The 57671-nt window shown below is 49.9% G+C and carries 55 protein-coding genes (1 of these 55 cut by a window edge); 13 read left to right on the forward strand and 42 right to left on the reverse strand.

What is annotated here, in order from left to right; translation table 11 throughout:
* Positions 1–509, reverse strand: partial view of a D-glycero-beta-D-manno-heptose 1,7-bisphosphate 7-phosphatase gene (gene gmhB, locus AC6R1A_RS10365; protein WP_500626569.1) — the 5' portion only. It extends 43 nt beyond the left edge of the window; 509 of the gene's 552 nt are visible here — the first part of the coding sequence; it begins with the start codon at positions 507–509; its stop codon lies beyond the left edge, outside the window.
* 300 nt (positions 510–809) lie between these two features.
* Here gmhB and metN point away from each other — a divergent pair, with 300 nt between their 5' ends.
* The 3 genes from metN to AC6R1A_RS10380 are packed head-to-tail and all read left to right on the forward strand — an operon-like array spanning position 810 to position 3349.
* Positions 810–1844 (forward strand): methionine ABC transporter ATP-binding protein MetN, encoded by a 1035-nt coding sequence (gene metN / locus AC6R1A_RS10370; RefSeq protein WP_334554519.1) that lies wholly within the window; start codon positions 810–812, stop codon positions 1842–1844.
* Positions 1834–2511 (forward strand): methionine ABC transporter permease, encoded by a 678-nt coding sequence (locus AC6R1A_RS10375; RefSeq protein ID WP_334554517.1) that lies wholly within the window; start codon positions 1834–1836, stop codon positions 2509–2511. Before metN ends, AC6R1A_RS10375 begins: the two co-directional genes overlap by 11 nt.
* A 28-nt stretch (positions 2512–2539) precedes the next feature.
* Positions 2540–3349: a MetQ/NlpA family lipoprotein gene (locus AC6R1A_RS10380; protein ID WP_487901256.1), complete on the forward strand. Its 810-nt coding sequence runs from the start codon at positions 2540–2542 to the stop codon at positions 3347–3349.
* 119 nt (positions 3350–3468) lie between these two features.
* Here AC6R1A_RS10380 and AC6R1A_RS10385 read toward each other — a convergent pair whose 3' ends face one another.
* The 3 genes from AC6R1A_RS10385 to ykgO form a co-directional block, all read right to left on the reverse strand.
* Positions 3469–3996, reverse strand: coding sequence for a cytochrome b (locus tag AC6R1A_RS10385; RefSeq protein WP_500631714.1), 528 nt, complete (start codon positions 3994–3996; stop codon positions 3469–3471).
* A gap of 163 nt (positions 3997–4159) precedes the next feature.
* Positions 4160–5746 (reverse strand): AbgT family transporter, encoded by a 1587-nt coding sequence (locus AC6R1A_RS10390; RefSeq protein WP_500631715.1) that lies wholly within the window; start codon positions 5744–5746, stop codon positions 4160–4162.
* 227 nt (positions 5747–5973) lie between these two features.
* Positions 5974–6099 (reverse strand): type B 50S ribosomal protein L36, encoded by a 126-nt coding sequence (gene ykgO / locus AC6R1A_RS10395; RefSeq protein ID WP_005380299.1) that lies wholly within the window; start codon positions 6097–6099, stop codon positions 5974–5976.
* A 119-nt stretch (positions 6100–6218) separates the two neighbouring features.
* Here ykgO and tsaA point away from each other — a divergent pair, with 119 nt between their 5' ends.
* Positions 6219–6914: a tRNA (N6-threonylcarbamoyladenosine(37)-N6)-methyltransferase TrmO gene (tsaA, locus tag AC6R1A_RS10400; RefSeq protein ID WP_500631716.1), complete on the forward strand. Its 696-nt coding sequence runs from the start codon at positions 6219–6221 to the stop codon at positions 6912–6914.
* A 109-nt stretch (positions 6915–7023) separates the two neighbouring features.
* A complete protein-coding gene (locus AC6R1A_RS10405) occupies positions 7024–8739 on the forward strand; it encodes a proline--tRNA ligase (RefSeq protein ID WP_500631717.1) in 1716 nt (571 codons plus the stop codon).
* 82 nt (positions 8740–8821) lie between these two features.
* Here the strand turns inward: AC6R1A_RS10405 and AC6R1A_RS10410 are convergent, their stop codons facing one another.
* A complete protein-coding gene (locus AC6R1A_RS10410; RefSeq protein ID WP_500626565.1) occupies positions 8822–9667 on the reverse strand; it encodes a class II glutamine amidotransferase in 846 nt (281 codons plus the stop codon).
* A 35-nt stretch (positions 9668–9702) separates the two neighbouring features.
* Entirely contained in the window at positions 9703–10278 is a 576-nt protein-coding gene (lpcA, locus tag AC6R1A_RS10415) for a D-sedoheptulose 7-phosphate isomerase (protein ID WP_334554503.1), read from the reverse strand.
* Positions 10279–10599: 321 nt separating this feature from the next.
* Between lpcA and fadE the strand changes: the two genes are divergently transcribed.
* A complete protein-coding gene (gene fadE, locus AC6R1A_RS10420; RefSeq protein WP_500633910.1) occupies positions 10600–13053 on the forward strand; it encodes an acyl-CoA dehydrogenase FadE in 2454 nt (817 codons plus the stop codon).
* 223 nt (positions 13054–13276) lie between these two features.
* On the opposite strand, the gene AC6R1A_RS10425 is transcribed toward fadE, so the two are convergent.
* Positions 13277–14527, reverse strand: a complete 1251-nt coding sequence (locus AC6R1A_RS10425; protein WP_500631719.1) for a TIGR03503 family protein — start codon at positions 14525–14527, stop codon at positions 13277–13279.
* An 8-nt stretch (positions 14528–14535) separates the two neighbouring features.
* On the reverse strand, positions 14536–15279 hold the full coding sequence (dnaQ, locus tag AC6R1A_RS10430; protein WP_487901264.1) for a DNA polymerase III subunit epsilon: 744 nt from the start codon (positions 15277–15279) through the stop codon (positions 14536–14538).
* 55 nt (positions 15280–15334) lie between these two features.
* Between dnaQ and rnhA the strand changes: the two genes are divergently transcribed.
* Complete coding sequence (rnhA, locus tag AC6R1A_RS10435) at positions 15335–15799, forward strand: ribonuclease HI (RefSeq protein WP_487901265.1); 465 nt, start codon at positions 15335–15337, stop codon at positions 15797–15799.
* Positions 15800–15825: 26 nt separating this feature from the next.
* Here rnhA and AC6R1A_RS10440 read toward each other — a convergent pair whose 3' ends face one another.
* A complete protein-coding gene (locus tag AC6R1A_RS10440) occupies positions 15826–16563 on the reverse strand; it encodes a class I SAM-dependent methyltransferase (RefSeq protein ID WP_500633911.1) in 738 nt (245 codons plus the stop codon).
* 55 nt (positions 16564–16618) lie between these two features.
* On the opposite strand from AC6R1A_RS10440, the gene gloB reads away from it, so the two are divergent.
* The 3 genes from gloB (at position 16619) to AC6R1A_RS10455 (ending at position 19705) form a co-directional block, all read left to right on the forward strand.
* Complete coding sequence (gloB, locus tag AC6R1A_RS10445; protein ID WP_334554494.1) at positions 16619–17377, forward strand: hydroxyacylglutathione hydrolase; 759 nt, start codon at positions 16619–16621, stop codon at positions 17375–17377.
* Between the two features lie 70 nt (positions 17378–17447).
* Positions 17448–19022 carry a LysM peptidoglycan-binding domain-containing protein gene (locus tag AC6R1A_RS10450; protein WP_500633912.1) on the forward strand — a complete coding sequence of 525 codons (1575 nt, stop codon included), beginning with the start codon at positions 17448–17450 and terminating at the stop codon, positions 19020–19022.
* A complete protein-coding gene (locus AC6R1A_RS10455; RefSeq protein WP_487901269.1) occupies positions 19019–19705 on the forward strand; it encodes a YIP1 family protein in 687 nt (228 codons plus the stop codon). The genes AC6R1A_RS10450 and AC6R1A_RS10455 overlap by 4 nt, the downstream gene beginning before the upstream one ends.
* Here AC6R1A_RS10455 and AC6R1A_RS10460 read toward each other — a convergent pair.
* The 21 genes from AC6R1A_RS10460 to rpsB all read right to left on the reverse strand — a co-directional run bounded on the left by AC6R1A_RS10460 (position 19695) and on the right by rpsB (position 42601).
* Positions 19695–20549: an endonuclease/exonuclease/phosphatase family protein gene (locus tag AC6R1A_RS10460; RefSeq protein ID WP_500631723.1), complete on the reverse strand. Its 855-nt coding sequence runs from the start codon at positions 20547–20549 to the stop codon at positions 19695–19697. The genes AC6R1A_RS10455 and AC6R1A_RS10460 overlap by 11 nt on opposite strands.
* Positions 20550–20704: 155 nt before the next feature.
* Positions 20705–21043 carry a nitrogen regulatory protein P-II gene (glnB, locus tag AC6R1A_RS10465; RefSeq protein ID WP_334554486.1) on the reverse strand — a complete coding sequence of 113 codons (339 nt, stop codon included), beginning with the start codon at positions 21041–21043 and terminating at the stop codon, positions 20705–20707.
* A gap of 172 nt (positions 21044–21215) precedes the next feature.
* Positions 21216–21530: a c-type cytochrome gene (locus AC6R1A_RS10470; protein WP_500633913.1), complete on the reverse strand. Its 315-nt coding sequence runs from the start codon at positions 21528–21530 to the stop codon at positions 21216–21218.
* 103 nt (positions 21531–21633) lie between these two features.
* On the reverse strand, positions 21634–22962 hold the full coding sequence (gene tilS / locus AC6R1A_RS10475; protein ID WP_500633914.1) for a tRNA lysidine(34) synthetase TilS: 1329 nt from the start codon (positions 22960–22962) through the stop codon (positions 21634–21636).
* 139 nt (positions 22963–23101) lie between these two features.
* Positions 23102–24061 (reverse strand): acetyl-CoA carboxylase carboxyl transferase subunit alpha, encoded by a 960-nt coding sequence (gene accA, locus AC6R1A_RS10480; protein WP_334554481.1) that lies wholly within the window; start codon positions 24059–24061, stop codon positions 23102–23104.
* A 34-nt stretch (positions 24062–24095) separates the two neighbouring features.
* Complete coding sequence (dnaE, locus tag AC6R1A_RS10485; protein WP_500633915.1) at positions 24096–27575, reverse strand: DNA polymerase III subunit alpha; 3480 nt, start codon at positions 27573–27575, stop codon at positions 24096–24098.
* 86 nt (positions 27576–27661) lie between these two features.
* Complete coding sequence (rnhB, locus tag AC6R1A_RS10490) at positions 27662–28279, reverse strand: ribonuclease HII (RefSeq protein WP_500633916.1); 618 nt, start codon at positions 28277–28279, stop codon at positions 27662–27664.
* Entirely contained in the window at positions 28280–29422 is a 1143-nt protein-coding gene (gene lpxB / locus AC6R1A_RS10495; protein WP_500633953.1) for a lipid-A-disaccharide synthase, read from the reverse strand.
* A 90-nt stretch (positions 29423–29512) separates the two neighbouring features.
* A complete protein-coding gene (gene lpxA, locus AC6R1A_RS10500; protein WP_500631828.1) occupies positions 29513–30301 on the reverse strand; it encodes an acyl-ACP--UDP-N-acetylglucosamine O-acyltransferase in 789 nt (262 codons plus the stop codon).
* Position 30302: 1 nt separating this feature from the next.
* On the reverse strand, positions 30303–30755 hold the full coding sequence (gene fabZ, locus AC6R1A_RS10505) for a 3-hydroxyacyl-ACP dehydratase FabZ (protein WP_334554476.1): 453 nt from the start codon (positions 30753–30755) through the stop codon (positions 30303–30305).
* 155 nt (positions 30756–30910) lie between these two features.
* Complete coding sequence (gene lpxD, locus AC6R1A_RS10510) at positions 30911–31942, reverse strand: UDP-3-O-(3-hydroxymyristoyl)glucosamine N-acyltransferase (RefSeq protein ID WP_500633917.1); 1032 nt, start codon at positions 31940–31942, stop codon at positions 30911–30913.
* Between the two features lie 6 nt (positions 31943–31948).
* Positions 31949–32458 (reverse strand): OmpH/Skp family outer membrane protein, encoded by a 510-nt coding sequence (locus AC6R1A_RS10515; protein ID WP_500633918.1) that lies wholly within the window; start codon positions 32456–32458, stop codon positions 31949–31951.
* Positions 32459–32472: 14 nt separating this feature from the next.
* Positions 32473–34896, reverse strand: coding sequence for an outer membrane protein assembly factor BamA (gene bamA / locus AC6R1A_RS10520; protein WP_500633919.1), 2424 nt, complete (start codon positions 34894–34896; stop codon positions 32473–32475).
* 39 nt (positions 34897–34935) lie between these two features.
* Complete coding sequence (gene rseP / locus AC6R1A_RS10525) at positions 34936–36294, reverse strand: sigma E protease regulator RseP (RefSeq protein WP_500626551.1); 1359 nt, start codon at positions 36292–36294, stop codon at positions 34936–34938.
* Positions 36291–37499 (reverse strand): 1-deoxy-D-xylulose-5-phosphate reductoisomerase, encoded by a 1209-nt coding sequence (ispC, locus tag AC6R1A_RS10530; RefSeq protein ID WP_500633920.1) that lies wholly within the window; start codon positions 37497–37499, stop codon positions 36291–36293. Before ispC ends, rseP begins: the two co-directional genes overlap by 4 nt.
* 48 nt (positions 37500–37547) lie before the next feature.
* Positions 37548–38390 carry a phosphatidate cytidylyltransferase gene (locus tag AC6R1A_RS10535; RefSeq protein ID WP_500633921.1) on the reverse strand — a complete coding sequence of 281 codons (843 nt, stop codon included), beginning with the start codon at positions 38388–38390 and terminating at the stop codon, positions 37548–37550.
* An 11-nt stretch (positions 38391–38401) separates the two neighbouring features.
* Positions 38402–39157: a polyprenyl diphosphate synthase gene (gene uppS, locus AC6R1A_RS10540; protein ID WP_334554463.1), complete on the reverse strand. Its 756-nt coding sequence runs from the start codon at positions 39155–39157 to the stop codon at positions 38402–38404.
* Between the two features lie 96 nt (positions 39158–39253).
* Positions 39254–39811 carry a ribosome recycling factor gene (gene frr / locus AC6R1A_RS10545; protein WP_334554544.1) on the reverse strand — a complete coding sequence of 186 codons (558 nt, stop codon included), beginning with the start codon at positions 39809–39811 and terminating at the stop codon, positions 39254–39256.
* Positions 39812–39919: 108 nt separating this feature from the next.
* Entirely contained in the window at positions 39920–40651 is a 732-nt protein-coding gene (pyrH, locus tag AC6R1A_RS10550; RefSeq protein WP_334554461.1) for a UMP kinase, read from the reverse strand.
* A gap of 245 nt (positions 40652–40896) precedes the next feature.
* On the reverse strand, positions 40897–41739 hold the full coding sequence (gene tsf, locus AC6R1A_RS10555) for a translation elongation factor Ts (protein ID WP_334554459.1): 843 nt from the start codon (positions 41737–41739) through the stop codon (positions 40897–40899).
* Positions 41740–41872: 133 nt separating this feature from the next.
* A complete protein-coding gene (gene rpsB, locus AC6R1A_RS10560) occupies positions 41873–42601 on the reverse strand; it encodes a 30S ribosomal protein S2 (RefSeq protein WP_334554457.1) in 729 nt (242 codons plus the stop codon).
* 375 nt (positions 42602–42976) lie between these two features.
* On the opposite strand from rpsB, the gene map reads away from it, so the two are divergent.
* The 3 genes from map (at position 42977) to AC6R1A_RS10575 (ending at position 47095) form a co-directional block, all read left to right on the forward strand.
* Complete coding sequence (gene map / locus AC6R1A_RS10565; protein ID WP_487901279.1) at positions 42977–43855, forward strand: type I methionyl aminopeptidase; 879 nt, start codon at positions 42977–42979, stop codon at positions 43853–43855.
* A gap of 97 nt (positions 43856–43952) precedes the next feature.
* Positions 43953–46574, forward strand: coding sequence for a bifunctional uridylyltransferase/uridylyl-removing protein GlnD (gene glnD / locus AC6R1A_RS10570; protein WP_500633922.1), 2622 nt, complete (start codon positions 43953–43955; stop codon positions 46572–46574).
* Between the two features lie 137 nt (positions 46575–46711).
* Positions 46712–47095 carry a DUF3461 family protein gene (locus AC6R1A_RS10575; RefSeq protein ID WP_334554450.1) on the forward strand — a complete coding sequence of 128 codons (384 nt, stop codon included), beginning with the start codon at positions 46712–46714 and terminating at the stop codon, positions 47093–47095.
* A gap of 92 nt (positions 47096–47187) precedes the next feature.
* On the opposite strand, the gene pgpA is transcribed toward AC6R1A_RS10575, so the two are convergent.
* From pgpA to frsA, 12 genes are all read right to left on the reverse strand, one after another.
* A complete protein-coding gene (pgpA, locus tag AC6R1A_RS10580; protein ID WP_487901281.1) occupies positions 47188–47691 on the reverse strand; it encodes a phosphatidylglycerophosphatase A in 504 nt (167 codons plus the stop codon).
* On the reverse strand, positions 47688–48665 hold the full coding sequence (gene thiL, locus AC6R1A_RS10585; protein WP_500633923.1) for a thiamine-phosphate kinase: 978 nt from the start codon (positions 48663–48665) through the stop codon (positions 47688–47690). Before thiL ends, pgpA begins: the two co-directional genes overlap by 4 nt.
* A gap of 61 nt (positions 48666–48726) precedes the next feature.
* A complete protein-coding gene (gene nusB, locus AC6R1A_RS10590) occupies positions 48727–49194 on the reverse strand; it encodes a transcription antitermination factor NusB (protein WP_334554444.1) in 468 nt (155 codons plus the stop codon).
* Complete coding sequence (ribH, locus tag AC6R1A_RS10595) at positions 49194–49664, reverse strand: 6,7-dimethyl-8-ribityllumazine synthase (RefSeq protein ID WP_053408902.1); 471 nt, start codon at positions 49662–49664, stop codon at positions 49194–49196. The genes nusB and ribH overlap by 1 nt, the downstream gene beginning before the upstream one ends.
* 130 nt (positions 49665–49794) lie before the next feature.
* Entirely contained in the window at positions 49795–50901 is a 1107-nt protein-coding gene (ribBA, locus tag AC6R1A_RS10600; protein WP_500633924.1) for a bifunctional 3,4-dihydroxy-2-butanone-4-phosphate synthase/GTP cyclohydrolase II, read from the reverse strand.
* 48 nt (positions 50902–50949) lie between these two features.
* Entirely contained in the window at positions 50950–51603 is a 654-nt protein-coding gene (locus tag AC6R1A_RS10605; RefSeq protein WP_500626545.1) for a riboflavin synthase, read from the reverse strand.
* A gap of 1 nt (position 51604) precedes the next feature.
* On the reverse strand, positions 51605–52705 hold the full coding sequence (ribD, locus tag AC6R1A_RS10610; RefSeq protein WP_500633925.1) for a bifunctional diaminohydroxyphosphoribosylaminopyrimidine deaminase/5-amino-6-(5-phosphoribosylamino)uracil reductase RibD: 1101 nt from the start codon (positions 52703–52705) through the stop codon (positions 51605–51607).
* A gap of 26 nt (positions 52706–52731) precedes the next feature.
* Positions 52732–53181 (reverse strand): transcriptional regulator NrdR, encoded by a 450-nt coding sequence (gene nrdR / locus AC6R1A_RS10615; RefSeq protein WP_334554434.1) that lies wholly within the window; start codon positions 53179–53181, stop codon positions 52732–52734.
* A gap of 103 nt (positions 53182–53284) precedes the next feature.
* A complete protein-coding gene (locus AC6R1A_RS10620) occupies positions 53285–54535 on the reverse strand; it encodes a glutamate-5-semialdehyde dehydrogenase (protein ID WP_500633926.1) in 1251 nt (416 codons plus the stop codon).
* A 19-nt stretch (positions 54536–54554) separates the two neighbouring features.
* On the reverse strand, positions 54555–55688 hold the full coding sequence (gene proB / locus AC6R1A_RS10625) for a glutamate 5-kinase (RefSeq protein WP_500633927.1): 1134 nt from the start codon (positions 55686–55688) through the stop codon (positions 54555–54557).
* Between the two features lie 137 nt (positions 55689–55825).
* Entirely contained in the window at positions 55826–56215 is a 390-nt protein-coding gene (crl, locus tag AC6R1A_RS10630) for a sigma factor-binding protein Crl (RefSeq protein WP_500633928.1), read from the reverse strand.
* Between the two features lie 105 nt (positions 56216–56320).
* A complete protein-coding gene (gene frsA / locus AC6R1A_RS10635) occupies positions 56321–57568 on the reverse strand; it encodes an esterase FrsA (protein ID WP_500633929.1) in 1248 nt (415 codons plus the stop codon).
* Positions 57569–57671 lie beyond the last annotated feature (103 nt).

Here is a 57671-nt window from a genome sequence, read left to right on the forward strand (position 1 = left end):
CTATCAAGCACCACGCTTGCTAGCGCTTCACCTTGTTCGGTCACCGGTTTGCCTGAGCGGACCAAAATCTTCTGCCCTACCCCCGCGGCCTCTGCCGCCATCAAATCTTGCGCCTTATCACCGACCATGACCGATTTGGCCATATCGATATCGAGAAAGCGCTGCGCTGACTGGAACATCCCCGGCTTTGGCTTACGACATTCGCAATCCCGATCGTCGCCATAATCAGGGTGATGCGGACAGTAATAGAAGCCATCAAACTCGACACCGTGATCGACAAAGTTCCAATCCATCCATTGCGTCAGCGACAAGAAGCGATCTTCGCTAAACTTGCCACGAGCTATACCCGACTGATTGGTCACCAGCACCAATAGGTAGCCCATCTGCTTGAGTTGCTTCGTCGCCTCAAATACGCCATCGATAAACTCGAAATCATGCTCATCATGCACGTAACCGTGGTCAACGTTGATGACGCCATCTCTATCTAGAAAGACTGCTGGTTTTGCCAAAATATGTGTCTCTGTCTGCTGTGTTTGGCTCGAATTATACCTTAAAACGAGCGAATTGCAGCAAGGCGAGCGCTATCGCTTTAGCGCCGGTGAATCAGGCCATTTGCCCGCGTTATTTCTTTCTTATCTATCTCATGACGAAACAATCTCCGCGCAAGAGAGTGAAAAAAGGCGTTTGGACGTCTAGCCGTAAAAATATCTATTGACACTAAACCTGCAAACCCATAGCATCGTCTACCAAATGAGAGGTAGTTCAAAATAATCGACTTCTCACCAAGTTATTTGCAAGCGGGTTAACTGATGATTGAAATTAATCAAGTCAACAAGGTGTTTTATCAGGGCAGCAAGGAAATCCATGCGCTGAAAGACATTAACCTTACGGTTCCTCAAGGAACGATTTTCGGTGTTATTGGCTCTTCTGGAGCAGGGAAAAGTACACTGATTCGCTGCGTGAACATGTTGGAAGCGCCCACCTCAGGTTCAATCAAGGTTGATGGTGTTGATTTGACGACACTGTCTAAATCACAGCTGAGCCAAGCACGCCGCAATATCGGTATGATTTTCCAGCACTTTAATCTGCTTTCATCCCGCACTGTGTTTGATAATGTCGCACTGCCACTTGAACTGGCGGGCAAAGACAAAAACGCCATCACCACTAAGGTAACCGAACTGCTCAAACTGGTCGGCCTTGCTGATAAGCATGAAAGCTACCCGTCAAACCTCAGTGGTGGTCAGAAGCAACGCGTTGCGATCGCTCGTGCGCTCGCATCAGATCCTAAAGTGCTGCTGTGTGATGAAGCGACCAGCGCGCTCGATCCGGCGACCACTCAATCGATTCTTGAGCTGTTAAAAGAGATCAACCGCAAGCTGAACATTACTATGCTTTTGATCACTCACGAGATGGACGTGGTCAAAAGCATTTGTCACCAAGTGGCGATCATCGGTGGTGGTGAATTGGTGGAGAAAGGCACGGTTGGTGATATTTTTGCTCACCCGAAAACCGAGCTGGCGCACCAATTTATCCGCTCTACGCTCGACTTGTCGATCCCAGAAGATTACGAGGCTCGCTTGCAAAGCAGCCGCGTTGAAGGCAGCTACCCTCTGGTACGCCTTGAATTCACTGGCGCAACCGTCGATGCACCGCTGATGAGCCAAATTGCGCGTAAATTCAATATCGATGTCAGCATTCTGAGTTCAGACTTAGATTACGCCGGTGGCGTAAAATTCGGCATGATGGTCGCCGAGCTATTTGGTAATGAGCAAGACGACAACGCAGCAATCGAATTTCTGCGTGAACACAATGTAAAGGTAGAGGTGCTTGGCTATGTCCTTTAACACGATTTCACAGTGGCTCGAGCTTAACAGTAAGCTATTGATTGGCGCGACGTGGGAAACCCTCTACATGGTCGCCGTCGCGGGTATCGTGGGCTTTGCTGTCGGTATCCCTCTCGGCGTTATCTTACACACGACCAAAAAAGGTGGCCTACTAGAAAACACCAAACTCAATGGTGTGTTGGGCGCAATCGTCAATATTGGTCGCTCCGTGCCGTTTTTGGTGTTGATGGTTGCCATCATCCCTGTGACGAAACTGTTGGTGGGCACTTTTATCGGTACCACCGCCGCCATCGTGCCGCTCACGATTGGTGCGATTCCATTCGTCGCTCGCCTGATTGAAGGCGCACTACTGGAAGTACCAAGCGGTTTGGTCGAGGCTGCGCAATCTATGGGTGCGACGCCAATGCAAATCATCAGTAAAGTATTGCTTCCTGAAGCGATGCCGACCATCGTCAACTCCGTCACCATCACTTTGGTGACATTGGTGAGCTACTCAGCAATGGCGGGTACAGTGGGCGGCGGCGGTCTAGGTGATGTCGCGATACGTTACGGATTCCACCGCTACGATGTAGTCATCATGGCTGTGACAGTGGTGATGCTCATCGTACTGGTTCAAATTATTCAATCTATCGGCGATGCGATTGTACGCCGAGTGGATCACAGATAAACATTAAGAATTTCACAAGGAGAAGGTCATGAAATTTAATCTTAAAGGTCTTTTGGCGATTGCCGCTGCGGCATCTGCATTGGTTCTGTCTGGTTGTGGCGAAAAAGAAGCGGACAACAGCAAAATCAAAGTCGGCGTGATGGCGGGTGCAGAAGCACAAGTTGCTGAAGTAGCAGCAAAAGTGGCGAAAGAGCAGTTCGGTCTGGATGTAGAGTTGGTGACATTCACGGATTACGTTACTCCTAATGCAGCCTTGGATGACGGTTCAATCGACATCAACGCGTTCCAGCACAAACCATACCTAGATCAGCAAATTGCTGACCGTAGTTACAAGCTGGCTATCGCAGGTAACACTTTCGTTTACCCAATCGCGGGTTACTCTAAGCAAGTGACCTCTGTGGAAGAGATCGAAGAGGGTGCACGTATCGCCGTTCCTAACGATCCAACTAACCTAGGTCGCTCATTGATTCTACTAGAGCAGCAAGGTCTGATCACACTGCGTGAAGGCGTTGGTCTACTGGCAACGGTACGCGACATCGTTGAAAATCCAAAAAACATCTCAATTCTTGAGCTAGACGCTGCCCAGCTGCCACGCTCTCTTGATGATGTTGCGCTGTCTGTCATCAACACCACTTACGCAAGCTCTATCAACCTGACGCCAGAGAAAGACGGTGTGTTTGTTGAAGATAAAGAGTCACCATACGTGAACCTTATCGTTGCGCGTGAAAACAACGTCTCAGCAGAGAATGTACAAAACTTCGTAAAAGCTTACCAAACTGACGAAGTGTACAACGCTGCCTCAGACATCTTCCAAGGTGGTGTCGTTAAAGGTTGGTAATCTGACCTAAACGCTCAATAACACAGTAAATACCAAAAAGGGTCGACGTTCATGTCGACCCTTCTTCTATCTTGGTATTCTCTGATCGAAATGCATTCCCATCAGCCTGTCATTGTGGATTATTTACGCCCCAACATACGACTCAAAGTACCATCCTTATCGACCCATTGATGCTTAAGCGCCGCGGCAATGTGGAGCACCAAGGCCGCAATAATGATCTTAGGGGCAAACCCATGTACGCCCCCCCCGAGCGATTGCAGCCACTCTATTTTTTCCCCTGCAGCAAGGATCTCGACGCCAAACACCTCCAGTGCTCGCCCGCCGCCGACGCTCATGGCGATGCCTGAGATAGGCATCAGTAGTGTCGCCAGCATCAAAATGCCATGAATCGACTTGGCTAGAATCTCTTGAACTCGGGTCAACACCGCCGAGCTTTCAATCGGCCCTTCTTTGAGTCGCCACGCCACGCGCAACACAGCGATCAGCAAAATAATCACGCCAAGGGATTTGTGAATCCCCATTAACTCGCCTTTGGCTGGGCTTCGCTCCATTTGCTCAAGATACAAGCCAAGGCCTAACACGCCAATAAAACCAAGGCCCGTTAACCAGTGAAAAAAGAGGGTGGGTTTAGAATGTGGATTGCTCATAATGACGGTCTCTTATTAAAAGTATGCTGTCTATTATCTGGTCACCCTAGCCATCAATCCAGAGACTTCTAAGTAAAAAAACGTAAAGAGCAAAAAACGTAAAGAGCAGGCAAAAAAAAGCCGAAGCAAACGCTTCGGCTAAGGGAAAGTGTGAATCTATCGACTACGGCGTGTAGTAGGTCGCCGCGCCTGGACCAACAGGTAGACCAAGGATGAACACCCATACGTAGAAGAGTATACTCCAACCAACGATAAAGCAGATTGAGTACGGCAGCATCGTCGCGATGAGAGTACCGATACCGAGATTCTTCATGTAGCGAGTTGCCACAGCGAGGATCAGACCAAAGTAACTCATCATAGGTGTGATGATGTTGGTCGTTGAGTCACCAATACGGTAAGCCGCTTGAATCGTTTCTGGAGCGTAGCCAACCAGCATCAACATAGGCACGAAAATCGGTGCGGTGACCGCCCACTGCGCTGACGCTGAACCGATCATCAAGTTGATGAAGCCGCACATCAAGATAAAGGCGAAGAACAGCATTGGGCCAGTAAGACCAATATTTTGCAAGAAACCGGCACCGGCTACGGCAAACACTTGACCAAAGTTCGTCCATTTGAAAAATGCAACAAACTGCGCAGCAAAGAAGACTAAGACAATGTACATGCCCATTGAAGACATGGATTTAGACATCGCATCAATCACGTCACGGTCATTGTTCATCGTGCCCACTACGCGGCCGTAAACAAAGCCAGGAATCGCGAAGAAGACAAAGATAAACGCCACGATGCTCTTAAGGAACGGAGAACCCGCGACAGTACCTGTACTTGAGCGCAATACGCCATCTTCTGGAACGATAGTCCAAGCCAGCAGCGCCGATACCACTAGGATCGCAATACCTGCCAACTTCAAGCCTTTCTTTTCGATAGCCGTCAGGCTACCCATTTTGTCTTGAGACAGATCTTCCGCCGCTTCTTCGTCATTGTATTTACCCAGTTTTGGCTCAACGATTTTCTCAGTCACGAAGGCACCGGTAATAGCGATAAAGAAGGTGGAGACGAACATAAAGTACCAGTTCACCTCAGGACCGACGGTGTAAGTTGGGTCGATCATCTGAGCGGCGGTCTCGGTAATACCAGACAGCAGTGGATCCACCGTACCAATAAGCAAGTTCGCCGAGTAGCCACCGGATACACCGGCAAACGCCGCCGCCAAGCCCGCCAAGGGATGACGACCCAAAGAGTGGAATAGCATCGCTGCCAGTGGGATCAGAACCACATAGCCTAGCTCAGATGCGGTGTTAGAAATGATACCAGCAAAAACCACGGTCACAGTAACCATGCGCTTAGACGCGCCCATCACCATACCGCGCATCGCGGCAGAAAGTAGACCCGAGTGTTCAGCGATCGCAACACCTAACATGGCGACCAATACCGTCCCGAGCGGCGCAAAGCCAACGAAGTTCTTCACCAGGTTGGTCACGATCAGTTGAAGGCCTTCAGCGTTCAGTAAGCTGACCACATGAATCATTCCATCTGCGGCACGACCGCTTGCCCCTTCAGGACGAGGATCGATGACTGACACTTCGAAGTACCCGGCAACGCCAGATAGCACGAGAATCGCGAGACAGAAAATAGCAAATAGTGTGATTGGGTGGGGTAATAGGTTCCCCAAATACTCTACCGAGTCAAGAAAGCGGGTAAAAATAGGCTTTTTCGGCGAGCTTTGTTTCATTGAAGCAGATGAACTCATCTGTTCCCTCCTTGTCGTTTTTCCTACGCTTTTGTGACAGGGCTGTCACAAAAGCTTGGGCAGAGTACTCGACAAGAAGGTCAATTAGAAATCCTAAATGTTACAAAACGTATCAAACAGTAGAACAATCAACCAAAAAAATTAGCTTACAATGAAAAATATCACTAATTAAACGATAAATAACAACATAAAAAACCACAAATAAAATAAACACCATCAATCATTTGTTACTTTTGCACCGCCTTAAAGCGAGGATTGGTTTTGCAGATCACGTATAAGCGCCCTCTTCGCTTAACGATTTGGCAATCAGGATGACGGCTTTTTGCACTCTTTAATGATTTCACGACTTTCATCTCTTAATTCTCCATTAATTGTTATGTTATAACATGTCAATTAATAATCATTATCAATAAGAAAAGCAAGCAAAATTTGTGATACTTTGCCGTATCAATCCGTACTGAAGACCTTAGCCATGTATTCCATAGAACCGATTGGCATTATCGAAAGCCCTTACAAAGAGAAATTCGCCGTTCCTCGTCAACCTCGCTTGGTCCCTGCTGCGCGATCACGCGTCAAACTGCAAGGGGCGGCCAATAGCCCTGAAGCCGTGCGTGGATTAGAGCAGTTTTCTCACGTGTGGTTGCTGTTTTTGTTTGATCAGAATCTGCAAGCGGGATGGAAGCCCACTGTGCGTCCGCCTCGCTTGGGCGGCAATGAGCGCATTGGTGTGTTTGCCTCGCGCTCGACATTCAGACCTAACGGTATCGGCATGTCGGCGGTCGAAGTCAAAGGGGTGAGCAGGCAAGGCGATCAGATCTATCTGGATCTGGGCAACGTTGACTTGGTCGACGGCACCCCGATTATCGACATCAAGCCCTATATCCCCTACTCAGATTCAGTGGCTGAGGCCAAAGGAGGCTACGCGGAAGCAGAGCCTGAAACCTCTCAAGTCCACTTCTCCTCGACTGCGCTAGCCTCGCTCAACAAGCACCACGATGCGGAGTATGTCAAAACCGTTATCGAACAAGTACTGGCGCAAGACCCTCGTCCGGCCTACAAAAAGAATAAGCCCGACGACAAGGAATATGCGGTAAATTTGTTCGATCTGAACGTCAAGTTCACCGTTCACGATAACTTAATAACAGTTACTGCGATTGAAAGCTTTTGACAACACTCTTTGGCTGATATTATAAGCGGCTAACCATTTTCCCTTTGTGGGATCTTCATACTTCAGCCCGTTGGCTTGAGTATCTAACTTTACTAAACGGATAAATTGAATGCGTACCAGTAACTATCTTCTTTCTACTCTTAAGGAGACTCCAAACGACGCAGAGGTCGTGAGCCACCAGCTCATGCTCCGCGCAGGTATGATCCGTAAGCTGGCTTCAGGTCTATACACCTGGCTGCCTACTGGTCTGCGTGTGCTGCGTAAAGTCGAAAACATCGTTCGTCAAGAAATCGACAATGCAGGCGCCGTCGAAACCTTGATGCCCGTTGTTCAGCCGTTTGAACTATGGGAAGAGACAGGCCGCAGCGAGAAGATGGGTCCTGAACTCCTTCGCTTTACTGACCGCCATACGCGTCCGTTTGTTCTAAGCCCAACCGCGGAAGAAGTGATCACTAGCCTAGTGCGCAACGAAGTGAGCTCTTACAAACAACTACCGCTCAACCTGTACCAAATCCAAACCAAATTCCGCGATGAGCGTCGCCCACGTTTTGGCGTAATGCGTGCACGAGAATTCTGCATGATGGACGCATACAGCTTTGACATCGACAAAGAAGGTCTAGAGAAATCTTACCAAGCAATGCACGATGCGTACTGTAAAGCCTTCGATCGCATGGGTCTTGAGTACCGCCCAGTACTGGCTGACTCTGGCGCTATTGGTGGTAGTGGTTCTCAAGAGTTCCACGTACTTGCGGAAAGTGGTGAAGACCTCATCGCCTTCTCGACTGAGTCTGATTACGCAGCGAACATCGAAAAAGCCGAAGCGGCCGCACCTGCTGGTGAGCGCGCTGAGCCAACTCAAGAGATGACGCTGGTGGATACGCCAAACGCGAAAACCATCGCAGAGCTTGTAGAGCAACACGGTCTACCTATCGAGAAGACAGTGAAAACGCTTTTCGTAAAAGCCTCTGATGAAGTAGACGCAGACATCATCGCGCTAATCATCCGTGGCGACCACGAACTAAACGAAGTGAAAGCAGAAAACCTTCCTCAAGTTGCAGCTCCTCTAGAGATGGCAAGCGAAGAAGAGATTCGCGCCCTGATCGGCGCAGGTCCTGGCTCACTCGGCCCTGTGGGTCTTGAGTTGCCATTCATCGTTGACCGCACTGTTGCTGTAATGAGCGACTTCGGTGCGGGTGCGAACGTTGATGGCAAGCACTACTTCGGTATCAACTGGGGTCGTGACGTTGAGCTTGGCCAAGTTGAAGATCTGCGTAATGTTGTCGAAGGCGATCCAAGCCCATGTGGAAAAGGTACCCTAATGCTTAAGCGTGGTATCGAAGTGGGTCACATCTTCCAGCTTGGCAATGTTTACTCACAAGCGATGAACTGTGGCGTGCTGGGCCCTGACGGTAAGAACGTCATCCTGGAGATGGGTTGTTACGGTATCGGTGTGTCACGCGTTGTGGCTTCAGCGATTGAACAAAACCACGACAAATACGGCATCATCTGGCCAGACGCTCTAGCGCCTTTCCAAGTAGCGATCGTACCAATGAACATGCACAAGTCTGAAGAAGTGAAAGAAGCAGCTGAGAAGCTGTACGCTGAACTGACGGCTATGGGTATCGAAGTCCTATTCGATGACCGTAAAGAGCGCCCAGGCGTTATGTTCTCTGATATGGAACTGATCGGTATTCCTCACACTATCGTGATTGGTGACCGTTCAATGAAAGAAGGCAACTTCGAGTACAAGAACCGCCGCTCGGGAGAGAAGACGCCAGTCGCTATCGCTGACGTGATTGAGCACCTCAAGGCACAACTTAGCTAATACCGCTTAAGCGATACAAACAAAAAAGGTTGACGTGAAAGCGTCAACCTTTTCTATTTTGGATGTTTGCTCAATGGCGACGCTACTCCAAAGGCTCTGTCGGCGCTTGACTGGCGACCTTCTTCTCGGCATAAGCCACATCTACCAGCGCATCCGCATTGCCATCAATCAGCTCTCCAAAGTGAAAAATACCAAACTCACCCGGCTTCATCCGATGCCAGGTTTCATTGTCCGTCAGCGGTTGAGTAGCAATCACTGAGACAATATCGTTGGGCGTCGTCTCTTCTTGAAAGTTGATGGTCACATCTTCATCAATCAATGTCGCTTGCCCAAAAGGCGCGCGGCGCGTGATCCAATACAGATGATTGGTGCAATACGTCATCACATACTCTCCGTCAGAGAGCAACATATTGAAGACCCCTTTCTCTTTGAGCATGTCACAACACATGGCCACAAAGCGAAATACCCCCACCATGTCGTGCGGTGGTTGTGGGTAACGATCTTCCATCTGCTTGAGCAGCCAACAAAACGCCATCTCACTGTCGGTTTGCCCCACTGGCCGATGCCGACCTGTGTCCATCTGTTGGTAGTCCGTCAACTGGCCATTGTGGGCAAAAGTCCAGTAACGCCCCCAGAGCTCGCGGGTAAACGGATGGGTATTTTCCAGATTCACACCACCACGGTTGGCTTGGCGAATATGGCTGATGACCGCACGGCTCTTAATCGGATAGTTTTGCACTAACTCGGCAATTTTCGACTGACAGCTAGGGTTAGGGTCTTTGAAATTACGAAAACCTTTCCCCTCATAGAAGGTGATCCCCCAGCCATCACTGTGCGGGCCAGTTTTGCCCCCACGCTGCATTAAGCCAGTGAAACTGAAACAAATATCGGTCGGAACGTTGGCACTCATACCGAGCAATTCACACATGCTTCAAACCACTCCCTGTCAACGTGATGGCGTAATTACGCCATCTCCTTTTCAATCAATTGGATCACAATGTGGATGATTTTGATGTGGATCTCTTGAATGCGATCCGCGTAGCCGAAATGAGGAACACGAATCTCGATATCCGCTACCCCCGCCATTTTGCCGCCGTCTTTACCCGTCAGAGCGATGGTTTTCATGCCTTTCGCTTTTGCCGCTTCTATCGCCTTAAGAATGTTCCCTGAGTTGCCCGAGGTAGAGAGGCCAAACAGAACATCCCCAGCCGAACCGACCGCTTCAACATAACGAGAGAAAACAAAGTCATAACCAAAATCGTTGCTAACACAAGAGAGGTGGCTTGGATCTGAAATGGCAATCCCAGGGTAACCCGGACGATTTTCACGATAGCGTCCAGTGAGCTCTTCGGCGAAATGCATCGCATCGCAGTGTGAGCCGCCGTTACCGCACGAGAGCACTTTGCCCCCTTGCTTGAATGAATCGGCAATGAGTTTCGCTGCGGCTTCAATTTGAGCAATGTTGTGCTCATCACTTAAAAAGGCATTCAAGACGTTCGCCGCTTCAGTTAATTCACTTTTGATCAGATCGTGGTACATAGGGAATTCTCTAATTGTTATCTTCGATGGGGTGATTTAGCCACAAAGCTAAATACCATTGTTTACGAGTTTACTCGAACCATCCAGAGTGTCGATAGCTGCGCGTCAACTAATGCCAATTCCTCCCCCTACTTCGCCCACAAATTCAGCACGGACCGACAATTTTAGAATTTTCACTCTACTTAGATCACTTTTTAAGCACGATTGGGTTTTACATTTCATTAATGAGTTGTTTACACTCTAACTGGTTAGACCTCTTATAAGATAAACGACGTATAACCCTTAACCCTACATTTTGGGGCGTCGAAGAAGGAAATACACATGGACATCTTGCTCTCAATATTAGGCTTTACGGTGGTACTGGCGACCTGCTTATACCACCGCAGCTCCTTAATCCTTTCACTGTTTGCGTTAACACTGACGATGGTCGTGCTCTCCATCTGGGGCAGCGCAGGATCGTTGAGTTGGATACTGTACATCGCCGCCACTGCGGTTTTGGCCGTTCCATCGATTCGTCAGTCTCTGATCAGTAAAAAAGCCCTTTCTCTCTTTAAGAAAGTGCTGCCCGCCATGTCTCAAACCGAAAAAGAGGCGTTGGATGCCGGTACGGTTTGGTGGGAAGCAGAGCTTTTTAAAGGCAAACCAGACTGGAACAAGCTGCACGACATTAAAGCGCCGACGTTAAGTGCCGAGGAGCAAGCTTTCCTCGATGGCCCCGTCAATGAAGTGTGTGCGATGGTGAACGACTATCAGGTCACCCACGAGTTGGCCGATCTACCACCGCAAGTTTGGCAGTACCTAAAAGACAACAAGTTCTTCGCAATGATCATCAAGAAGCAGTACGGTGGGCTTGAGTTCTCTGCCTACGCTCAGTCGCTGGTATTGCAAAAGCTCACTGGCGTCTCTGGCGTGCTCTCTTCTACCGTTGGCGTGCCTAACTCATTGGGCCCGGGCGAACTGCTGCAACACTACGGCACCGACGAACAGAAAAACTACTATTTGCCACGCTTAGCCGAAGGTAAAGAGATCCCTTGTTTTGCACTGACCAGCCCAGAAGCAGGCTCAGACGCGGGATCCATTCCAGACTTCGGTATTGTCTGTAAAGGCGAATGGGAGGGCAAAGAAGTCCTCGGCATGCGCCTAACTTGGAACAAGCGCTACATCACGCTCGCCCCAGTCGCCACCGTTCTCGGCCTCGCCTTTAAATTGCGCGATCCAGACGGCTTACTCGGCGAGACGGAAGAACTCGGCATCACCTGCGCGCTGATTCCCACACACCTAAAAGGGGTGGAAATAGGCAATCGCCACTTCCCGCTCAACGTGCCTTTCCAAAACGGCCCGACACGAGCCAATGATCTGTTTGTACCTTTAGATTTCATCATTGGTGGCCCATCAATGGCCGGTCAAGGTTGGCGCATGCTGGTCGAATGTTTGTCTGTGGGTCGCGGGATCACCTTACCGTCGAACTCAACCGGTGGCATTAAGACGGCGGCTTTGGCAACTGGTGCGTACGCGCGTATTCGCCGTCAATTTAAACAACCGATTGGCCAGATGGAAGGCGTCGAAGAGCCATTAGCACGTCTAGGTGGTAACGCGTATGTGATGGACGCGGCGAGCAACCTGACTGTCGCGGGGATTGATTTGGGTGAAAAGCCCTCGGTCATCTCAGCGATCGTGAAGTATCACTGCACCCACCGCGGTCAGCAAAGCATCATCGATGCGATGGACATTGTCGGTGGTAAGGGCATTTGTCTTGGACCGAAGAACTTCCTCGCGCGCGGCTACCAAGGCTCCCCGATTGCCATCACGGTAGAAGGGGCCAACATCCTCACCCGCTCCATGATCATCTTTGGCCAAGGGGCGATTCGTTGCCATCCGTTTGTGCTGGAAGAGATGAATGCGGCTTACTCTGACGCCTCCGATGCGCTTGATAAGTTTGATAGCGCGCTTGCCGGTCACGTCAGCTTTACCCTGAGCAACCTTGTGCGCAGTGTCTGGCTGGGTGTTACCGATGGCCGTTTCTCCAGTGCACCGGTTCAAGACAGCACGAAACGTTACTACCAGCAGCTTAACCGCTACAGTGCTAACATTGCCTTCTTGGCCGATATTTCGATGGCGGTACTGGGTGGTTCGTTGAAGCGTAAAGAGCGCTTGTCGGCTCGCTTGGGCGACATTTTGAGTCAATTGTACTTAAGTTCAGCCACGTTGAAACGCTTTGACAACGATGGCCGCATTAGTGATGACTTGCCATTGGTTCACTGGGGATTGCAAGACAGCTTGAAACAAACCGAGCTAGCGATTGATGAGTTTCTCGCCAACTTCCCAAATCCTTGGTTGGGTAAAATCCTGCGCGCTCTGATCCTGCCTTTTGGCCGCGTTCGCCGAGCGCCGAATGACAAACTCGACAGCAAAGTCGCGCAAATTCTGCAAACGCCAAGCGCCACTCGTGCTCGCTTAGGTCGTCATCAATACTTCGAAGCGAGTGAGTTCAATCCTGCGGGTAAAATTGAGCAAGCCTTGACGGTAATTTTAGAGGCAGAGCCGGTGTTTAAGAAAGTATGTAAAGCGCTCAATGAGCGTAAGCCTTTCTTGCGCCTCGATCTCATCGCCGATATTGGCCTAGAGAAAAGCATCATCGACACAAAAGAGGCTGAACTGCTACGCAGTGCCGAAGAGCACCGCCTCTATGTAATCAACGTCGATGATTTCGAGCCCAAAGAACTGGCGACCAAACCAGTTCGAAAGAATAAGCCCAAAATCGTCGAAGTCGCCTAATGCGCGCATACTAAGCGTATAAAAACGACAAAGGGCAGCCTCGCTGCCCTTTGCTTTATCTCGCTATCCTTACTGGTAACTATCCTTACTGGTAAATAGAAACCTTCGCTAAGCCGACGAGTTATCGTCACTAAGGTTGATGTTGGATTGATAGAGAGCATCACTCTTAAACACTCTCCATCGATGCTTGCCTGCATAGCGCTGCCGCAACAGCTCTTACGGATTACTTCTTCGGCATCTCAAGTTGCATTTCCGGCATCGCTTCTTTCTTGGCTTTGAGCTTACGCATCACAAACCAGACCACTAGCCCCAACAAAATCGCAATTAGGTTGCCGACACCGATGATGATCATACTCTTGGTTCGCTGAGCTTTTCTAAACTCAGCCAACTGCATCTCTTCCATGATTTTCTGTTGCTTAAGGCGTTCCTCTTCTTGCAGACGACGGGTCTCAGCAATATCGATGTCTTCGACCACACTGTAGGTGTGTTGATTCTTGGCAAAGATCAGAGGACGTTGCGAGCCCAACTCGGTGGCGAAGGTCTTTGAGGACCATTGGTAATTGCCCAGCGTACCGTCATACGGCACTTCAAGCTCAAAGGTGCTGCTTTCTGGCTCCGAAGCCCCTTGCACGCTAACCACATTGCCCTTCGGATCAGTATGGTCGACAAACCCAGCAAGACTGCCTGGCATGATCATCCCCATCTCACCGGAGAACACCACGCGATGAGGCTCACCAGCGGCTCGTGATTGAATGAAGGTCGTTTCCAATGGGGTGGGATAAACCAATACCTCTTGCTCTTGAGCACGCAGGAACACACCATTGCCGGAGGTAATGCGCACGCGATACTTACCCGGCGCGCTGGTAATAGGTAGCGACACCGTAAACACGCCATCGCCCGCCACTTCGTCGAGCCCTTGACCATCATCAGCAAACACACCGATCTCTTCTGGCACCGGACGCGCTTCTTTGACTAACTGATCTTCATTCTCAACATACTTGGTGAAGGTCACTTTTAGTTGAACGCGGTCCAGAAAATCACGCAAAACTAATGGCTTTTTGTCCGCCGTTAAGCGAGCAGTGAACTTCAGCTCTTCCCCTTGATAGAGCCGGTTGGGCAGCACGTCAGTAGCCAGTTCAAGATGAGAAATCAGAGTAATTTTGTTCTTAGGCGTGACTTTACCGATCGCCTGCCAAGGACCGGGCATTGGGTTATCAATCGAAATGATGTCCATCGCCGACTCTTGATACCAACGCACATTATCTGGGCTGCGCCAGGCGTAATATTTCTTACCATCAGGGCGCACTAACACCACAGGTTGGGAGTTTTGCGCGCGGTAGATAACAAAGGTGATTTGCTTGATGGTGGGGTCGACTCGAAAACGGTTATCGAGCAGAGACATTGAGGACTCTTGCGCTGCAAATCCTAGACAACTGAATACCATGCCCACTAGGGCAATCCAACTCCTCAACATCCCTTCTCCTACTGACGCCAGAGGCTGCTTGCGCTCTTCTCGACGATATCTAATCTTTTATTGTGTGCTTCTAGTTCATCGGCCGTTGCTTTGATTACCTTTAGCGCTTTTCGACCACTGGCGACGCGTTTTATTGACTCACCTCCCACATCGCCGTCACTAGCGCTGCCGGGATTAAATTGCAAAGAGGTCTGCCCACCGGTCATCAACAGGTAAACGTCGGCGAGAATCTCCGCATCGAGCAAAGCGCCGTGCAAGGTACGGTGTGAGTTATCTATGCCGTATCGCTCACACAAGATGTCCAAGTTGTTGCGCTTACCAGGGAAGATCTTCTTCGCCATCGCCAGCGTATCGGTGACTTTGCAGTAGTCTTCTGTTTTACCAATACTTGGGTCTAATAAGGCAAACTCATTGTCCATAAAGCCGGTATCGAAGGGCGCGTTGTGCGCCACCAACTCGGCCCCTTTGATGAACTCAAGAAACTCTTGGTGGATAGCGTGATACTCGGGCTTATCAACCAAAAACTCATCTGTAATACCGTGTACTTCTATCGCGTCTGGCTGAATCTCGCGATCGGGCTTAATGTAGACGTGAAAGTGTCGCCCGGTCAGCTTACGATTAATGATCTCAACGGCACCGATTTCAATAATGCGGTGACCAATATGCGGCGCGCCGCCTTCTCGGTTCATACCTGTGGTTTCGGTATCGAGTACAACGATGCGGCCGTATTGCGAATTGCTGCTGGTATTCATAACAATATCTATGTCAGACTATGTCTCTAAGTGATTAAACCAATAGTACCAAAACATGACGAAACAGGTGGAAATTTTCACAGACGGTTCTTGCCTTGGCAACCCTGGACCCGGTGGTTATGGCGTTGTCCTGCGTTACAAACAGACGGAAAAAACCTTAGCCAAAGGCTATACCCTCACCACCAATAATCGCATGGAAATGATGGCTACCATCGTCGCTCTCAAGGCGCTCAAAGAGCCTTGTCATGTCATCCTCACCACCGATAGCCAGTACGTTCGCCAAGGCATCACGCAATGGATTCACAACTGGAAGAAGCGTGGCTGGAAAACCGCCGACAAAAAACCGGTAAAAAATGCCGATTTATGGCAAGCGTTAGATGCCGAAACCGCACGTCACAACGTCGAGTGGCACTGGGTGAAAGGCCATGCCGGGCACAGAGAAAACGAGATGTGCGATGAGCTAGCCAGAGCCGCCGCAGAAAACCCAACCGAAGAAGATACAGGCTATCAGCCGAGCTAACGGTGCCTTATTCTTCAATACCGCAGCTATTGCTTAGGGTTGAGGGAAATTTTGTAATTGACGCCCAGTGGCGTCAATTTTCGTTTAAGCTTCCAGTGAGGTTTTATCGGCTTGAGCGGGTAAGTCCGCTTTCTTGCCACGATATAATAGAGGCTGCCCATCGGCCGCGCCCACTCCCCCAGGCTATTTTCCATCCAAGTCCAAAACGTTCGATAGCTTTGCATCGGAAACAAAGCGTAGCGATCGCACTCAATCACTTCATAATTGAGTACGCCCAGCCAATCTTTAATGCGATTGGGGGTAAACATCCGGCCACTCCAAGGCAAGTTGTGCTTGCGCCATGGCATCAGGCTTGCCAAGCCGGTCAAACTCAGTGGGTTAAAACCGGTCAAAATCAAATAGCCATCATCCATCATCACTCGGTCAACCTCACGTAATAAGCGGTGGGGATCGTTACAATAATCGAGTTGGTGCGCCATAACGATGGCATCAAAGCTCTTTTCTAGAAACGGCAGTTGATAACCGTCAGCGATGACGTTATGCAAGGGATTTTTTATGTCGAGCTGGACTTGATGTTGAATGTTGCAACTAAAACTGGTTAACTCACAACTCAAGCCACCTAGCTTGAGCAGGTGATAACCAAACAGCTTCGGACACCATTCATCGACGCGAGTTTGGATAGACTCACTCACCCACTGGCCGTTTTTTAATTGCGTCCACGAATGGGGTTGTTCTAGCTTCTTCTTACTGCGGGCTGGCTTCATACTTAACCTGCTTCACTCAAGAGTCGATGACGACAGTGTCACTGGAGAGACTTCCATGTTAGAGATCAAAAGCATACCTGCATTTAACGACAATTACATCTGGCTTATCGAAAATCGAGATAAGCGTTGTGCGGTTGTTGACCCCGGTGATGCGGCTCCAGTCCTGGCGTATCTCAAACAGCACGAATTGAGTTTGGAAGCGATTTTAATTACCCACCATCACAATGATCACATTGGCGGCGTCGCCGAGCTAGTGCGCCAATTCCCGACCATCAATGTGGTGGGGCCAGCGAGCGAGCCGATTCCAACCTTGTCCCACTCTGTCTCTACTGGCGATCAAATCGAGCTGTTTGGTGAAGTGTTCCGTGTCGTCGGACTTGAAGGACATACATTAGGTCATATCGGCTACGTCGGTGATGGCAAACTGTTCTGCGGCGATGTACTGTTTTCTGCCGGCTGTGGGCGTGTGTTTGAAGGCACAATGGAACAGATGCATACCTCATTGTGCAAACTGGCTGCTCTACCTGATGAGACCGAGGTCTATTGCGCTCATGAATATACCGCGAGCAATGTCGCGTTTGCATTGGCGGTCGAGCCCGATAACGTCCAACTTCAGCAATATCGTGATGAAGTCAATCGGCTGCGTGCGCAAAATCAGCCCACCCTCCCTACCACGCTTGGGAGAGAAAAACGCATCAACCCTTTCTTGCGTACCGGCGAACCCAGTGTCATGCGCTCGGTCGCCAATCGGACCCAAGAGACAGACGCACTCGCGATATTTAGCGCATTACGTGAGTGGAAGAACGAATTTTAGCACTTTGGTGCTTGTCACTGCCTAAGTGACGAAAGTATTATCAGCAGCCAAAGATTAAAAGGGCTGGATAATGCGATTGAAACATAGCTGGGCTTTGGCTCTCCTGCTGACAGGGTGTCAACTGACTCAGTCTGACCATACCGGTGAAGGCGAAAGCCCTGACACCAATACTCCTAACACGGCTTTGCAGCACACATCAGTAGCTGCGAAGCCCGCGACCAAGACAAAAGCCACTAAACCCGCGCCCGTTGTGACCCCAGAGTCTCAAGAAGATGTGTGGCAGCGAATTGCGATGCAACTCGAGATGCCAATCCCGGAGGACAAAAGCGTGGATTACTACCGCACTTGGTATCTCAAACACCCTAACCATCTCAAAACCGTCTCCGAGCGCGCGCAGCCATTTCTCTACCTAATTACGGAGAAAATCGAGCAGCGTGGCCTTCCGCTAGAATTGGCCCTGCTTCCTGTCGTAGAGAGCTCATTTGATGCCTTTGCCTACTCGCACGGTAGCGCCGCTGGCTTGTGGCAGTTTGTACCTGCGACCGGTAAATCATTTGGCTTGAAACAGAACTACTGGTATGACGGACGTCGAGATGTCGATGCCGCGACCGATGCCGCGCTTGACTACCTCACTCAGTTAAACCGCCGCTTCGATGGCGATTGGCAACATGCCATCGCAGCCTACAATAGCGGTGGCGGTCGTGTCTCTAGTGCAATTCGTAAAAACAAAAAACTGGGTAAACCGACCGATTTTTTCTCGCTTGACCTCCCTAAAGAGACCAGTGGTTATGTTCCAAAACTGCTCGCCCTAGCGGATGTGGTGGCCAACCAAGAAAAATACGGTATCGATATTCCTGCCATCGCCAACCAACCTGTGGTTGAGCTGGTTGATCCTAAAGAGCAGTTAGATCTGGCGATTGCAGCCAACTACGCCGGTCTAACGGTAAAAGAGCTGCAAAGCTTAAACCCAGCTTACAATCAGTGGGCAACCGCGCCCGATGGCCCCCATCAGTTATTGCTGCCCGTCAATTCGGTCGCACCGTTTCGCCAAGCCGTTGAAGCCAACCGTGGTCAAGGCCTAAAAGTGGTGCGTTACAAGGTGAAATCGGGCGATAGCCTGAGTGTGATTGCCAACAAACACAACACAACCACTAAGGTGATTCGCACCGCCAATAACCTCAAAGGCAACACGATTCGCGCGGGTCAGTACCTGATGATTCCGACCTCGACCCGTGACGACAAAGCGTACACCTTGAGCGCATCCAACCGATTGGCACAAACCCAGTCTCAAGCGCGTGGCACCTATAAACTGACGCATACTGTGAAGTCAGGGGAGAGCCTCTGGAGCATTGCCTCTACCAACAACGTATCGCACCAATCCTTGGCAAAGTGGAATGGCATGAGCCCAAGAGACACGTTGCGCGTTGGCCAATCACTGGTGATTTGGAAAGAGAACAAAGAAGGCGCGATCATTCGCACTGTCTTTTATGATGTCCGCTCCGGAGATACCCTCAGTGGTATCGCGAGCAAGTTCAAAGTGAAAAGCCGCGACATCGTCAAATGGAATGACCTGAGCAATCAGAAATACCTCAAGCCCGGTCAAAAACTCAAGTTGTATGTCGATGTCACTAAGGTGAGCGTATGAACCCGTCAAGTAACCCTTTGATCATGCTGGTGGATATTTTCCGTTCGCCCAGCGCTTGCTTTCTCGCCTTGTACCAGCGCGGCATGTGGGGATGGCAACCCTACTTGTTTCTAATTCTGTCGCCATTTTTGTTCTGGGGCGCCTACTTTGACATGGTCAATGTCGCCTGGCTACAAGAGACACTGGAAGCGCAATTGGCTATCACCAATCCTGAGCAGCTCGCTCTACTGGATGCTAATACCTTAATGGCCAGTGAGATCATCAGTGATGTCGCCGGACGCACACTGACGATTGTGATGTTGGCGTTTTGGTTTAATTTGGCCACTAAGCCGAGTCAGCATCAACATGGTTTTTGGCGTTGGTTTGCGGCGAGCGCGGTGATCACCTTCCCAGCGATCATTGGCGATTTGGCGAGCTACATCAGTGTGCTGTTAAAACACGGTCAAGTGATGGTCTACGCTGCCGATCTCAATAGTTTGAATGGCTTACTCAAATTGCCGCTGACTCACTCATGGTCGCAATTTGCCAGCTCGTTTCCTTTGCTGCTGCCTTGGTACATCGCACTGGGATATGCAGCGGTCGGCACTTGGACGGAGTTTGAGCGTGGCCAAGCGTTAGCCATCGCCGCTCTCCCTTGGGTCGCTTACTACCTTATTTGGGCTCTCTATATTGTTATTTTTTAAGCTCAAAACTGGCTAACATTGGATTATGATCGGAGGCGTCACTGTGTGGTGCCTCTGCTGTCTTCAGCGTCAATCCACGATAGAAGATATGATCCAGCTGCAGGCCCGTCAGAAACTGAGTGCGGTTATCAGGCGTAAAAGTGACCGCGTTGAGCGCTAAGCCCGACAACGCTTGACGCATCACCGTCATGCGCTCTTCACTCCAACTGTTAAAATCCCCCGCCACCAGCATTGGCCCCTGATGCTTTCTGAGCTCCGTCACCAAGGTGTCAATTTGGCGCAGGTACTCTTGGGTGCCATAAGTGAAATTAACCGCATGAATGTTGACCACGGCAAGCTCACGGCCATCACTCAACGGATAACGAGCATAGAGCGCCGATTTGGGTAAACGCAGCCAAGGTTCCAATTCAGTGTAAGCGCAAGCCAGACGCGGGGCACCGAGTGTCAAATTGAGCACTCCGGCACTGGTATCAAACACTTTAAACGCATCCACTTGGGTGCCAAACCAACGCGCTTGTTCAATGTATTGCTTGAACGCCTCCCCCATGCTCGCCTCTTGCAGCAGCACCAACTGCTTGTTGTCACTGAGCTCGCGCAGCGCTGATTGCCAAGAGGGACGATTTTGCTTGTAGATATTCCACACCAATATATTCAGTTGCCCCTCTTTATCCAGCGCAGGCGCCTGTGGATTCTGGTAGCAATGCAGGGAGACCTGACTCTCTTGATTGGACAGCGAGTAGACCTGACGGTCGGCAGGCAAGATAAAAATGGTATGAAAGAGCGTGAGCCCCATTAGCGTAAGCGCACTTATGGTGACTAGCGTTATGGTAAGGCGTTGTTTCATTTCGCGACCCTATTTGGAAAAGGGAGAGTTGGAAAGCGGGTAGTGAGAAAAGGCATAGCTAGAAAAAAACATAGAGTAAAACGTGTGGTAAGGAAAGCGGTCTTAGATAAAACAAAAGAGCCATTAGGCTCTTTTGTTCTCATTCGGATTCGGCGTTAAATCGCTTCTTCGTCTTCTTCACCCGTACGGATGCGTACCACGCGCTCCACATCAGTGATAAAGATTTTACCGTCGCCAATTTTACCGGTTTGTGCGGTTTCGATGATGGTGTCGACACACTGCTCAGCCACCTCTTCGTTGACCACAATCTCAAGCTTCACTTTTGGCAGAAAGTCCACCATGTACTCCGCGCCGCGGTAGAGCTCTGTGTGACCTTTCTGACGACCAAAGCCTTTCACTTCAGAGACCGTCATACCTGTGATGCCGACTTCTGCCAACGCTTCACGTACGTCATCTAATTTAAATGGCTTGATGATGGCTTCGATTTTTTTCATGTTCATCCCTTAAACTTGCGCAACATATTTTCCCGATTATCACACGAACATCATGCAATAAAAAGCCCGAGCCAACACTCACCAAAAGTTTATCACTCAACCAAGGTCATGACTCGGGTCCTTTAACCAATCCCACCGTCGCAAAGCAATGACGAGACTGTGAAGAATGGCATTATTTTAAGCTTGCGTAATACGCGGCTAAGTTTTCGATATCCGCTTCACTGAGCATCGACGCTTGCGCCTGCATTACTGCTGCCAAGCCACCATTGCGCTCTTTGTTTTTGTACGCCTTGATAGAGGAGATCAAGTACTGCTCATTTTGGCCCTTTAAGTTTGGATAGCCAGGGATCACGGCAATACCATCAGCGCCATGACACGCCGCGCACACGGCGGCCTTCGCTTGCCCTGCCGCCGCATCGCCCGCCGCTAATGCGTGTCCACTCACTAATCCTAGGCTCATCATCACTGTGATTGCGATTGTCTTCATTGCTCTTCCTTATCCATTGTCTTTTTTGTTTGATGACGATGGGTATCGCCACTCCCCAATAAGGCTAGGGGTATTATTTTTACGATTGTGGCACAACTCTGGTTTACTTGTTCCAGGTAAGTTCACAATCTTGACCAATAAAGGCTTTATCAACAAAGAGATGCGCCACTGTTGCAACTTGGTCACCACACATTAAAATCGGCGTTCGGCGTCTCAACCAGCTGGGTACGCCGTACTCCTGAAACAGTTTTTTCATCGACCGGCGATGACCTCGTTCAGAAGGATGAGCGGTAAAACCTTGCGGATCAAAAGTAATACGCAGGGGCTGTGCTCCAAGCGCGGCTAAAGACAGGCTCCCTTGAGAAGAAGTGCGCAGCGCGAGGTGCCCCAAATTGGCGGGGAGTTCGATGCTCTGACCGATAGCAATCTCATGCTGCCAATCTTCAAGACTGGCGTGATCGTCCACCAAGTAGAGTCGCTGCTGATAACGACGAACCTCTCGCTGACCATCCACCACAAACCTAGGGTTCGCATCACAGCGCGCCAGTGCCACTTGTTGCCATATCAATGCGAGTTGATTGACGCTTGGCATGGCGAGTTGGTGCTCGGCAAACCACATACGCATCAATCTTGCACGCATCACCTCACTGCACGTGCTTAAGGCTTCAATCGATAAGCTCGCATCAGCAAGCAGAACTGCGGCGAACTTATCCTCAAGCAGTTCATCAAGTAGTAACTCTTGCTCGGCGCACAGCTGCGCACTGCGCGCAATCGCAGTGGGTAAGTGGGGCCAGCGCTCGGTCAGCACGGGGGAGACATGATGGCGAATAAAGTTGCGATCAAAGCGGGCATCTTGGTTGCTTTCATCCTCTATCCAATCGAGCTGATGTTCTTGCGCGAAAGCGAAGATCGCTTCTCGGCTCACATCGAGTAAAGGGCGCAGCAACGTCCCTTCACGCAAATTTTTTTGCTTACCCATCGCAGAGAGCCCTTTCGGCCCGCTGCCACGTTTTAACGCGAGTAGAAACGTCTCGACTTGGTCATCGCTATGATGCCCGGTTAACAGCACATCGCCTTGGCTGAGATAGTGTTCGAGGGCTTGATAACGCGCCTGGCGCGCCTTCGCTTCAAGGCTTTCACTGCCGCAATCGAGCCTCACTCGCTCAACATGGCACTCCATCTGCGCCGCTGCTGCCCATTGCTCACACCGCTTAGCCCAATGGTCCGCATTTGGACTTAAACCATGATGAACGTGAACCGCGCAGACATCGAGTCGTGGGCGCTGCGTGGCGCGATATTGATGAAGTAGATGCAGCAAAACACGCGAATCAACGCCACCACTGAGCGCCAACACCACACGTGGCTGGCTCTGTCTGGATGCGTCGAGATAACTCGACAAGGCTTGGCTAAAGTGTGAATAGAGATCAGTCATAAGGCATCAAGGTTAGACTCATTGGCCAAAGTGTATCACTGCCACTTGGAGGGAGCTATGATGCTCAAGCGCAAAAGGCGAGCGCCACTACGCAAAAAGGCCGAAACAGAGTTCGGCCTTGAAAGATAAAGACGATAAATCAGCAGTAACCGTAGCTCATCAAACGCTGGTAACGACGCTCAAGAAGCGTATCGTTGTCGAGCGAGGCTAGGTCATCAAGCTGCTTGAGTAGCGTCGCTTTCATATTTTGCGCCATCTGAACATGGTCACGATGTGCTCCGCCTAGTGGCTCTTCAATGATTTCATCAATCAGCTCAAGCTCTTTAAGACGAGGAGCAATCAGACCCATCGCCTCTGCCGCTTGCGGCGCTTTGTCTGAATCACGCCATAAGATAGACGCACAACCTTCCGGTGAAATCACCGAGTAGGTCGAGTATTGCAGCATGTTGACGTAATCACCAACACCGATCGCCAATGCACCGCCAGAGCCGCCTTCACCGACGACGTTACAAATCACAGGCACTTTCAAGCCCGACATGACTTTCAAGTTGGTCGCAATCGCTTCTGACTGACCGCGCTCTTCGGCGCCAACACCTGGGTAGGCACCAGCAGTATCAATGAAGGTAATGATCGGCATGTTAAAACGCTCAGCCATTTCCATCAGACGCTTAGCCTTACGGTAACCTTCTGGCTTAGGCATACCGAAATTGCGTTTCACTTTGTCACGAGTCTCACGCCCTTTTTGATGACCAATAATCATCACAGGTCGGCCATCAAGGCGTGCCATACCGCCGACAATCGCTTTGTCATCCGCGTACGCTCGGTCACCCGCCAGCTCTTCAAACTCGGTAAACATATGCTGGATATAGTCCAGCGTGTAAGGACGTTGTGGGTGGCGGGCCAGTTGAGCGGTTTCCCACGCACCAAGATCACTGAAGGTCTTCTTTTTCAGTTCTAAACTCTTTTTCTCTAGCTGTTCGATCTCTTTCGCGAGATCGACGCCAGAATCACCACCATGACGAGACACATCACGTAGCGCTTCGATTTTTGCTTCTAGCTCTGCGATTGGTTTTTCAAACTCTAAAAAATTCAGGCTCATCTATCGATCCTTGTGGGTTTGGCGTTCACCAAACTTAGTTAAATTCGAGTTCCACTTGGCTAGCACCAAGCAGTTGTTTTAAATTGTCTAACAGTTCGTCGCTTGGCGTTACTCGCCACTGGGTCCCTAGCGTTAAACGCGCTCGTGCATCGCTACGCTGGTAGTATACATGGACAGGGACTGTCCCTGCCCGATAAGGCTCTAGTATTTGACTAAAGCGCTCAAAAAACTGCCCATCAATTTGATTGTGATCGATGGAGAGCGACAAACCACGCGCGTATTTTTCTCGCGCTGATCCAAGATCCATGACTTCACGGGCCGACATTTTAAGTCCCCCATTGAAATCATCAAAGCTGACCTGTCCAGAAACCACGAGAATTCGATCTTTTTCAAGCAATTCGGCGTAGCGATCCAGCGCATCGGAGAACAACATCACTTCCATGCGGCCACTGCGATCGTCCAAGGTCATAATGCCAATACGTGAACCTCGCTTGGTGGTCATCACCCGTGCTGCGACCACCAACCCCGCCACCGTGACACTTTGATCGCGCCGAGTCGGCGTCGCATCGGCTAAGCGGCAACTGGTGTATTTATCCAACTCTTTAAGGTACGCGTTGATCGGATGCCCCGTCAAATAGAGACCTAAGGTATCACGCTCCCCTTCTAGCCACACTTTCTCTGGCCAAGGTGGCACCTTGGTGTATTTGTGCTCAACTTCCTCAGGCGCTTCGGTCAATACGCCAAACAGATCCGTTTGACCAAAGGCTTCGGCTTGGTGATGCTGGCTGGCCGCTTTGACTGCATCATTGAGTGACGCCATCATCGCCGCTCGATGTGGTCCCAATCTATCAAGCGCACCGGCGTAAATCAGTTTTTCAATCACACGTTTATTGACCTTTTTCAGATCGATTCGTGCGCAGAAATCAAACAGGTCTTTAAAGTGGCCGCCCTCTTTTCTCGCTTGCATGATGGCATCAATCGGCCCCTCACCGACACCTTTGATCGCACCAATACCGTATACAATGGCGCCATCGTCATCGACATTGAAACGATACAAACCAGAGTTGATGTCCGGTGGTAGCACCTTGAGCTTCATGCGCAAGCATTCATCCACCAGACCAACCACTTTCTCGGTGTTATCCATATCGGCGGTCATCACCGCGGCCATGAACTCCGCAGGATAGTGTGTTTTTAACCACAGCGTTTGGTACGACACCAAGGCATAGGCAGCGGAGTGCGATTTGTTAAAACCATAACCGGCGAATTTTTCCACCAAGTCAAAAATCTTCATCGCCAACTCGCCGTCGACGCCGTTTTTAATCGCACCCTCTTCGAAGATGGCGCGCTGCTTGGCCATTTCCTCAGGTTTTTTCTTACCCATAGCTCGGCGCAACATATCCGCGCCACCGAGCGTATAGCCCGCGAGGATCTGGGCAATCTGCATCACCTGCTCTTGGTAGAGAATGATGCCGTAGGTCGGGTCGAGGGTCTCTTTGAGCGATTCGTGTTGCCAGGTTTCATCTGGGTAGGAAATCGCTTCGCGGCCGTGCTTACGGTCGATGAAGTTATCCACCATCCCCGATTGCAGCGGGCCCGGTCGAAATAGGGCCACCAGTGCGATGATGTCTTCAAAACAGTCTGGCTGAAGTCGCTTGATCAGCTCTTTCATTCCGCGCGATTCGAGCTGGAATACCGCTGTGGTCTCGGAGTTTTGCAGTAAGCGGAATGATGGCGCGTCATCGAGTGGGATCGATTCGATTCTCACCGGCGCTTTGCCCTCGCGCTCAAGGCGAGGGTTAATCAGCCCCAAAGCCCAATCGATAATGGTCAGGGTACGCAGACCCAAGAAGTCGAACTTCACCAGACCGGCGGTTTCCACATCGTTCTTATCAAACTGAGTGACAGGGAAATGTCCTTCCGCATCGGCATAAATCGGAGCAAAGTCGGTGATGGTCGTGGGTGAGATAACCACGCCCCCCGCATGCTTACCGGCGTTTCGTGTACACCCTTCAAGGATGCGACACATGTCGATCAGCTCTTTGACATCTTCGTCGGCTTCATACAGCTCAGGTAATGCAGGTTCGGCCTTGAACGCTTTTTCGAGCGTCATACCCGGATCGGGTGGCACCAATTTAGAGATGCGGTCAACAAATCCAAACGGATGGCCCAGCACTCGGCCGACATCTCGGATAACCGCTTTGGCCGCCATGGTACCGAAGGTAATGATCTGCGATACCGCATCACGACCATACATTTCAGCCACGTGATCGATCACCTGATCACGCTTGTCCATACAAAAGTCGACGTCAAAATCGGGCATCGAAACACGTTCTGGGTTCAAGAATCGCTCGAACAGCAAATCGTACTCAAGCGGATCCAGATCGGTGATCTTTAGCGCGTACGCCACTAAGGAGCCGGCACCCGAACCTCGGCCAGGGCCTACAGGAATATCATTGTCTTTGGACCACTGGATAAACTCCATTACGATCAAGAAGTAACCCGGGAAGCCCATGTTGTTGATCACTTCCAACTCGACTTGCAAGCGCTCATCGTATTCTGGCCGTCTTTCGGCACGCACTTGCGGGTCAGGGAACAGGAACTCCAGTCGCTCTTCGAGACCTTCTTGTGACTTTTTCACCAAGAACTCGGTTTCCAACATGCCATCGGTTGGGAAAGCAGGCAGGAAGTACTCACCCAGTCTCACGGTTACGTTACAACGCTTAGCAATTTCTACACTGTTCTCTAGGGCCTCAGGGATGTCGGCGAATAGCTCGCACATCTCTTCTTCGGTGCGCAAATATTGCTGAGGGCTGTAATTTTTGGGGCGGCGCGGGTCTTCTAAGGTGTAGCCATCATGAATCGCGACGCGAATTTCATGAGCATCAAACAGCGAGGGCTCGAGAAACACCACCTCATTGGTCGCCACCACGGGCAGTTGCTGCTGCTCGGCAAATTCGAGCGCGAAGTGTAGGTAACTCTCTTCGTCGTTACGCCCGGTTCGAGTGAGTTCGAGGTAGAAACGGTCGGCAAAATGTTGCTGATAAAACGCGGCGCACTGCTCGGCAATCCCTTGGTTGCCTTTAAGTAGCGCTCGGCCAATTTCACCGCTTCGACCACCGGATAACACAATCAAACCTTCAGAAAGCTCAGCCAACCACGCTTTGTCAATCACAGGCTGGTGTTGAACATGGCCTCTCAAGTAGGCTTTAGAAATCAATAAGGTGAGATTGTTGTAACCGGTGTTGTCTGCCGCAAGCACGGTCAGCTTCGTCAGCTCATCGCCAAACTCCGGCGATTGCATGACAAAATCCGCCCCTATGATGGGTTTTACGCCACAGTTGTGCGCAGTGCTGTAAAACTTCACCAAGCCACACAGGTTGGTAAAATCGGTGAGCGCAACGGCAGGCATACCTAGTTCAGCCACTTTCTTCACCAAGGGCGGCACTTTCGACAGGCCGTCAATCATGGAGAAATCACTGTGAACTCGAAGGTGGATAAACTTAGGGTCGTTCATAGGTTGTGAATCACTTAGGGTACAAATAGGTAACATCAGTTGGAGGCTATTCTACGTTATCGCCCCCACTCGCTCAATTCGCAAGGCTACTCGATGCCGAGCGCGCGTTTCACCGGCTTAAAGCTTTTGCGATGCTCATCAATCACGCCGTGCGCTTCAATCGCCGCAAAATGGGCTTTGGTCGGGTAACCTTTGTGTTGCGCAAAACCAAATTGCGGATGTCGCTTATCAAGCGCTTCCATCTCTTGATCGCGCACCACTTTTGCGATGATTGACGCTGCACTGATTTGCGCGACACGCAAATCACCTTTGACGACCGCCATCGCATCCATAGGCAGCTCAGGGACTCGGTTGCCATCAATCAGGGCGAGATCGGGCGTTAGCGATAAACCTGCAATCGCGCGCTGCATCGCAACCATTGTCGCTTGAAGGATATTCCACTCATCAATTTCAGCGGGGGAGCATCGACCGATAGACCAAGCCAACGCTTTCTCTTTGATCTCCGGTAGCAAGGCTAAGCGCTTTTTCTCAGAGAGTTTTTTTGAATCATTGAGCCCTTCGATCGGATTGTTCGGATCGAGGATCACCGCTGCGGTCACGACATCGCCGACTAAAGGACCACGCCCCACTTCATCGACACCGGCAATCCATTGATAGCCCGTTGGGTACTCAAACGGGGCTAAGGGGGTAGCTTGTTTTGCCATTTATGCTTTACCTATTAATGATAATACGGCGTTGGCCGCTTGTTCATCGGCACCTTTACGAATCCAATGATGCATCTCAGTGAATGTCTCGACCATCGCCTCCCCTTCACCAGCCAAGAGCCTTTCTATCTCCGCACTGAGATTTTCTGGTGTGCACGCTTCGAGCAAGTACTCTTTAACGATCTCTTTGTCCGCCAAAATATTGGGTAAAGAGACAAACGGCGTTTTGACTAAGCGACGCGCGATAAACGCAGTAATAGCGTTCACTTTATACCCCACCACCATAGGGCGCTTAATGAGCATGCATTCTAACGCCACGGTGCCAGAGGCCAGCAGGACCACATCAGACGCCGTAATGACGTTACGCGCGGTATCATCCACTAAGGTGAACTCAAGTTCTGGTGCATAAGTTTGCCAAGCATGCTCAAATTGCTCACGACGCTTAGGGTTAACCAAGGCTACCACAAAGCCTAAATCGGGATGGGTTTGATGCAGGCGTTGGCAGGTTTCAAGGAAAGGTTGGGAGAGCATGTTAAGCTCACTGCCGCGACTGCCTGGCAGCACCGCTAACCAGCGTTTATTCGGGTCCAAACCGAGCAACTCACGCGCGGGCGCTTTGTCGGAGACCATAGGAATCGCATCGGCAAGGGTGTGGCCGATAAACTCACACGGCACTTGGTGGCGGTCATAGAAGGCTTTTTCAAACGGCAAAAATGCAAGCACCAGATTCGTTGCCGCTTCAATCTTGACGATACGTTTTTGTCGCCACGCCCAAACCGACGGGCTGACATAATGGACGGTTTTAATGCCCGCTTGCTTTAAACTGAGTTCAAGCCGTAAGTTGAAATCAGGCGCATCGATACCGACAAACACATCGGGCGGATTGTGAGTAAAGTAATCGACCAAAGAGGCTTTAACTTTGAGCAGTCTCGGCAATCGACCCAGCACTTCGACCAGCCCCATCACGGCCAGTTCTTCCATATCGAACAGAGATTCGCAGCCCTGAGCGATCATCTTAGGGCCACCAATACCGACAAATTCCGCATTGGGGTAGCGCGCTTTTATCGCTTTGATAAAGCCCTCGCCTAAGGTATCACCAGAGAGTTCTCCCGCGACGATACCAATTCTCAGTGGCTTTTCCATTGTCATGATGTATCGGTCCAATTAAATGCAAAATAAAAAAGGCCGTCTGATTTCCTAGACAGCCTTTTAGACATCGAGCGCAGGCCGCGATTAACGAATAATACCGCGTTCTGTATTTTCCAGCATGTGCGAGAAGCGTCCGACAGAGGCAAACTCTTTCGCCATTTCCGCCAAGATAGGTTTCACTTCTTCCATGGTTTTGCCTGAGCGGTAGATTTCTTTGTACGCTTTTTGTAGGGCGCGAATCTCAGCTCTTTCAAACCCATTGCGCTTAAGGCCAACCAAGTTCAAACCAAATGGGGTGGCGTGGTTACCTTGCGCTAAGACATAGGCAGGCACATCTTGTACGACAGCAGAACAGCCACCGATATACGCGTAAGCCCCGACCGTACAGAAAGGGTGAATCGCTGACAGTGCCATCACACCCGCGTAATCTTCCAAGGTGACATGACCACCTAAAATGGCGTTGTTTCCGATGTGTGTATGGTCACCAACAATCACGTCGTGTGCGATGTGTGCGTTAACACACAATAGGTTGTCGTTACCAATGACCGTCGTCGCTTTGTCTTGCACCGTGCCACGGTGGATCTGCACCGCTTCACGAATGACGTTGCGATCGCCAATCACCACCGTTGTCTCTTCGCCGCCGTATTTCTTATCTTGGTTCTCTTCACCAATGACCGCGTGCGGGAATATGCGGTTCTCTTTACCTATCGTCGTGTGACCTTTGATCACGACATGGGACATGATTTCTGTGCCCTCACCAATCTCCACTTGGCCGGAGATGTAAGTGAAAGGCCCAACGGTCACATTCGCAGCGATGGATACGTCACCTTCGATGACCGCAGAAGGGTGAATTTGAGCCGTCTCATGAATCATATTAGAACTCTCGACGAGCACATTTAAGCTCTGCTGAACAAACCACTTCGCCATCAACCGTTGCTACACCATTGAATGCAGCAATGCCGCGGCGCTCTTTCAAAAATTCTACTTTGATCACCAGTTGATCACCTGGAGTGACAGGTTTACGGAACTTGGCTCCGTCGACACTGGCAAAGTAGTACAACTCGTTCTCAGAAGGCGCACCAAACGATTTAAACGCCAGAAGACCGGTCGCTTGTGCCATCGCTTCCAAAATCAGTACGCCAGGGAACACTGGGAGTTGCGGAAAATGACCCGTAAACTGAGGTTCATTGACTGAAACATTTTTGATCGCCGTGAGGTACTGTGCTTCTTGGAAATCCGTCACACGGTCAATGAGCAAGAATGGGTAGCGATGAGGCAACAATTCCTGAATTTCAGTAATGTTCATCGTTTTATTTTCAGTAGTCAAAGTCATATTCCTATGTTGAATGCTAAATTCTTTTAAGTTGTGGCGCATTATAGACGAAAAAGGCTCGCAAATCGCGAGCCTTCGCTGACAAAAACGCATGAGCCGCCAGATAGACTGAGCAGCGCTCAACGCGCGAGTGCCTGTGGCACACCCTGTTAGTCAGGCTGTTGGTTTTCCAACTGCTTTTCGACCGCTTTCAAACGCTTGTTCATCTCATCAATGCGATGAACACGAGCGGCGGTTTTACGCCATTCACGATTGGTCTGAAGAGGAATACCTGACGAGTACATGCCTTTCTCTTCAATACCTCGCATCACCATGCCCATACCGGTAATGGTGACGCCATCGGCAATCTCAATATGACCATTGATCACGCTGCCGCCACCAATGATACAGTACTTGCCAATGGTGGTACTGCCAGCAACAATCGTACCACCCGCCATGGCGGTACCATATCCGATGTGTACGTTGTGCGCGATTTGCAGTTGGTTATCAAGAATGACGTTGTCTTCAATCACCGTATCGTCAAGCGCACCACGGTCAATCGTGGTACATGAACCGATTTCAACTCGGTTACCAATACGAACGCTACCAAGTTGAGGAATCTTAACCCACTCACCTTTCTCATTGGCATAACCAAAGCCATCTGAGCCAATCACTGAGTTGGCTTGCACTAGACAGTCTTCACCAAGAGAGACTTGATGATAAATGCTCACATTCGGCCATAGCTTGGTGCCTGCACCAATTGAGGCGTTTTTGCCAATAAAGCAGCCCGCGCCAATCGAGACATTATCACCCAGTGTTGCGCCTGACTCGACCACCGCATTCGCGCCGATCGAGACATTGCTGCCCAGTGTCGCATCCGCGGCGATAACGGCACTTGGCGCGATTTCAGCCGCCGGCATAGGCGTGGTGTCTAGTGCTTGCGCCACTTTGGCGAACGCCACGTAAGGGTCGTCAACGACAAGCACGTTACCGTGACATTGCTCTCGCTGGGCCTCTTTGACCATCACCACAGTGGCTTGGCACTGAGCTAGGTGCTTGGCGTACTTTGGGTTAGAAAGAAAAGTGACATGGCCCGCTTGGGCCTTGTCCATCGGGGCAACCATAGTGACGGTCGCCGTTGCGTCGCCATACAATTGACCCGAGGTAATCGTTGCCAGTTCGGCAAGAGTCAGAGTTTTCATAAACAATTATTTAAGTGCTTTGATCACATCTTCAGAAATATCGAATTCAGGCTTACCGTATTGCAATGCGGTAATATCGATCACGAGATCGTAGCCTTGCTTTTCAGCGATTTTGTTCACCGCGTCTTGAATCACTTTAAACAGTTTCTGCTTCTCTTGTGCTTCACGACGAGCAGACGCTTGCTCAAGAGATTGACCTTTAATGCGGAATTCATTTTCTAGCTGCGCAATTTCGATACGCGCTTTTTCGACATCTTCTTGGCTCATCAGCTCAGCGTCACGCTTAAGTTTTTCCACTTTGGTACGCGCTTTCGCTTCAATCGCTTTTAGCTCGTCCGCTTTGTCTTTAAAGTCTTCCTGCATTTTCTGCAGAGCAACTTCACGTTGGGGCAGAGCCTGAAACACCATGGCGGTATTGATGTAACCAATTTTTTGCGCCGCTTCTGCTGCATGAGCAAAAAGAGAAGACGTCATAATAACAAGGCCAAGGCCCGCCGCTTTGATAGTTTTGTTCACTGTAAAATTCCCCTTTAGAAGGTTCTGCCGATTGTGAAAGTGAAGAATTCTTCGTCATCACCTTCGTATTTCTTAATAGGTTTCGCGACCGAGAAGACCAATGGTCCCATCGGAGACATCCATTGCAACGCCGCACCGTATGATGCGCGATAGTTGGTTGGATCTGAGTAATCCTCATAGTATTGAGTGCCCGCATAACTCGCATCGTAGTTAAACTCGGTATCCCACACACTTGCCGCGTCGACGAACACACTGGTTCGGATTTGGCTGCGCACTTCATCAGACGCAAATGGAGTCGGTACAATCAGCTCCATACTGGCCAGCGCGATAGCATTACCACCAACCGAGTCGTCCGTTGCCACCACACAGCCGTCGTTTCCACTGCTTGGAGGACAGACGCTCGAGTTGCTGGAGTTGTAAACCGCCCTTGGACCTGCTGAGTTAGAACCAAAGCCACGTAATGTGGTGAAGCCACCCGCGTAGTAGTTCTCATAGAATGGGAACAGGTTATCGTTGCCATCCGTTTGACCGTAACCGTTACCGTAACCCAAGCGACCACGCATCAACAAGGTAAACTCGTGCTTTTTGGTCAATGGCACATACTGTCTCACGTCGTACTGCAGCTTAAAGTACTGCGCGTCTGAGCTAGGCACGGTGGCCTTGGCGAACGCACGTTGGTAGTTACCTGCTGTTGGGAAGTAGCCCTTGTTGAGGTTGTTGCGCGTCCAAGAGACATTCACGTCAAAATCTTGAGTGATGATGTTATCGCTTTCACCTTGACCAATACTGGCAGCAAACTGCTGCGCCTGATCGTAGGTGGGCACGTTACCGATGTTGTTATGGGTGTAGCCTAACCCGAATTCGAAACGGTTGAGTTCATCAAACGGGAACCCCCAAGTCACACTAGTACCATAACTTTCGTTGGTGTAGTCGATGATCCCCGCTTCTGAGGCTTCAAATTCGTTGTAGAAAATCTTACCGCCCATACTGACACCATCGAGGTTCCAGTACGGATCACGATACTCAAGGCTGACGTTCTTCTGGTAGTCGTTCATCATTGCACTGATACCGACGCGATCTCCAGAGCCCGCAAAGTTATCTTGTTGCAAACCGACCTGGAAACTGACCCCCGACTCAGTGCCGTAGCCAACACCAAAGTTAATGCTGCCTGAGTTGGCTTCTTTGACGTTGTAGACTAGGTCTACCTGATCATCACTGCCCGGAACTCGTACCGTCTGGACATCAACGGTTTCGAAGAAGCCCAAACGGCTCAAACGGTTTTTACCCGTTTCTATCGCGCGCGAGTTAAGCCAACTGCCTTCCATCTGACGCATTTCACGGCGCAGCACTTCGTCTTTGGTCGCATTGTTACCGACAAAGCGAATATCACGAACGTAGATACGATTGCCCGCCTCGACATTGACAATCAGAGAGACCTGCTGATTTTCATCATCAAATTCAGGAATGGTGGTCACTTGTGGATAGGCATAACCGGCTTCACCCAGTACGCGCTTGATGTTCTCTTCAAGAGAGGTCACGGCAGAGCCATTATAGATTTCGCCGTTTTCGAACGTGACCAAATCTTGCAGCTCTTGCTCTTTACCGATCAGTTCACCACGGAATTGGACATCTTTGACGGTGTACGGCAAGCCTTCTGATAACCCCAGCGTGATGTACACCCCTTTTTTATCGGGTGAAATCGCGACTTGCGTCGAATCCACTTGGAATTTTAAGTAACCACGATCCAAGTAGTACGATCTTAAGGCTTCAATGTCGCCCGCTAAGACTTGCTTTTGATATTTATCATCGGCGAGGAAGTTCCACCATGCGACATCCACATTGAGATTGAAACGGCTCAACAGCTCTTCATCTTCGAAGACTTCATTGCCGATAAAATTGATTTGTTGGATTTTCGCAGAGACACCTTCAGAGAAGACGAATTTGACATCACTCCGGTTACGCGGCAGCGGCGTCACGACTGCTTTAACTGACGCGTTGTATTTACCCACGCTGTAGTAGAAATCTTCCAGCCCTTTCTCAATATTGGACAGGGTAGTGCGATCCAGCGCTTCACCGACGCGCATTCCGGAGGCGTCAAGGTTTTGCTGCAACTGCTCTTCTTTGATCGCCTTATTCCCTGAGAAAGAGATGCTGGCAATCGTTGGGCGCTCTTTGACTTGCACCAACAACACATCGCCATCGCGAAGCACTTTGATGTTCTCAAAGTTACCTGAATCGTAGAGTGCACGAATGATCTCAGAAACGTCTTGCCCATCGACAGTGTCACCGACACGGACAGGCATTTTCAAAAGCGCCGCACCGAGAGCCACACGCTGTAACCCTTCGATCTGTATGTCTTCAACCACGAAGCTCTCGGCACCGTTTGCGCTCACACTCGTCGCGAGAAGCGTCGCAAACAGAATATTTTTCATCGCCATATTTGTTTTAGTTATTCCTTTCTACACCCTTCGCCCCGTTTAAAGACGAGCAAAATCATTGAAAATCGCCACTGCCATGAGAGAGAAGATAATCGCACCGCCGATACGGTAACCCATTTCCTGGACTTTTTCAGGCACAGGGCGTCTGATTATGGCTTCAATAGCAAAAAACAATAAATGTCCACCGTCGAGCATCGGCAGTGGAACGAGGTTTATAATGCCTAAGTTCACGCTGATAAGCGCAAGGAAACCGAGAAAATAGACCAAGCCATAATCGGCGGTCGTTCCTGCCCCTTTCGCGATCGAAATCGGTCCACTTAGGTTGTTCAATCCAACATCACCGACAATCAGTTTTTTCAGCATACTGATGGTCAAGGTGATCACTTGCCCGGATTTTTCAATCGCTTTACCGACTGATTCAAATACACCAAATTGCAGGTCGAAGCGATAGCTTTGCGGCCATTCTGCGACTTCTGGAGCAATTCCCGCAAAACCAATCACTCGCTGGTCTGAAAGCGCTCGGCTGTCTGGCGTTAAAGACACGTCCACAGACTGGCCATCACGCTCCACTTTGAGTGCAAGCGCGCGATTAGGGCTTGCTTGAATGGTCTCGACGACCTGCTGCCAACTCTCGACAGCCCGTCCATCGATACTCACTAACGTATCACCGACAAGCAGGCCAGCACGTTCACCGGCACTTCCCTCGCCGACATTGGTCAAACGAGCGGAAATCTCTGGCGTAAAGGGAATAAATCCAAGCGCTGACATAGCAGACTGCGTCTCAGGGTCAAAGTTCCATTCATCTAAATAGAGCACTTTGGTTTCTTCGACCCCCACACCGTCCGCCGGTGCGACGGTCAGGGTCAATTGACTGTCGCCAATATGGCGGATAAGCCCCATATTGACCGACTCCCAATCTGCGGTTTTGACGCCAGAAACCGCTTTAAGTTCCATGCCAGGTTCAAGACCGGCTTGCGCCGCAATCGAGTATGGCGTGACTTGTCCCACGACCGGTTTCACCGCAGGGACACCAATGATGAACACCAACCAATACGCGAAAATGGCAAACAGGAAGTTAAATGCTGGGCCTGCCGCGACAATGGCGCTTCGCTTCCACAAAGGTTTACGGTCAAAGGCGAACGCTTGCTGATCCGCGGGCACATCATCCACGCGGCCATCAAGCATTTTCACGTAACCACCGAGAGGGATCAAAGAAATAGAGTACTCGGTGCCATCTTTACCGACTTTACTCCATATGGATTTACCAAAACCGATAGAGAATTTTTCGACTTTTACGCCACAGCGGCGCGCCACCCAAAAATGGCCAAACTCATGCACGGCGACCAAAATGCCTAATGCAATGATAAATGAGATAAAGTTCCACAAAATACCGGTCATAGCGTCCGTCCGTTCATGGTTTCTATGGCGAATGCACGTGCCATACGATCGAGCTCTAGAATGCTCTCCAAACTATCACATTGCCCCTGACCACGGCTAGCACAGATCCGATTAGTGACCTGCTCATTGATGCGAGCGATGTCAGTGAACGCCAGTTTACGATCAAGAAAAGCCTGCACTGCAACTTCGTTGGCCGCATTGAGCGCTGTGGTCGCATGCTGGCCTTCAAAACAGGCATCAATGGCCAATTTCAAGCAGGGGTAACGTTGGTAATCCGGCTGTAAAAAGGTCAGTTCGCCCACTTGAGTAAAATCTAACGGTGCCACACCAGCAGCAATACGCTCAGGGTACGAGAGTGTCAGAGCAATCGGCGTTGCCATATCCGGCTCGCCCATCTGAGCCAAGACGGAGCCGTCACGATATTGCACCATTGAGTGGATCACAGATTGAGGGTGGATCAGAACTTTGAGTTGCTCGCGGCGAGCATTGAACAGCCATTTTGCTTCAATAAATTCAAGCCCTTTATTCATCATGGTGGCCGAATCCACCGAGATTTTTGGCCCCATGGACCAGTTGGGATGAGCAATCGCTTGTTCTGGGGTCACCTGCTCTAGACTCGCAATGTCGCTGTAGCGAAACGGCCCGCCAGAACCGGTCAAAAGAATATGGCTAATACCCTGCTTTTCAAGATCGCAGCGCCCTAGCTCCGTTTGCGCCTCGACGGGCAAACATTGGAAGATGGCATTGTGCTCACTGTCAACAGGCATTAACTCCGCGCCATACTTGGCAACCGCGTCGATAAAAAGTTGCCCAGACATCACCAACGCTTCTTTGTTGGCAAGCAGCACTCGCTTACCGGCTTTCACCGCCGCCATGGTCGGTAACAAACCGGCCGCGCCGACAATGGCGGCCATCACGGTATCGACATCATCCAGCGCCGCCATTTGGCACATCGCATCTACACCGGATAACACATCAATGGTGAGCGACTCTCCGGCTAACGCTAACTTGAGCGCGCGCGCAGCATCATCGCTCGCCATGACCGCATACTGGGGTTTCCACTTAAGGCACAACTGGCGCATTTTCTCGACGTTGTGTCCCGCGACTAAAGCAACGACCGAGTAGTGTTCACGATTCTGTTCGAGCACCTTAAACGTACTGTCACCAATCGAACCTGTCGCGCCGAGTATTGTCAACTTACGCATAGTAGTTACAACCAAGAAGGTAAAGGCAAGCGCCGGCTTGCCTTAGAATTAGAAAATGAAGTAGAGCAGCGCAAACACGGGAAAGGCAGCCGTCAAACTGTCAATGCGATCCAATACACCGCCATGACCAGGAATGATGTTACTGCTGTCTTTAATGCCAGAGACGCGCTTAAACATGCTCTCTACCAGATCGCCCAATACTGAGATAATCACCGTCGCTAAGGTAATCCCGACCATCACAAATGCGTTGGTAAACGGAATCTCAAACCAATGTGAAAAGCCCCAAGCAACTAAACTGGCGGTCACCATTCCGCCCACTAATCCTTCAATGGTTTTATTGGGGCTCACTTTAGGTGCCATTTTATGTTTACCGATGCTTTTACCGACAAAGTAGGCACCGCTGTCCGCCGCCCAAACAATCAAACAGACAAATAGAACCAAACGCGCGCCGTGGAAAGGATCGCTATAGAGGTCCTGCGCACGCAGCATCACCACGCTCCAGAAAAAGGGCAATAGCGTTAAGATTCCGAAAAGGTGTCTGAGCAGCGTTGACCCCTGCCACAGTGTGGCGGATTTGGGATAGGTAATCGCTAGCACGCTGGCAAAGAGCCACCAAGCGCAACCCAAGCCTAGTAAAGTAAGGTGGGATAAGGAAATCTCATTTAAGCTGTACGCATCAAATGGGACAAAGAACGCACTGACCGCAAACAGTATCGCTGAAGGGACAAGTGCTAAGTAGCGGGATTTGGCCTCGACAAATTGAGTCCACTCCCAAAAACCTATCATAGTGACCACGGCCAGCGCCGCCATAAACGTAGGTAAAGACAGTTGAAAGATGCCTAAAATGACTAACGGAGCAAGGATAAGTGCCGTTATTATTCTTTGCTTCAAACTTAAATCCTTTATTCGCTTTTCATCAATGCCTTGATTTGTTCACCTGTACACCCGAACCGTCGTTCGCGATTAACAAACCAAGTCACTGCTTCGACAAGACTATTCTCGTCAAATTCTGGCCAGTAGATCGGCGTAAAGTAGAGCTCTGCATACGCCATCTGCCATAGCATGAAGTTGCTAATTCTACACTCTCCACTGGTTCGAATCATCAAATCGACTTCAGGAATGTCGTTCATCGACAAATGATCGGTCATTAATGATTCAGTAATCTCTTCTGGTGCAAGTTCACCGCGAGCCACTTTGCTGGCAATCGCTTTGGTCGCTTCCACAATGTCCCATTTGCCGCCGTAATTCGCCGCAATATTGATCACCATTCCGCTATTGTTCGCCGTTAAGGCTTCTGCAGCGGCAATTTTCTCTTGCAAGCGTTCATTAAAACGAGACTTGTCACCAATGATCCGAAGCTTGAGGTTATTCTTATGCAGTTTCTTTACTTCTGATGACAGCACAGAAATAAACAACTCCATCAACACGCCGACTTCTTCTTCTGGTCTGCGCCAATTCTCGCTACTGAAAGCAAACAAGGTGATGGCCTTGATGCCGAGTTTAGCGGAAGTCGAAATCGCCTTACGTACCGCTGCCACTCCATTTTTATGGCCAAAGACACGCGGTTTACCTTGTGCTTTCGCCCAACGGCCATTGCCGTCCATGATGATTGCGATGTGTTTAGGGAGTACGTCAGGTGAGAGTTGAATGTTTTGCATAAGAGGGATTGGGTTTCCAGCAGGGTCGAAGAGATGCAATAAAAAAACGCTGTGCTGTTCGCCCAGCGTTTTTACTCATGGGCAGTTTAATGACTATTAAACTTCCATCAACTCTTTTTCTTTTGCTGCTAGCACTTCGTCAACTTTCTTAACCGCTGCGTCAGTCAGTTTCTGAATTTCATCTTGTGCTTTGCGATCTTCGTCTTCCGAGATCTCTTTGTCTTTCAATAGCGCTTTAAGGTCACCATTGGCATCACGACGAATGTTACGAATCGCTACGCGAGCACCTTCTGCTTCACCGCGAACGATCTTAACGAGGTCTTTACGACGCTCTTCTGTCAGTGGTGGCAGAGGAACACGGATGATAGTGCCCGCAGACATTGGGTTTAGCCCCAAATCAGACATCATGATCGCTTTTTCTACTTTCTGAGTCAGCTCTTTGTCGAATACCGTGATCGCCAGTGTACGCGCATCTTCCGCAACAACGTTCGCGACTTGGTTTAACGGTGTTGGTGCGCCGTAGTACTCAACTGAAATACCAGAAAGAAGGCTTGGGTGAGCACGACCAGTACGTACTTTAGATAGGTTGTTTTTTAGCGCTTCAACGCTTTTTTCCATGCGCTCTTGAGCGTCTTTTTTGATTTCGTTAATCACAATATCACCTTGATGTGTCATTCTTATCGAAGTCTCCCCACTAATGGGATGACGACCTTCGAAAGGCAATACCGTAGCCAACACAATGCTCGCTACGGTTGAATTCAATTAGTTTGCAGAGCTAATCAGTGTGCCTTCAGCTTCACCCATAACCACGCGGCGCAGTGCACCAGGTTTGTTCATGTTGAACACACGAATTGGCATTTTGTGGTCACGAGCCAGAGTAAATGCGGCTAAATCCATTACTTTCAGTTCTTTATCAAGAACTTCAGCGTAAGATAGCTTATCATACAGCTCCGCGTCTGGGTTGGCTACTGGGTCTGCAGTAAATACCCCGTCCACTTTTGTCGCTTTGAGAACCACGTCAGCTTCAATCTCAATACCGCGCAGACACGCCGCTGAATCTGTTGTGAAGAATGGGTTACCTGTACCGGCAGAGAAGATCACAACGCGACCTTGGCGCAGCTGGCTGATAGCATCGGCCCAGTTGTAATCATCACACACACCTTTTAGAGGGATAGCGGACATCACACGCGCGTTCACATACGCACGATGCAGCGCATCACGCATCGCAAGACCGTTCATCACTGTTGCTAGCATGCCCATGTGGTCACCGACAACTCGGTTCATACCTGCCTCAGCAAGGCCGGCACCACGGAACAAGTTACCACCGCCGATAACAACACCCACTTGAACGCCCAGTTCAACGAGCTCTTTTACCTCTTGAGCCATACGATCAAGGATCGTAGGGTCGATACCAAAACCTTCTTCGCCTTGTAGAGCTTCACCGCTCAGTTTTAACAGAATACGTTGATATGCTGGTTTAGGGTTTGTCGTCATGGAGTCTACCTTCCAATAAAGAGAGTGGTTGATTAACAGTCATGGATAGGGGAGAAAATCAAGTTCATAGACCCTAGTTCCTAGAGAAGAAATCCACTCTAGACTCTAGGAACTAGGCACTAGGCACCTAGGAACTCGCACCGAGTCACTATCACCCCTATTCATCACGGCTAATCGTTTGCACGCTAGTCATAAAAAGACCGCAGCCTTGGCTACGGTCTAAATAGTAAGCGCTACACTCAGGATTAACCTTTTTGAGCTGCTGCTACTTCTTCAGCAAAGCTCATTTCTGCGCCTTTCTCAATACCTTCGCCAACTTCTAGGCGAACGAACGTAGCAACAGAAGCGCCTTTCTCTTTCAGCATTTCGCCTACAGATTTCTTAGGCTCCATGATGAACGCTTGACCTGTTAGAGAGATTTCGCCAGTGAATTTCTTCATGCGGCCGATAACCATCTTCTCAGCGATCTCTTGTGGCTTGCCTTCGTTCATAGCGATTTCAACTTGAACTTCTTTCTCTTTAGCCACTACGTCAGCTGGTACGTCTTCTGGGTTAACGTACTCTGGCTTAGACGCAGCAACGTGCATTGCAACGTGCTTAAGAGTTTCAGCATCGCCTTCACCCGCTACCACAACACCGATTTTCTCACCGTGACGGTAAGAAGCGATTGCAGCACCTTCAACGTACTGAACGCGACGGATGTTGATGTTTTCACCGATCTTAGCAACTAGAGCAACACGCTCTTCTTCGAATTTAGCAACAAGCTCTTCAGCAGATGCTTTAGACGCTAGCGCGTCTGCTGCTACTTTCTCTGCGAATGCAGTGAAGTTGCCATCTTTAGCAACGAAGTCAGTTTGGCAGTTAACTTCAAGAAGAACAGCAACACCGCCTTCTTCTTTGATGATGATTGCGCCTTCAGCTGCTACGTTACCTGCTTTCTTAGCAGCTTTCGCAGCGCCTGATTTACGCATGTTCTCGATTGCTAGTTCGATGTCAGCGTTTGCTTCAACAAGCGCTTTCTTACATTCCATCATACCTGCGCCAGTACGTTCGCGCAGTTCTTTAACTAGAGCAGCAGTAACAGCCATTCTCTATTCCTCAGTTGATTCTGGATTGGGTAAAAAACAGGGGCCTACACACGTTCGGCCCCTATTGATAACTATAACTCACTTTATGCGACAACAAGATTGCACATAAACCAAGTGTGACACGGAGCCGCTATTATTCAGCTTCTACGAAACCGTCTTTTTCAGCAGCTGCAGCTACGTCTTTGTTACGACCTTCTGTAACCGCTTGAGCAGCAGCGTTTAGGTATAGCTGTACTGCACGGATTGCGTCATCGTTACCTGGGATAACGAAGTCAACGCCGTCTGGGTTAGAGTTAGTATCAACAACAGCGTAAACTGGGATACCTAGGTTGTTTGCTTCTTTAACTGCGATGTGCTCGTGATCAGCGTCGATAACGAATAGAGCGTCAGGTAGGCCGCCCATATCTTTGATACCACCAAGAGATTTCTCTAGCTTCTCCATTTCGCGAGTACGCATTAGAGCTTCTTTCTTAGTTAGCTTGTCAAAAGTACCGTCTTGAGACTGAGCTTCTAGGTCTTTTAGACGCTTGATAGACTGACGAACAGTTTTGTAGTTAGTTAGCATACCGCCCAACCAGCGGTTGTTAACGAAGTACTGGTTGCTAGCAATAGCCGCTTCTTTAACAGCTTCAGATGCAGCGCGCTTAGTACCTACGAAAAGAACTTTACCTTTTTTCTCGCCAACTTTCGCTAGCTCAGCAAGCGCTTCGTTGAACATTGGTACCGTTTTTTCTAGGTTGATGATGTGAACGCGGTTACGAGCACCAAAGATGAATGGCTTCATTTTTGGGTTCCAGTAACGAGTTTGGTGACCGAAGTGAACACCAGCTTTCAGCATATCGCGCATTGATACAGTTGCCATTTTAAAATCCTCTATGGGGTTAGGCCTCCACATTCCCCATAACTCCGACTAGGCTTCTGCCCAGCACCCCGGAATATGTGTCGGAATGTGTGTGATTTAAAGATAAATGTGTTTGGATGTTGCCCGCTTCGCCACCTCAACGCATCAAGGTGAAGAGAACAGACCGCAATTCCGGCGCGCTTTATATCATATTTTTGCGTTGTTTGGCTAGAAAAAAAACCACTTTCACCGCGTCCAACCCCCGCGAAATCACCGACCGTTACAGCAACCCTAGTCATTTTAAGGATTTATCGAGATTACACTTTCGCCCCTCTTCCTGTTAGAATGCGGCCATTCGCACCAGAGCGTGCTGACAGTGTTAGATAGAGAAAGCCGATGTCAATTAAGATCAAAACCGCACAAGAAATTGAACGCATGCGCATAGCTGGCGCATTGGCCGCTGAAATCCTAGAGATGATCGAGCCACACGTCCAAGTCGGCGTGACGACCGATGAGCTCAACCAGATTTGTCACGACTACGCCACCAGCAAAGGTGCGTACTCTGCGCCACTCGATTATCATGGGTTCCCGAAATCTATCTGTACTTCGATCAACCACATTGTGTGTCACGGCATTCCTGCCAACCAAGATGAAATGGGTAGCAACGGTCAGATGAAACCGGCGGTGTTAAAAGATGGCGACATCATCAACATCGACATCACAGTGATTGTTCCCGATGATGAAAACGCCGATCTTTCCGTGCGCCCAGCAGGCTACCATGGCGATACTTCGAAGATGTTCTTAGTGGGTGAGGTCTCCCCTGCCGACAAGCGCTTGTGTATGGTGACACAAGAAGCCCTGTACGTTGGGATGCGTAAAGTCAAACCGGGTGCTACGGTTGGCGATATTGGCAGTGCCATCGAGAAATACATCAAAGAGAACAACAAGAAAAACCCACGTAATAAGTTTTCTATTGTCAAAGACTTCTGTGGTCATGGTATCGGCAACGAATTCCATGAAGAGCCACAAATTGTTCACTACAAGAACAATGACCGACGTGTGTTGAAAGAAGGCATGTGCTTTACCATCGAGCCTATGATTAACGCCGGTAAATTTGGTGTCAGCGTCGATGCCGAAGATGACTGGACGGTCTACACTGGCGATGGCAAAAAATCCGCTCAGTATGAGCACACCATAGTAGTAACGAGCAACGGATGTGAAGTGCTGACACTAAGAAGCGATGACACCATCCCACGCCTGATGAACAACGATTAACGATTGAATGGAATATCCCCGCTTACGGGGATATTTTTTTATCTGACTAACTTTGCTAGATTCCTAATTAGGATTTTTTGCTGCATGGATTCGCTGTATGCCCTTTCAAACCCCTTTAGCGCTCGACGAGTCGCAACTCTCCGTCGCCGAGCTTAAACAGCAACTGGAACAGTTTGCTGAACATCAAAAGAATGAATTTCTCAACCATCACCCAGTGACTGACCTTGTCCTAGGTCGCTCTGACTACATTGATTTGCTATTAAATCGACTGTGGCAACATTTCGGTTTCGCCAACTTACCCAACATCAGCTTAGTTGCGGTAGGCGGTTATGGCCGCGGTGAGCTACACCCGCTCTCGGATATTGATATCCTGATTGTCTCTCGCCATACCTTACCGGAAGCGCTGGCCGCCAAAGTCAGCGAATTTATTACCCTGCTGTGGGATTTGCGCCTGGAGATTGGTCACGCCGTGCGTACGGTTGAGCAATGCGCGCAAATCGGCCGAGAAGACCTAACCGTTGCCACTAACTTACAAGAAGCCCGCTTGTTGTGTGGCTGTGAAGAGACCTTCCACAAGCTGAAGATGGAAATCCATTCAGAGAGCTTCTGGCCAAGCGAAATCTTCTATCAAGCGAAAGTACAAGAGCAACGTGAGCGCCATGCGCGCTATCACGACACCACCTACAATCTGGAGCCCGATATTAAGTCAACTCCAGGCGGACTGCGGGATATTCACACCTTAAGCTGGGTCGCAAGGCGCCATTTCGGGGCCACTTCTTTGTTAGAGATGAGTAAATATGGCTTTCTCACTGACGCGGAATATCGTGAGTTGGTCGAATGCCAAGATTTCCTTTGGCGCGTGCGTTTTGCCCTGCATCTACAGTTAAAGCGCTACGACAACCGCCTCACCTTTGCCCACCAAGCCCAAGTTGCCGAGCTGCTCGGTTTTCAAGGTGAGGGTAATCGAGGTGTGGAGAAAATGATGAAAGAGTTCTACCGCACGCTGCGCCGTGTGGCTGAACTCAACAAAATGCTGCTTAAGTTGTTCGACCAAGCGATTCTGGACAATGGGATTGAGGCCGAGCCTATCATTCTCAGTGAGGACTTTCAGCGCCGAGGACACCTAATAGAAGCGCGTAAACCTGCATTGTTCCAAGCGCGTCCTGAAACCATTCTGGATATGTTTTTACATATCGCCAACGATTCCACCATTGATGGCGTCGCACCCTCAACCATGCGCCAACTTCGCACCGCTCGGCGCCGTTTGAACAAGTTTCTTCACACTATCCCAGCGGCGCGTGAAAAGTTTATGGATCTATGCCGGCACCCGAACGCCCTCACTCGCGCCTTTACTCTGATGCACAAACTCGGAGTGTTAGCCGCCTACTTACCGCAATGGAGTCAAATTGTCGGTCAGATGCAGTTCGACTTATTCCACGTCTACACCGTCGATGAGCACAGCATGCGCTTGCTGAAACACATTCACACCTTTAGCTTTGCGCAAAATCACGACAAGCATCCGATCTGCTGTGAAATCTACCCACGAATTCAAAAGAAAGAGCTGTTGATCCTAGCGGCGATTTTCCATGATATCGGTAAGGGACGTGGCGGCGATCACTCGGTGATTGGCGAAGGGGAAGCCTATGATTTCTGTATTGAGCATGGTTTGTCGAAACCTGAGGCCAAACTGGTTTCTTGGTTGGTTCGTCATCACCTCTTGATGTCTGTCACCGCTCAGCGCCGAGATATTTACGATCCTGAGGTGATCACTGAGTTTGCCAAGCAAGTGCGAGATGAAGAGTATCTGGAGTACCTCGTCTGTCTAACCGTCGCTGATATCTGCGCCACCAACCCTGAACTTTGGAACAGCTGGAAACGCACACTGCTCGCTGAGCTTTTTTACTCGACGCAACGTGCCTTACGCCGCGGTTTAGAGAACCCTGTCGATGTGCGTGAGCGTATCCGTCACAACCAGCAGTTAGCTTCTGCCCTGCTGCGCAAAGAGGGATTCAGTGCCAGAGAGATCGAAGTACTGTGGCAACGCTTTAAAGCCGACTACTTCTTAAGACACACCCATAAACAAATTGCGTGGCACTGCGCACATCTACTGCGCCATGACGATCCGGCTAAGCCATTAATCTTAATCTCTAAGAAAGCAACCCGAGGCGGAACGGAAGTGTTTGTCTACAGTAAAGACCAACATGCTCTGTTTGCGACAGTGGTGGCCGAGTTAGATAGGCGCAATCTCAACGTTCACGATGCGCAGGTCATGACCAGTAAAGATGGCTATGTGTTAGATACCTTTATGGTGTTGGATCAACACGGTGAGGTCATTGATGAGACGCGCCACAAGGCACTGATTAAGCACTTGGTCCACGTTCTCGAAGATGGTCGCCCAACCAAGATCAAAACCCGTCGAGTGCCTCGTAACCTGCAGCACTTCAAGGTGAAAACACAAGTCGACTTTCTGCCGACTAAGAGTAAAAAGCGTACCTTGATGGAGTTTGTGGCCCTCGATACACCAGGACTGCTTGCCACGGTAGGGGCGACGTTTGCCGAATTGAATCTCAACCTGCACGCCGCCAAAATCACCACTATTGGTGAGCGGGCTGAGGACTTGTTCATTATCACTAGTGATCACACCGGCAAGCTCAGCGAAGAAGAAGAGCAACGACTGCGTGAGACCTTGATCAAGAACGTGGCGGAGTTGGCGCCGTAAGCGATCTCGTCCACAAGTTGCAAAGCTGATTAAAAAACAACTATCTACCACGATCATAGGCTGCTACATTAACCTATGAACACTTTGTTTCCCTTCCCGGATGGGAAGGGGTTACTACAACACAAAAGAGGTAGCTTATGTTTCCAAACCTCACTGGTTTAGGTATTCACGAGCCTAAGCAAATTGAGCGCTATTCACTTCGTCAAGAAGCGCACAAGGATGTGTTAAAGATCTATTTTCGTAAGCAAAAAGGCGAATTGTTTGCGAAAAGCGTAAAATTCAAATATCCCCGCCAAGTCAAAAACGTACTCGTCGACAGTGGCAGTCACCAATACAAAGAAGTGACTGAGATTAATCGCAATTTAACGCTGGTTATCGATGAATTAAACCAAATCACGCGACCAGAAAAAGCGGCTGAAACGGATGTGAAACAGAAAATCTTGTCCGATCTTCGTCACTTAGAGAAAGTGGTCGCCAGCAAGATTGCCGAGATTGAAGCCGATTTAGAGAAGCTGAAATAAGCGTACTCTCAACCTAGAAAGACAAAGGACAGCGCAGTCGCTGTCCTTTTTTATTGCGTTCCATATCTTGCTGTCTCTATGACTGAGCTCTGCTATAGCCAGCCTGCATATCGACCAATGAGATAGAGTGATACCGCGGCCATGACGCCAGCGACGATATCATCAATCATAATCCCCAAGCCGCCGTGAATACGCTTATCGAGCCAGCCGATCGGCCAAGGCTTGACCATATCGAAAAATCGAAACAAGACAAATCCAGTCAACAGCCACTTCCAATCCGTCGTCGACAGATTAAATAGAGGCACCACCAGCATGGTGATCCAAAAGCCAGCAAACTCATCCCAGACAATCGAACCGTGATCATGCACGCCCATGTCATCAGACGTCACTTGGCAAATTTTGACGCCAATCCAGCAAGAAAACAGCACCGCCACAATATAGAGTGGTAACGGCAGCTGGACCAAAAGAAGATAAAAAGGCACCGCAGCTAAAGTGCCCATGGTGCCGGGGACGATAGGGGAGAGTCCGCTGCCAAAACCTGTCGCAAGCAGATGCCACGGGTTTTTCAGCGAAATAAGTGCTAAGGGATTTGTCATACTGATTCACTAAAATGATCATAGCCTTGTCGTGGCCATGTCATTGGTTGTCCTTTTGAGTGAAGTTCCCAGTGACCCTGTGGGCGAATTTGGCCGATACAGGTCACCTTACAATTACAGTGTGCCAGCGCACTCTCAATCGAGCCACGATTGGCCTCGCTGACGGTAAAACAGAGTTCGTACTCTTCGCCGCTCGACAACGCCATTTGCTGAGCACGTTCGGTGCTGGCCAAAAATGTCACCAGTTCATTAGAAACAGGAAGCGTGCTCACGTCAAGGCTTGCTCCAACCTCTGAGAGTTCAAGAATATGCCCAAGGTCAGCAATTAACCCATCAGAGATATCGACCGCGGCACTGGCGAGCCCCAACAAGGCTTGTCCGACCAAGACGCGCGGCGTTGAATAGTAGTGTCGATGTACTAACTCGCCTGCCAAGGGCTTTTGGGCCAAGCTTGGGTCAAGGATCACATCTAACCCCGCTTGGCTATCACCAAGCTCTCCGGTGACGTAGATCCAATCCCCTACTTGGGCCCCATCTCGGCGTAGCGCTTTGCTTGGGTCTACGTATCCCTGTACTGTTAAGGTCATACTGAGCGGGCCTTTGGTGGTGTCTCCGCCAATCAGTTGAATATCGAAATAGTCCGCCAATTGGTAGAATGCATCACAAAATCTGCTCAACCAAGACTCATCGGCCTCAGGTAGGGTGAGCGCCAACGACACCCAAGCAGGCGTTGCCCCCATCGCCGCTAAATCACTGATGTTGGACGCCAGCGCTTTGTGCGCAACAGCGTGAGGATCGGCGTCGAGGAGGAAATGGGTTCCCGCGACTAAGGTATCAGTGCTGATTGCAATCGCCAGATCACTGCCTGGTGGTTGGACTAGCGCACAGTCATCGCCTGCCGCCAACAGCACGTCTTTGCGCTGCCCTTGTCGACCAACAAAATATCGATTAATTAGGTTAAATTCACCCGCCATAGAGAATTTCTCACATAAAAAAGGTCAGCGCTTGCTGACCTTTTATCTCAAAACTACTGAGTTACTTTTTACGTACGTGTGGTGCGGCTTTATCCAGCACACCATTGACGAATTTGTGGCTATCTTCTGCAGCAAACACTTTTGCCAACTCAATCGCTTCGTTGATGACCACTTTGTAAGGAACATCTTCGCGGCGAGTCATTTCATACATCGCAAGACGAAGCAACGCAAGCTCCATCATGTCCAAATCTTGCATTGGACGCGCAGTGTATGGACGAATTTTGCTGTCTAGCTCTGTGTGACTTAGCACAACACCTGATAACAGGTCACGGAAGTAGGCAACGTCTGTATCTGGAGCAGAAAGCGCTGGCTCTTGAGCGTGGTGCTCTTCTTCATCGTACTTACCGCCCGATAAGAACTGCTCTTCAATTGTGGCAACATTTTCTTTGGTAATTTGCCAAGAGTAGATTGCTTGTAAAGCAAATCGACGTGCATTACGACGTGCGGCTGGTTTCACACTGGCCCCCATTAGGAATCAATTTCTGATAGAACGTTAATCATCTCAAGTGCGCTTAGTGCAGCCTCTGCACCTTTATTACCAGCCTTGGTTCCTGCGCGCTCAATTGCTTGGTCAATTGTATCAACGGTCAATACGCCAAACGCCACTGGTAAACTGTATTCCAATGAGACTTGAGCAAGACCTTTGTTACATTCACTACAAACATAGTCAAAGTGTGGTGTACCACCACGAATCACCGTACCAAGCGATACGATCGCGTCAAATTTACCGGTTTTTGCAACACGCTGAGCAACCAATGGCAGTTCAACTGCACCAGGGCAACGCACAACGGTGATGTTCTCTTCGCTAACTTGTCCATGACGCTTTAAAGTATCGATTGCACCAGACAATAGACTTTCGTTAATAAAACTGTTGAAACGAGAAATAACGATAGCAATTTTTGCATTTGGCGCTGGGAAGCCACCCTCGATCACTTTCATAAGCTTTCCTTTAACTATATTCATCAAGTGAGAATCGCCGGATTCTAGCACAAATTTGTGAGCAATATCTAATGGAAATTCGCACCGACTGGGGAGGTGGCAGACGATGCCACCTTCCACTCAATCTTGCTTATTCGCAGATGTACTCAACGACATTCAAACCAAAACCACCCAATGCATGGTATTTTTTGTTGGTCGATGACAGCAGACGCATATCATGCACGCCGAGATCCGCAAGAATTTGCGACCCAACGCCCACGCGACGTGATGTGCCTTGACGCTTGGCCAGCGTCGGCGCTTCCCCTTTGTCTTGCGCTTCAAACATCTTCACGCGGTGGATGAGTAAATCGGTCGACTCTTCGTTGCCCAAAATCACCAATACGCCGCCCTCTTCACCGATGCGCTTCATCGCCGCATCCAGGCTCCAGCTGCGGTCTGCGTTCCGGTTACTGTGCAGCAAGTCGGTAAAGGTATCTTGTAAATGGACACGCACCAATGGGGTTTGTGTCATCTCACCTTTGCAGAGCGCGTAATGGACTTGGTTGTCAATAACATCACGGTATGTGACCAATTTGAACTCACCAAACTCCGTCGGCAATTGGCACTCTGCTACGCGCTCAATGGTGGTTTCCGTGTTGTTGCGATACTCAATCAGATCGGCAATGGTGCCCAGTTTGATGTCGTGCTTTTGCGCAAACACTTCCAGATCAGGGCGACGCGCCATCGTGCCGTCATCGTTAAGGATTTCAACAATCACGCCTGCGGGCTCAAGACCTGCAAGGCGAGCCAAATCACAGCCTGCTTCGGTGTGACCTGCGCGCGTTAACACGCCACCTTCTTGCGCCGCCAGCGGGAAAATGTGCCCGGGCTGAACGAGATCCGCCGCTTTGGCGTCTTTTGCCACTGCAGCTTGCACTGTACGGGCGCGGTCGGCGGCAGAGATGCCCGTTGTCACCCCTTCAGCAGCCTCAATCGACACCGTGAAGTTGGTGGTGTACTGCGCGTTATTGTCTTGCACCATGGGTGGCAATCCGAGCTTTTCACAGCGTGATTTGGTCATGGTCAAACAGATCAAACCGCGACCGTGGGTTGCCATAAAATTGATCGCTTCCGGCGTGACGTGCTCCGCCGCCATGATCAAATCGCCCTCATTTTCACGATCTTCATCATCCATGAGGATGACCATTTTACCCGAGCGAATGTCGTCGATGATTTCTTGAGGCGTACTAATTGGCATGATTCTGTTCCTTATTATTGGCGCGGCTTTTGCGGACGTTCGACGTCACTACGCAAATCCGTTTTGTTGTAAGAATTCGAGTGTTAGGGTGGATTCTGGCTGTGCCGAGGTAGAAGCGGTTAATAGACGCTCCATATAACGGGCCAAGACGTCGACTTCGAGATTAACTTTACGCCCGACGTGGAAGTCGGCGATGGTGGTCTCTTCTCCCGTATGCGGCACGATAGTGAGCTTGAAAGCGTTTTTACGCAGCGCATTCACGGTTAAGCTAATTCCATCAACCGTGATGGAGCCTTTCTCTGCCACGTATTTCGCGATGGATTCCGGCATCGAGACCCAGAACTCAATCGCGCGACCGACACTGTTGCGCTCAACGATCTCGCCAACACCGTCCACATGGCCGGAGACAATATGACCGCCGAATCGAGTGGTCGGCAGCATGGCTTTTTCAAGGTTAACTTTGTCACCCGCTTGATAATCAGCAAAGCCGGTTTTTTGCAGTGTCTCGAGGGATAAATCGGCGCTGTAACTGGTCGCGGTGTAATCCACCACCGTTAAGCAGACACCATTGGTCGCAATACTGTCGCCCAGTTTGACATCGCTCATGTCCAATTTACCGACCTCGACGGTCACACTGATGTCTTCCCCTTTTGGGGTGATGGCAGATAGGATCCCTACTGCCTCTACAATACCTGTAAACATATTAGGATTCTTTGTTAGCTAGTTTGGCGACAACACGAATGTCTTTGCCGACCATACGAATATCTTGAATATCGAGCTCGATGCATTCACTCATGGCACCAAGCCCTAAAGCACCGAGCAGGCCTCGTCCATCACTGCCCATCAGTTTAGGCGCGACGTAGAGAATCAGCTCATCCACCAATCCCGCTTTGAGCACACTTTGCGCAAGCGTTGGGCCCGCTTCAATCCATAGCTGATTGATGTTGTGATCTTGGGCTAAGCTGGCGAACGTAGCAAAGAGATCCACACGTCCATCATCCCCGAGCGGTGCGTTGAGAGCGCCATTTGGCCCCACCACCAGCACCTCGCCCGGTGTATTAAAGAGTTTAAGCTCTGGATGAAGCTGCCCTTGCCGGTCCAAAATGACACGCACTGGCTGACGGAGATCGGTGGGTGAGTATTGAAGTTTCAGCGACGCAGGCAAGTCATCAAAACGGACATTGAGTGAAGCATCATCGGCGATCACCGTTTGGCTAGTGGAGAGAATCGCACTGCTTTGCGCTCGGTAGCGCTGCACATCCTGACGGGCTTCTGGACTGGTGATCCATTGGCTCTCCCCATTACTTAGCGCCGTTTGTCCATCAAGGCTCGCCGCCAGTTTCAATTGTACATAAGGCATTTTGCTGTGCATGCGCTTTAGGAAGAATGGGTTTAACGCCACGGCATCTTGTTCGAGCAGCCCGACTTGGACCTCAATACCCGCGGCGCGCAGCATTTCAATACCACGACCTGCTACTTGCGGATTAGGATCTTGCATCGCGCAGACAACCTTCGCGACTTGGGCATTGATCAAACCTTCCGCGCAAGGCGGCGTGCGACCATAGTGGGAGCATGGCTCCAAGGTAACATACGCGGTCGCCCCTTGCGCCTTGTCGCCTGCCATACGCAACGCATGCACCTCAGCATGAGGCTCACCGGCTCGAAAGTGGAAACCTTCCCCGACAATGTCGCCATCTCGGGTAATGACACAGCCAACATTAGGATTCGGCGCTGTGGTGTATTTCCCCCGCTGTGCGAGTTCAATGGCGCGCGCCATCATTTGATAATCTTGTGCACTAAACATGCTCGCCTTTCACCACGCTTAACCGTTTAATCTTCGAGCTTGGCGATCTCTTCACCAAACTCACGAATATCTTCAAAGCTGCGGTACACAGACGCGAAACGAATGTAAGCCACTTTGTCGAGCTCTTTCAACTGCTCCATGACCAGATTGCCGATCATCTCACTCGGCACTTCTCGTTCCCCCGTCGCACGCAACTTAGACTTGATCATGCTGATGGCCAACTCGACGGCATCGGCACTCACCGGACGCTTCTCAAGCGCTCGTTGCAAACCACCAATCATTTTATCTTCATTGAATGGCTCACGATTTCCGTTGGACTTGATGACTTTCGGCATCACCAATTCCGCGGTTTCAAAGGTAGTGAATCGTTCACTGCACGCTAAACACTGCCTGCGGCGGCGCACCTGGTGGCCGTCAGCTACAAGACGAGAGTCGATCACTTTAGTATCGTTCTCAGAACAAAAAGGACAATGCATATCACCTCCATATTAGTGGCAAACAGTGTAACGGAAATCCAAGAAGTTAGAAAAGCAAAAGGGGCAAACTTGCCCCTTTTTCAAATGGTGTCTGGTGAAAGTGTTAACTGCGCGGCAAGTAGTTCGCTTTACCGACCCATTTGTAGCTGGTGAGCTCTTCTAGACCCATAGGACCGCGTGCGTGCAATTTCTGGGTCGACACGGCAACTTCAGCCCCAAGGCCAAACTGCGCACCATCAGTAAATCGCGTCGCTGCGTTGACATACACCGCCGCCGAACCCACTGAGTTAATGAAACGCTCTGAATTTTCCAAGCTGTTGGTCATGATCGCATCGGAGTGACTCGCGTTGTGAACGCGCATATGGTCGATCGCCTCATTGACATCCGCCACCACTTTCACGCCTAAGGTGTAACTCAACCATTCGGTGTCAAAGTCGCCCTCTTTCGCGTCGCGAAGATCGCGTGCGCCCGCCATCAAGGCTTTCGCTTTAGGTTCTGCGACAAACGCGACACTCTCGTTTATGCGCTCAACAATCATAGGCAGAAAACGTTCCGCGACCGCTTGATGGACCAATAAGGTGTCTAGCGAGTTACATGCTGATGGACGCTGTACTTTGGAGTTTTCCACCACATCGAGCGATTTTTCTAGATCCGCACTCTCATCAACAAAAATGTGGCTAATGCCAAATCCACCGATGATGACAGGAATCGTACTGTTCTCTTTACACATTTTGTGTAAGCCTGCGCCGCCTCTTGGGATGATCATATCCACGTACTCATCCAGTTTGAGTAGCTGAGAGACCCATTCGCGATCTGGATTTTCAATGTACTGAACCGACGCCGCAGGCAACCCAGCTTTGGCCAGTGCAGATTGGATGACCTTCACCAACTCCATATTGGAGTAAAACGTCTCTTTACCACCACGCAAAATACTCGCATTGCCGGTTTTTAAACACAGCGCAGCAATATCGATAGTGACATTAGGGCGCGCTTCATAAATCACACCGACCACACCGAGCGGCACACGACGGCGAGAGAGAGACATGCCGTTCTCTAGCACCTTGCTGTCTATCTCACTGCCAACAGGATCATTGAGGGTGATCACATTGCGCACATCATTGGCAATACCGCTCAAGCGCTCAGGATTGAGCAGCAGACGGTCAAGCAGGGCATCGGTCAACCCCGCTTCGCGGCCCAGTTCGATGTCCTTAGCATTGGCAGCAAGAATAAGGTCTGCATTGGCTTCCAATTCATCAGCGATGATCGCTAGGGCTTGGTTCTTCTGTTTCGTTGATGCGGTGGCAAGTTGAAAAGCAGCGTCTTTTGCTGCCTTGCCCATTGAAATAAGTTCCACTCTTGGCTCCTTCGTCTGATTATTCTTGGATAACGACCATATCGTCGCGGTGCAGCACTTCACTACCGTAGTCGTAACCGAGGATAGCGATAATATCTTTACTGTGCTTGCCGATAATTTTGGCCATGTCTTGGCTAGAGTAGCTAGCGATACCTCGCGCGACTAGCTGCCCGTTGGGTGCGGTCACTTGAACCACCTCACCACGAGCAAACTCGCCAGTCACCGCTGTGACGCCTTTAGCCAATAAGCTGCTGCCGTTTTTGATCACGGCACGCACCGCCCCATCATCAATCGTGATGGTGCCTGATGCCGCAGGGCCAGCAAGAATCCAACGTTTACGGTTTTCCAGCGCTTCATCGCATGGCAAAAAGCGCGTGCCTTGCGGCGCTTCACTTAACGAATCAAAGATCACATCTGGCGCGCTACCTGCCGCGATGATGACTTCAATCCCAGCTCGGCGTGCGATATCAGCCGCTTGTAGCTTGGTCGCCATGCCGCCTGTCCCTAAGGTTGTGCTACTGCCGCCGGCGATTTTACGTAGCGTATCGTCGATGGTTTTCACTTCTTTGATCAACTCTGCTGAGGGATCTTTGCGTGGGTCAGCGGTAAACAGACCTTTTTGGTCCGTCAATAGCAACAGTTTGTCTGCACCGCAAAGAATGCCGACCAAGGCAGATAAGTTATCGTTGTCGCCCACTTTGATTTCACTGGTGGCGACGGCATCGTTCTCATTCACAATAGGAATGATGTCGTTATCAACTAAGGCATTGATGGTGTCGCGTGCGTTGAGAAAACGCTCTCTGTCTTCAAGGTCAGCGCGCGTGAGCAGCATTTGACCAATCTTAATGCCGTAAATGCCAAACAAGGCTTCCCAAGTTTGAATCAACTGACTTTGACCAACCGCCGCCAGCAACTGCTTGCTGGCCATCGCATTGGGGAGTGCGGGGTAACCTAAGTGCTCTCGACCTGCGGCAATAGCGCCCGATGAGACCATGACCACTGAATGGCCCTGCTTTTTAAGTTCTGCACATTGACGCGCAAGCTCAACCATATGAGCCCGATCAAGCGCCAAAGTCCCACCAGTGAGTACACTGGTCCCAAGTTTCACTACCACAGTTTTTGGTGATGTGGCAGCGGTGCGTTGCTGATTCATGACACTTCTACTTTGAATGAGAAATAAGGATGGTTAAAAAACTGACCTGTTGTTTTAGCAATCAAATCCGCTTTTCACAAGTAGAAAAGGCGCGATAACGCGCCTTTTTACTAGGATTCAATGTCAATCAATGAAATTTAGACAAATTCGACCGATTGCTGATGCATTTTTACTTCGAGATCAAACTCCGTTGACAAGGTTTCAATCAATTTTTGATGAAACGCTTCTTGGGTTTTGGTGACCTCTTCCACGGCCTTTTTCGGCAAGGGGTCGTCTCGCCATTCACCACTGACATCATAAAGGCCAGTACGGTAACGCGCTTCGTAATAGCCGTCGACTAAGCTAAGCTCAAGCCACCAGCCCCAAAACTCGCGCTTTTCAGGGGATTTCTTGTCGTTGACACACACAGACAGGCAATCAAATAGATACGCCCCTTCCGAACTCTGTACTTCTCGCAGATAGGGACCAATAGCACGCAGTGTGGTTAACAAGCGAAAATGCGTCGGGGTCTTTTTTTCTCCAGTCATAGTGAATCTCCATATTCATTATTATCTGTTGGCTGGAACACGGTGTGACGGACACTTTAGATGCGGTACGTCATTACTTTAGTGTCGTCTAAAAAACCCACAATGTCATCTAATTAGCTCATCTTCTAGCCACTTGATCGCTAAATCGAGGGATTGCTCATATCCTTGTGTAATTGTCTTAGCACTGATTTGCTTCGCTTTGCCGTATTGGCTGTACAAGGCGACTAATCGGTTGTCACTAAAGGGAGAAACAGGATCTCGCTCTAAGTTCATCGCCAAAATAGGCACCTTGGTTTTACGCCCACCTAAGATACCTTGCACCTTCAACGACCATGCCATCAGTTGAATCGCCAGACTGTTGATATCGACAATATTCTTCCCAATGCGCGATGCCAACACGTCCAGATACATCTTGGGCATCTGCTTGATTTTATCCGGAGACGATAAGATGTCATGAATCGGCGCCCCTAGCGTCACGCACGCCTTGATCTTCTCTTGCTCCATAAATGACAAACGCACCATGGCATTGCCACCAAAACGAAACCCGATCAACCCCACTCGGTGATGATCAACCCAAGGAATATCAACCAATTGATTGAGCACAGCCTGATGCAGACAAGAGCTATCATGCGTCAGATTCCAATGGGTGTTGTGACCCATAGACGGCAAATCGATAGTGAGCATCGCGATGCCTTTTTTGGCTAGATGATCGCGAAATAGACGCCACATATCCGTTTGTAGACTATCGAGACCCGCGCTCACCATCACCACAGGTTGTGGCTCATCAGTGCGAGTTAAGTGAAGGTGGGCGACGATTTTTTTATTTTGATGCGGGATCTCTAGCCGTTTGATGGTGTACTTAGTCTGTTTCGCTGCTTCCTCATAAGCATTGCCCGCCAACACTTGCGCCTGAGCGGCGAGCGTATCGTTTTTGAGGTGCGGATAACCAGCGATACTGTAACAAAGGGAGGCGTTAAAGAGCTCATCAGCCGCTTCTTCACCTTTGAGTTGTTGCGCGCGCTTTTGATGCAGCATACCCAACTTTGTCCACTCGAAGTTCCAGTTCCCGCTGTGATAGCCCATCACAGTATCTAGCCACTCATCGTGGGTACGCGAATGCTTTGAGGAGGCCATCGCCGCTAATACGCCTTCGATTTCGATAGGTTGTAGACCTTGCCATGTCCATTGCAGGCGGCGTAAGTTGCGATACCATTTGTAGCCGTCTTCGACACGTTTTTCATCCAGCAGCGCCTGACTTGATGGCATGTAGGCAATCAACTCCGACGTCTCTTTGGCTTTTTTATCTTTGGCAAACAGCGTCTCAGACAGGTTTTTGCTTACTTCTTCCGACATCACATTACTCGTGTATTCGTTCGATTCTTTCATAGTAATAAAAAAAATGACCCAAGAAAGGGTCATTTATCAAGATTCTTTATTGAAATCGCCAATGCATTCA

It is taken from the genome of Vibrio sp. R10-SG3-ISO3, assembly GCF_059834225.1.

Bases quoted from the DNA above. Each gene is read 5' to 3' on its own strand.
- gloB (WP_334554494.1), top strand. From the start codon at position 16,619: ATGTTAGAGATCAAAAGCATACCTGCATTTAACGACAATTACATCTGG.
- AC6R1A_RS10385 (WP_500631714.1), bottom strand. From the start codon at position 3,996: ATGAGCAATCCACATTCTAAACCCACCCTCTTTTTTCACTGGTTAACG.
- rnhB (WP_500633916.1), bottom strand. From the start codon at position 28,279: ATGGCAAAACAAGCTACCCCCTTAGCCCCGTTTGAGTACCCAACGGGC.
- tsf (WP_334554459.1), bottom strand. From the start codon at position 41,739: ATGGCTGTTACTGCTGCTCTAGTTAAAGAACTGCGCGAACGTACTGGC.
- AC6R1A_RS10605 (WP_500626545.1), bottom strand. From the start codon at position 51,603: ATGTTTACAGGTATTGTAGAGGCAGTAGGGATCCTATCTGCCATCACC.
- rnhA (WP_487901265.1), top strand. From the start codon at position 15,335: ATGACGAAACAGGTGGAAATTTTCACAGACGGTTCTTGCCTTGGCAAC.
- dnaE (WP_500633915.1), bottom strand. From the start codon at position 27,575: ATGAACGACCCTAAGTTTATCCACCTTCGAGTTCACAGTGATTTCTCC.
- ribD (WP_500633925.1), bottom strand. From the start codon at position 52,705: ATGTTTAGTGCACAAGATTATCAAATGATGGCGCGCGCCATTGAACTC.
- ribBA (WP_500633924.1), bottom strand. From the start codon at position 50,901: ATGCCAATTAGTACGCCTCAAGAAATCATCGACGACATTCGCTCGGGT.
- lpcA (WP_334554503.1), bottom strand. From the start codon at position 10,278: ATGTACCACGATCTGATCAAAAGTGAATTAACTGAAGCGGCGAACGTC.
- lpxD (WP_500633917.1), bottom strand. From the start codon at position 31,942: ATGAAAACTCTGACTCTTGCCGAACTGGCAACGATTACCTCGGGTCAA.
- lpxB (WP_500633953.1), bottom strand. From the start codon at position 29,422: ATGGAAAAGCCACTGAGAATTGGTATCGTCGCGGGAGAACTCTCTGGT.
- AC6R1A_RS10470 (WP_500633913.1), bottom strand. From the start codon at position 21,530: ATGAAGACAATCGCAATCACAGTGATGATGAGCCTAGGATTAGTGAGT.
- fadE (WP_500633910.1), top strand. From the start codon at position 10,600: ATGGACATCTTGCTCTCAATATTAGGCTTTACGGTGGTACTGGCGACC.
- AC6R1A_RS10440 (WP_500633911.1), bottom strand. From the start codon at position 16,563: ATGAAGCCAGCCCGCAGTAAGAAGAAGCTAGAACAACCCCATTCGTGG.
- nrdR (WP_334554434.1), bottom strand. From the start codon at position 53,181: ATGCATTGTCCTTTTTGTTCTGAGAACGATACTAAAGTGATCGACTCT.
- AC6R1A_RS10390 (WP_500631715.1), bottom strand. From the start codon at position 5,746: ATGAGTTCATCTGCTTCAATGAAACAAAGCTCGCCGAAAAAGCCTATT.
- pyrH (WP_334554461.1), bottom strand. From the start codon at position 40,651: ATGACGACAAACCCTAAACCAGCATATCAACGTATTCTGTTAAAACTG.
- AC6R1A_RS10405 (WP_500631717.1), top strand. From the start codon at position 7,024: ATGCGTACCAGTAACTATCTTCTTTCTACTCTTAAGGAGACTCCAAAC.
- AC6R1A_RS10380 (WP_487901256.1), top strand. From the start codon at position 2,540: ATGAAATTTAATCTTAAAGGTCTTTTGGCGATTGCCGCTGCGGCATCT.
- AC6R1A_RS10460 (WP_500631723.1), bottom strand. From the start codon at position 20,549: ATGAAACAACGCCTTACCATAACGCTAGTCACCATAAGTGCGCTTACG.
- lpxA (WP_500631828.1), bottom strand. From the start codon at position 30,301: ATGATTCATGAGACGGCTCAAATTCACCCTTCTGCGGTCATCGAAGGT.
- frsA (WP_500633929.1), bottom strand. From the start codon at position 57,568: ATGTCGGAAGAAGTAAGCAAAAACCTGTCTGAGACGCTGTTTGCCAAA.
- AC6R1A_RS10575 (WP_334554450.1), top strand. From the start codon at position 46,712: ATGTTTCCAAACCTCACTGGTTTAGGTATTCACGAGCCTAAGCAAATT.
- AC6R1A_RS10410 (WP_500626565.1), bottom strand. From the start codon at position 9,667: ATGTGTGAATTGCTCGGTATGAGTGCCAACGTTCCGACCGATATTTGT.
- ribH (WP_053408902.1), bottom strand. From the start codon at position 49,664: ATGAAAGTGATCGAGGGTGGCTTCCCAGCGCCAAATGCAAAAATTGCT.
- rpsB (WP_334554457.1), bottom strand. From the start codon at position 42,601: ATGGCAACTGTATCAATGCGCGATATGCTGAAAGCTGGTGTTCACTTC.
- rseP (WP_500626551.1), bottom strand. From the start codon at position 36,294: ATGACCGGTATTTTGTGGAACTTTATCTCATTTATCATTGCATTAGGC.
- tsaA (WP_500631716.1), top strand. From the start codon at position 6,219: ATGTATTCCATAGAACCGATTGGCATTATCGAAAGCCCTTACAAAGAG.
- map (WP_487901279.1), top strand. From the start codon at position 42,977: ATGTCAATTAAGATCAAAACCGCACAAGAAATTGAACGCATGCGCATA.
- ispC (WP_500633920.1), bottom strand. From the start codon at position 37,499: ATGCGTAAGTTGACAATACTCGGCGCGACAGGTTCGATTGGTGACAGT.
- AC6R1A_RS10375 (WP_334554517.1), top strand. From the start codon at position 1,834: ATGTCCTTTAACACGATTTCACAGTGGCTCGAGCTTAACAGTAAGCTA.
- accA (WP_334554481.1), bottom strand. From the start codon at position 24,061: ATGAGCCTGAATTTTTTAGAGTTTGAAAAACCAATCGCAGAGCTAGAA.
- uppS (WP_334554463.1), bottom strand. From the start codon at position 39,157: ATGCAAAACATTCAACTCTCACCTGACGTACTCCCTAAACACATCGCA.
- dnaQ (WP_487901264.1), bottom strand. From the start codon at position 15,279: ATGAATACCAGCAGCAATTCGCAATACGGCCGCATCGTTGTACTCGAT.
- tilS (WP_500633914.1), bottom strand. From the start codon at position 22,962: ATGACTGATCTCTATTCACACTTTAGCCAAGCCTTGTCGAGTTATCTC.
- metN (WP_334554519.1), top strand. From the start codon at position 810: ATGATTGAAATTAATCAAGTCAACAAGGTGTTTTATCAGGGCAGCAAG.
- AC6R1A_RS10455 (WP_487901269.1), top strand. From the start codon at position 19,019: ATGAACCCGTCAAGTAACCCTTTGATCATGCTGGTGGATATTTTCCGT.
- glnB (WP_334554486.1), bottom strand. From the start codon at position 21,043: ATGAAAAAAATCGAAGCCATCATCAAGCCATTTAAATTAGATGACGTA.
- thiL (WP_500633923.1), bottom strand. From the start codon at position 48,665: ATGGCGGGTGAATTTAACCTAATTAATCGATATTTTGTTGGTCGACAA.
- AC6R1A_RS10425 (WP_500631719.1), bottom strand. From the start codon at position 14,527: ATGTTGAGGAGTTGGATTGCCCTAGTGGGCATGGTATTCAGTTGTCTA.
- pgpA (WP_487901281.1), bottom strand. From the start codon at position 47,691: ATGACAAATCCCTTAGCACTTATTTCGCTGAAAAACCCGTGGCATCTG.
- crl (WP_500633928.1), bottom strand. From the start codon at position 56,215: ATGACTGGAGAAAAAAAGACCCCGACGCATTTTCGCTTGTTAACCACA.
- nusB (WP_334554444.1), bottom strand. From the start codon at position 49,194: ATGGGGGCCAGTGTGAAACCAGCCGCACGTCGTAATGCACGTCGATTT.
- proB (WP_500633927.1), bottom strand. From the start codon at position 55,688: ATGAATCAGCAACGCACCGCTGCCACATCACCAAAAACTGTGGTAGTG.
- AC6R1A_RS10450 (WP_500633912.1), top strand. From the start codon at position 17,448: ATGCGATTGAAACATAGCTGGGCTTTGGCTCTCCTGCTGACAGGGTGT.
- bamA (WP_500633919.1), bottom strand. From the start codon at position 34,896: ATGGCGATGAAAAATATTCTGTTTGCGACGCTTCTCGCGACGAGTGTG.
- glnD (WP_500633922.1), top strand. From the start codon at position 43,953: ATGCCCTTTCAAACCCCTTTAGCGCTCGACGAGTCGCAACTCTCCGTC.
- ykgO (WP_005380299.1), bottom strand. From the start codon at position 6,099: ATGAAAGTCGTGAAATCATTAAAGAGTGCAAAAAGCCGTCATCCTGAT.